Below are 57,671 nucleotides of genomic sequence, written 5' to 3' on the forward strand. Positions count from 1 at the left end.
GAATGGTCTTGACGTTGGGCGCATGGCGCACCGCCTCTTCGACCTTCTGCGCCACATCCGTCTTTGGGAAGGATTTCAGCGTCACGACCACCTTGGCACCGGTTTCACGCAGGATTGCTGCGATCTGCTCGGGCTCAAGCAGCGGGTTGATCGGGTTCACGATCCCTGCGACCGCGCCACCCATCAGGGTGACCAGCGTTTCGTTACAGTTGGGCAGCACATAGGCCACCACGTCTTTCTCGCCGACGCCCAAAGACCGAAACAGGTTTGCCGCCTGATTGACTTTGCCCAACAGTTGCGACCACGTCAGCGTCTCGGCCTTGTCTGTCGGGCCGGACATGAGCTGAAAGCTGACCGCATCACTGTCTGGGTATTTGCCTGCCGTGCGCGACAGTAACTGGTGGAACGTGACCGGAACATCCCGATCCTCCCACGACATTTCCTGCTCGATCCTCGCCTTGTCTTCCAAACCCACAAATGCCATGTGGCTCCTCCCTGTTCTTCTCCCACGTCTTGCGCGGCTTTTTTCCATGACAAGATGGAAGCAAAACCACGCGGGTGCAAGCGAGGGGTAGAGAGGCCGCGCCCAAATTTATAGAATTACGCAGCGGCGCAAAATTGATTGCCCTGACGTCAGGCTATTCTGCTGCAACGCCGTCGGTGAATTGCAAGCGCGCCAGACGGGCATACAAGCCATCCTGAACGACCAGATCCGCATGCGTGCCTTGCGCAACGATCTGACCGGCCTCCATCACCACGATCCGATCCGCTTTTTTAACTGTCGCTAGACGGTGGGCCACAATCAGTGTGGTGCGCCCGGCGCGCATCTGGTCAACGGCGCCCTGAACCGCGCGTTCGCTTTCAGCATCCAGGGCCGAGGTCGCCTCGTCCAGCAGCAGAACCGGGGCATCCCGCAGGATCGCACGGGCAATCGCAATGCGCTGTTTCTGACCGCCTGACAGCATAACGCCGCGCTCACCAACAAAGCTGTCATAACCTTCGGGCAGTTTCGAGATGAACTCATGCGCCGCGGCTGCGCGCGCGGCCGCCTCAACCTCGGCATCCGTGGCGTCCAGACGCCCGAACCGAATATTCTCGCGGGCCGAGGCTGCAAAGATGATCGGATCCTGGGGCACCAAAGCCATGTGCTGCCGGAAATCGGACCGGTCGAGATCACGTAGGTCAACGCCGTCCAGACTGACATGACCTGCGTCCGGATCGTAGAACCGCTGGATCATCTGGATCACTGTGGTTTTGCCTGCACCCGATGGACCAACGAAAGCCACGGTTTCACCCGGTTTGATCGAAAGGGTCAGATGGTCCAGTGCCACCACATCCGGACGGGCCGGGTAGCGGAAGGTGACATCATCGAACCGAAGCTCACCGCGCACAGGTGCTGACAGGGGTTTGGCCTTGGCTGGATCGATCACGGTATCCTGCGCGTTCAGCAATTCCACCAGACGCTCGGTCGCGCCGGCTGCACGTTGCAGCTCGCTCCAAATCTCAGAGAGGGCGGCGACAGAGCCGGCCATGATGATTGAGTAGATCACGAACTGGATCAGAACACCTTCGGTCATCACGCCGTTGCGAACGTCGTTTGCCCCCATCCACAACACGCCGACGATGCCCGAAAATACAAGGAAGATAACGATTACCGTCATCACGGCGCGCGTTTGTATACGTCGAAGAGAAACCGCATAAGAGGTTTCGGTCATTTCGCCGAACTGCTTCCGGCTGGCTTTTTCATGTGTAAAGGCCTGAACGGTTTGAACCGCGCTCAGTGCCTCGCCTGCGTTGCCCGACGAGGCTGCGATCCAGTCCTGATTTTCGCGGCTGAGGACCCGCAGACGACGCCCCAGAACAAGTATCGGCACCACCACCACCGGGATCAGCAAAAGCACCAAACCCGTTAGCTTGGCCGAGGTCAGCAGCATCAGGACCAAACCACCCGCGAACAAAAGCATATTGCGCAAGGCAATGGATACGGACGATCCCAGCACAGACTGAATCAGGGTCGTGTCCGTGGTGATACGGCTGAGCACCTCTCCGGTCATGACCCGTTCGTAGAACTCGGGGCTCATTCCTATGACGCGGTTAAACACGGCCTTGCGGATATCGGCCACGACGCGCTCACCCAACCGGGTGACCAGCGCATATCGGATGCCAGTTCCCACCGCCAAAATCGCGGCAATGCCCAGTGCCGCCAGAAAGTACCAATCCAGCAGCTCGCCATCTTCAATTCGGAAATTGTCGACTACTCGGCGTACCGCAAGTGGCAGGGTTAGCGTCATGCTGGCCGTCAACACCAGTGCCAGTACCGCACCCGTCATCAGAGCCCGATACGGCTTCATAAATGGCCAAAGAGACGACAGAACGCCTATCTTCCGAGATCCAGCACGCTCTTCCGTGGCACCGGGTGCAGGTTTGCCCTTGGGCGTGGCTGAGGCAGAGTTCGCCATAATTGGCCCTTACGTCTTTTTCGCACTTAAGTGTTCGCTTCTTGGCGGCCGCGGCAAGCCGGGTCAAGAACCACAATATATGACCCCACATAAAAGGGCCATTTGACGCAGAATTTATAGGCTGATTTGGAGCGGGCGGCGGGAATCGAACCCGCTTCATCAGCTTGGAAGGCAAGCATCTTAATCACTGCTAAAACAACTATTTCAATGCACTATTAGAATAAATACAGTCGTTTTGCAGGTTATATGTCGGAGAAAAATTCTTGGAGCGGGCGGCGGGAATCGAACCCGCTTCATCAGCTTGGAAGGCTGAGGTAATAGCCAGTATACGACGCCCGCTCAGCTCGAGCGGGTCTATTTCATCCCGAATTTGCGGTCAATAGAGGATTTGTTTTTTTTCAGACAACTGATCTTTGTTGAACAAAAAATCTGCAGCTGAATCGCAGGCAAGTTATGGAGTTTGGCCAAAAAGTAAGCTGTCAATTTTTTAATAGAACCAACGGAACAATCAAAGTGTCCCTGTTCCCATCGGAACTGTTCGAATGTCCCCATTGCGTACAGAACGGGCATTCGTCTTATTGGCGGCAAGGACTGCACTGAGCCCATTATGTGATTTTGATTTTTCGCTGCGCACGCTCGCTGCGGATATTTTGCCGCATGGGAATCGGCCGTTGTACCGCGGCGCGGCGAGAAAACCGGCGTTCACACCTCGGGCGGCATTGTTGACCTGCCCAATTAGGGTTGGAGCTGACATTTAGAATGTTGAACTCCAATATCTGCTGCAACAACCCATAGCGGTATGCGCGGACACAAACGTCACAGGAAAGCCCTTTTTAAAAAGCGACGCATTCATTGGTTTGAGATAAACCGAGCTGTTGCGATGAGACTCATACAGCGCAAAGCAACGCTAAAGACCTTTCGTGAATTTTGTTCACCAACTGAGCCGGTTTATTGAATTTTCAACACAAGACAATTGCGCTTTATTGGTGTTGTTGAGGGGCGTAGATGGTTAGACGCACGCGAAGACAAGAGACATCAGAAACCGGATTGGAACCGGGAGCACTGCCTGCATTTCAGATTGGGGGTGCTTTGAGGCCGCTGTCGTCCTTGGAATTGGCAGCCATCGAAGCGCATGCCTATGACATTCTTTCGACAGTGGGTATGGTCGGCTTGCCGGCAGAGGCAACCGAACGGGCGATTGCTGCAGGGGCGTGGCGTCGCCCTGACTGACGCCTTTGTTTTTCAAATGAGATGATCAGAAATGCACTGTCTCGCGCTCCAAGAAAGATCACGTTACCGGGGTTCACTGCAGACAGGGATTTGCAGATCGGCGGCAGCCGGGTTCACATCGGGACCGGCGGAGCGGCGGTTCAGACTCTGGATGCCGCAACCGGCGCCTACAAGGACAGCTCACTAAGCGACCTCTACGATCTAATGCGCGTATTGGATGCATCGTCGAACATCCACTATGGTGTACGGCCCGTTGTTACCAGGGATTTGACCGACCCGTTCGAGCTGGACATCAACACCGCATTTGCCTGCCTCAAAGCCACTTCGAAACCAATTGGCATCAGCTTTTGCGAGCCTGACCACATCGACCCGATAGTTGAGTTGTTCGATATAGCGCTCGGCCACAAACATGCATTCCGGGAAAGACCGTTTTGTATGGCAGTGATTGTCCATGTGGTTCCCCCGCTGACCTATAGCGCCGAAGGAATACTGATGCTGGAGAAGGCCGTGAGAGCAGGCATGATCCCGCAGATTTGTTCGGCTGGCCAGGCAGGTGCGACAAGTCCGGTCACCTTGGCCGGCGCATTGGCACAGGGCTTGGCAGAGTCGCTCGCTGGCCTAGTGGTGGTTGACGGTATCCAGGCGGGTAGCCCGTGCATTTATGCGCTGATGCCCTTCATTTCCGACTTGCGCACCGGAGCCATGAGCGGTGGCAGCGGTGAAGCAGCGATCGCCAATGCTGCCGCGGCCCAGCTTCTGGCCCATATCGGCCTACCATCCACAGTCTCGGCGGGTATGACGGATTCCAAGATGGTGGATGCCCAAGCGGGCTATGAAAAAGGCTACACCGTCGCCCTGGCCGGACATGGCGGCGCCGACATGATCAACCTTTCCGTGGGGATGCTGGGCTCGATCATGGTGGCCAGCCCCGAAGCGATGGTGATCGACGACGACATGTGCGGGGCAATCCTGCGCAGCATCAGGGGAATTGAAGTGAGTGTGGAGACACTCGATCTGGACGCGGTGGAACGCGTCGTCACCCAGGACGGTCATTATCTGGGGGAACTCGAAACGCTCAAGCGCATGAAGTCAGACTATCACTATCCGGCTCTTGCCAATCGCCAAAGTGTCGATGACTGGGTTGCTGCAGGCCGTCTTTCGATCTGGGATCAGGCACGGACCCGCGTGACCGAGATACTGGCAGCACCGCATTCGGCACATCTTGATGCAGAGGCTGAAGCACGTATTCGAGCCAACTATCCCATCCATCTTCAGCCCTAAAGAGGAGCCGACATGCACGTCTTCAGAAGTATGGTCATCGACAGTGACATAAACAGAGTCTGGGCGGCCGTTCGCGCCTTTGACGGTGTAGTGCATTGGAATCCGGGCGTGGTAGGTGTTGGCCTGGAGAACGGATCACCGACCGCCACCGGCACCATCCGCAAACTGGACATCGCCGATGGCACAGTGTTCCGGGAAACCTTGTTGGCCCATTCTGATACCGATCATTCCTATACCTATGACATCCTCGAAAGTGCGCTTCCCGTGACCGGGTACGTGTCCACGCATCGATTCATTCCGATCACCCATACACGCCAAACTCTGGGCATCTGGGAAAGCCATTTCGACTGTGCCCCCGGGGTCGCTGATGAAATGGAAAAAACCGTCGGCGACGTGATCTATATCGGCGGCATGATCGGACTGAAGCAATTCCTGAAGGAGACTGAGAATGGCTGACACCCTTGCCCCTCGCGCCGTGATTGGCGTCATGACGCCTGCGATGAATACTGTCGTCCAGCCGGAGTTGGAATTGCTTCGACCGAAGGGTGTGACCAACCAGATGCAGCGCTTTCGTTTGGGGGGCGATGCGGTGTCGGATGACCTGCCCGACGAAGCGGCAAAGTTGATGGACTGTGCGCCGTCGGCAATCGCCGTCGGTCTGACAACCGACGCAGGGCTCGGTGGGCCGGACAAACTGAAGGCGCGGTGCGAAGATATCGCACAGCAGGTCGGCGTGCCGGTGATTGGCGCTTCGCAAGCCGATTATGCGGGGTTGCGCGCCCTTGGGGCGACACGTGTTGGCATTGTCACGCCGTTCAACGCTGAAATCGATGCTGTGGTGAAAGCAAACACTGAAAACGCCGGGTTCGAGGTGGTCGCGATCAAGGGCACCGAAGCGCCCACGCTTCCTGCCATCTGAGAAACTCCGTTGGAGGATATCCGGTCCGTCTTTGCTGAGGTCGCTTCCTCGGATTGCGACGTTATCCTTCAGGTCGGGACCGCGCTGCCCGTGGTGGCCATGATCGGCGCGTTGGAAGACACCCACGGCAAGCCAATCGTGGCCTGCAATGCGGCGGTCTATTGGCATTCGCTGCGCGCCGTCGGCATAACCGATCCGATCACTGGTTTTGGAAGACTGTTGGAGTCGCACTGAATGCAAAGCCATGCAGAGGTTGTTGTCATTGGCGGAGGCGCAGTTGGTGCTTCCATCCTGTACCATCTGGCTAAGGCAGGCATCACCGATGCCGTTTTGCTTGAAAAGAATGAACTGGCTGCGGGGTCGACGTGGCATGCCGCGGGCAATATTCCCACCTACGCTAACTCGTGGTTGGGCATGCGCGCCGGAAACTATGCCTGGCAGCTTTACAAGGAGCTTGCCAAAGACCCGGTCACGCCGATCACCTATCGGCATACATCCGCTATCTGGCCTGCTCACACGCCTGAGCGGATGCAACTATTCCAACACCTGTGCGGTGTGTCTCGATCGGCGGGGTTTGAACTGTCGATGCTGACGCCGTCGCAGATTGAAGAGATGCATCCTTATTGGCAGGCGGATGATACAATCCATGGTGGGATATTTGATCCCTATGAGGGCGACATCGATCCCAGTCAGTTGACCCAGGCACTAGCCAAACACGCCCGTGACTTGGGTGCAAAGGTTCATCGGTTCACGCCGTTCACAGGATTGCGACAGCATGCGTCGGGGGAATGGGTGGTTGAAACATCGACTGGCGCCATTGCCGCGGGAACCGTGATAAATGCGTCGGGCTCAAGCGGCGGACGGATTGCGGCAATGGCAGGGTTGCACGTGCCCGTCGTCACTCTTGAACACCAATATATGGTGACATCGCCTCTTGCGGTTCTCGGGAAGGACACCGACCCGTTTCCTTTGATCCGAGACCCCGACATGCGCTTTTACCTCAGGCGCGAACGAAACTCCTTGTTACTCGGGTCCTATGCCCACGAAGGCCGCCCTGTCTGGCAAGATGGGGTGCCCCAGGACTTTGACCATCAGTTGTTTGCAGATGATATCGACGGGATGATGGCGGTCTTCGAAGCGGCCTCAGTCCATGTGCCTCTGCTTGCCGAAGCAGGTGCCCAGCGTTTCGTTAATGGCCCGATCCCCTATTCGCCTGACGCACTTCCCCTTGTAGGGCCCGCCGCAGGTGTTCGAAACTTCTACCATGCGACAGGCGTTCAGATTGGCATCACGCATTCAGCGGCCATTGGCAAAGCCATGGCCGAATGGCTGACGACAGGCGAAACCGAATGGGATCTGTCCGCCTGGGATCCCCGCCGGTTCGGGTCATGGGCCACGCAAGACTATGCAGCGGCACGCGCGTCCGAGCATTATGACCTGCAATATGCGATCCCCTATCCTCATCGTCTTATGGATTCTGGGCGACCGCTCAACAAGACCTCGCTCTATAAGCAACTTGTCGAACAGGGCGCGGTCATGGGACAAATCGGCGGCTGGGAACGGGCATTCTGGTTCGATCTGGGCAAGACAAACGATCCAAGCGCTTTGAGCTTCGGACACGAGCCTTGGCAGGATGCCGTGCGGATTGAATGCGAAACGGTTCGTGATCGAGTCGGGATCATGGACCATGGCGGCTTCACAAAATTCACCCTGGATGGGCCCGACGCGGCCAAGGTGCTTGATAAAGTAGTCTGCGGAACGCTGCCGCCCGTCGGTCGGGTGCGTCTGTCCTATATGCTGACACCCAAGGGACACATATGGTCAGAAGCGACAATTGCCCGTTTGGCCGACGACAGATTTCTGCTGTGTGGCCCTACCCTGGCTGTTGATCGAGACTTCGACTGGATTGCGACCGCTTGCGGCGATGCCGACGTTCGTTTGACCAAGGGTTGCACTCGCGATGGCGCGCTTTTGGTGATGGGTCCGAAATCCCGCGATCTGTTGCAGGGCCTCACTGCCGATGACCTGAGCGCGGCCAATGCACCCTGGATGAGCCTGGCCGAAATCGAGATCGCAGGTATGCCGGTCACGGCCATGCGGGTCAGCTTCGTGGGCGAGTTGGGTTGGGAGCTACATGTCGCCTCGTCAGATCTGGTGGCCCTTTACGATGCGATCTGGACGGCGGGCAAGCCGCATGGCATCTGCAATTTCGGTTCTTACGCGCTTAATGCCATGCGCGTCGAAAAGGGGTATCACGGCTGGGGCGCGGACTTTGGCGTTGAATACACGCTGTTCGATGTTGGTCTTTCCAGGTTCGCGAACATGTCCAAGCCTTTCACCGGTCGACAGGCCGTTGAAGAACAGGCAATGCAGGAAGCTGCATGGGCCTTTATCGGGTTGGAGATCACCGATCTCGGGCCAGAGCCATTGCCATCCGACCCGATCATCCGAGAGGGGCGGGTCATCGGTTACTTGACGTCGGTCTCGATGGGCTATCGAACCGGCAAGTTGTTGGCGCTCGGCTATGTTGAAAATGGTTCGCTCGAGATGGGAGAGGACTGTTTGGTTCAGGCTTTCGGCGAGATGCGCGCGGCAACGCGTCATTCTCACCATGTGTACGATCCAAAAAACGAGAGGCTCCAGTCCTAACCGAACCCGCCGTTTGCCGAAGACCACCGCGCAAGAGCTTGGGCGACTTCCAGAATGGGGCCTGTGCCCCTGTCTTCGGATCGTATCATTGCGACCCAAGGCACCTCGATTCCGTCCTTGCCGACGCGCAGGCCGATTATACGTCCAGCTTCGATGGCCGGGCGCACGGCCCAGCCAGCAAGCACGCTGCTGCCCTGACCGGCGGCCACAAGCTCGACGATGGCTTCGGGCATCTCGACCGTTGTGGTCCAGCGTGGATAGCGCCCGGACGGGCGAAACAGCCGGGCAAATTCACGATCCGGCTCAGGGGTCAGGGCGTAAGTGATGAAGTCTTCCCCTTCGATGTCTTTGCCTTCGATATGAGTTTTTGCGGCAAGCGGGTGATCTGGTGCGAAGATGAACAGCAACTCGTCCCTGAACAGTGGAATACAATGCGTTCCAATGGGCGTTGCCTCCTCTGACGTCACAATGATGTCGGCGTGCCTGTTTGCAAGTGCGCCAACAGGTTTGCGCGTCACGCTTGCCATGACCTGAAGCTCAATTCCAGGTAGCCGCGTTTGCAGATAGCGGATGAAATCGGGCAACCAATACGACGCGCTGTAGGTTTCGACCGCGATGCGCACGACATGCTCCACACCGCGGTCCATTCGCCGAACATCGCGCTCGGCCCGGTCCATTTCGGTCAGAACGCGATCCGCGACATCGGCAAGATATTCCGCCGCCGGGGTCATGCGCAGGCGCTTGTGGATGCGTGTAAATAGAACCAGATCCAACCGTCGTTCGGCTTCTTTGATGCGATGCGAAAGAGCCGACGAAGTGACCCCTAAAGCCTCGGCCGCATCGTTGACACGCCCGTGTTCGGCAATCGCGCGGATCATCTTCAGATGACGCAAATCAAGAAAGGGGCCTTCTGCCATTTGAACCTGAGCAGATTTCACATAACGGGTGATTTTCTTTATCGCTATTCATCATAGGTCAAGTCGAAACTTTGATCGAGTGAGACCGTCCGTTTTAAGCCTCGGACGAACATTCCAGCATCAACATGCTTGCGCCCTTTTCTCGGGCTGCGTGCGTGGCACAAAGATCCGTGCTACCAGCGTCGATGATGATGGAGCACAGGCGCTTATTCCTTTGCCCCATTCTGCGGTGCCCTGAACAGGTCTTTGCGCAGCGTCATCAGCGCGCCCGGATCGATCTTGGCTTGAATAATTGTTGTTTGTTCCGATGTAATTGCCTCTTGTAGGGCGGGGCCCATACCGCCGGGGCCGTCAACCCAGATGCCTTTGCCACCGCAGAGTTCGGCGAATTTGTCAAAGCGGGGGCTTTCAATTTCCGCGCCCAGAAGACGCCCGCCGTAAAACTCTTGCTGATAGGCTTTCTCAGCGCCCCATGCCTCGTTGTCGAGCACTACGATGGTGATCGGGAGCTTATGCGAAATGGCGGTTTGAATCTCGATCATAGTGTAGCCAACAGCACCGTCGCCCATGATCGCGACAACCGGGCGCTCAGGGGCCGCGGCTTTTGCGCCGATCGCTGCGGCAAGACCAAAGCCAACAAGACCAAAATCCAGCGGTGTGATCAGTGACATTGGTTCGTAATGGGCCAGGCGATCCGCGGCCTGCAGGCAGGTGTTGCCGGTATCAAGTGTAACAATGGCGTCTTCAGGCAAGGCATTGCGCAGCTCTGCCAAAGCGCGGCGGGGGTGCAAGGGCAGCGTTTCGATTACGGCCTCTTTGGCCCGTTCAGCCCAAAGACTGTCCATATCCGCCTTGAAGCTCTCGCGCCATGCGTCGCATTTTGGCTTCCGGCCTGCCTCGGTCAGCGCTTCGGCCGTAAGGCGCGCGTCACCTTGAGCCGCGATTTCAGCAGGGAAATAGCGACCAACGGCAGAGCCTTCGACATCAACATGCGCGATGCGAGTATCTGCACCGACGTAGTCGTTGGAATGGAAGGTGGAATTGAAGCCAAGGCGAGCGCCGATCACGACCATCACATCTGCTTCTCTCGTCAGACGGCTGGCCACGCGGTTGCCGCGCGGTCCGGCTTGTCCGGCAAACCAGGGGTGGCCATGGCGCATCACATCCGCATGGCCGGTCGAGGCCACAACGGGCACTTCAAGTGTTTCTACCAGCACGGTCAGCGCGTCACGACCCGCGCCCCATTTGAAGCCACCTCCGGCAAAGATCACTGGGCGTTCTGCCCCGGCCAGCAACGCGGCAATGGTGGTGACGTCAGCAGGCGCGGCCGGACCCGGGCGCGCAATCCGTAGCGGTCTGGGATCAATGGCGGGGATTTTTTCAGCAAAAAGGTCGCGTGGGACATGCAGCACAACGGGGCCTCGGCGACCAGTGTTGGCCAGACGAATGGCATCCTCAAGCATCGGAGCCAGCCTCGAAGGATCAGTTACCATCACCGACCGCTTGCAGATCGGCGCAAAGACGGCGACCTGATCGACCTCTTGAAACGTGTCCTTGCATTGATCTGCACGGGTGATCGCACCCGCAATGACAACCATCGGAGAATAGGCTAGATGCGCCTCGGCCACGGCAGTCACGATATTCACCACGCCGGGACCGGCCTGCGCGCCTAAAACCACGCCTGGCTTGCCGGTCATACGCGCCCAAGCATCGGCCATGTGACCCGCCGCGCGTTCATCGCGCGCACCGACATAGGCAATCTCTCCGCCCTGATATATCGCGTCATAAAGTTCCAACATTGATCCACCCAAGAGGCCGAACACAGTGTCGATCCCATTGGCCTTCAAAACGCGATAGACGGCCTCGCCGCCGGATATATTAGTCATCTCTCAGTCCTCGGCTCTTGGGCGCAGGTTGTCGGCATCAAACAGCGGGGCGTCATGTATCGTCACCGGATAAGCTTCATTCAAAATCTGAATCGTAAGATTTGCGCGCGGCGTCCCTTTCTTTACAAAGAGCCACCCGAGCGATTTGCCCACCGTGTAGCCGTAGCCACCCGACGTGGTCAGACCTACGATCCGGTCTTTCAACAAGACCGGCTCTCCGCCATGAACATCGAGACCGTCAGCATGAAGCTCTGCATAAAGCAGCTCCCATTCCGGATTACAGGCCAGCATCGCGTCCTTGCCGATGAATTCACGATCCTTGGCCACGATGAACCGTTCAAGCCCAACATCCAGCGGTCCGACATCAGTCGTCATTTCACCGCTGGCGCGATAAGCTTTTTCCATCCGCAATCCGTTGAAAGCATAGGACCCCAGATCGGCCAGTCCAAACTTGGCACCTGCCTCGAACAGAGCGTCATAGATGTCTGCAATGCGCTCCAGTGGGGCGTGAAGTTCCCAGCCCAATTCTCCCACGAATGAAACGCGCAACGCATAGCAGGGCACCTGGGCGACCGTGATTTCCTGCCCTGAAAGCCATGGGAAAGCTGCATTGGACAGATCGGCCTCTGTCAGTTCAGACAAAATGCGCCGCGAAGCAGGGCCTGACATAGCCAGCATTCCCCAATCGGCGCTGTGATCAACAATCTGCACGTCTTCACCCGGCTGGATATGGCTTTGTATCCAGGCGAAATCCGGGTTAGCGCGAGTAATGGGGGAGCCTGTGAAATAGCGATCCTTATCAATACGCCAAATGGTGATCTCAGTCTCGAAACGGCCCTTCTCGGTCAACAAATGGTTGAGGCTCATCCACCCGTCTTTGCGGGGGATACGGTTGGCAGACAAGCGATCCAGCAGTTTGCCCGCATCCTTGCCGGTGATCTCGAATTGGGCGAATGCGCAAAGGTCGATCACACCAGCGGCTTCTCGGGTAGCTTTTGCCTCGGCCAGCGCATTCTCATGCCAGGGCTGACGGCCCCAACCGATTTGCTCAACTTCACCGAGATCCCCGAAGTAACGCGGACGCTCCCAGCCTGCAATCTCACCAAACACTGCCCCTTTGGCAGCCAGCCGATCATAGAGAGGATGCCGGTTCACCGGGCGCAAGCTATTGAACTGTTTTCCGGGGCACGGCGTGTCATGACGGCGCATGAATTCGTCTTTGGTGCGCTCAACGATGTAATGATCCGATGCAAAATCTCCGTAACGGCGGGGATCAAGGCTGCGTGTGTTGATCGAGGTTTCGCCGTGCACCATCCAGTCGGCCAGTACTTTGCCAGCACCGCCACCCCACGCAAGACCAATGGATGAGCCACAAGACAGCCAGACATTGGGCGCACCAGAAGGCCCGACCAGCATTCCTCCATCCGGCGTATGGGTGATCGCGCCGCGCACAACGCGTTTGATCCCAAGCTCGGCCAGGATCGGCATCTTTTCGAAAGCAACCATCAGGAAATCGCCAATTGAGTCGTAATCCGCAGCAAACAGCTCGTTCTCGGCAGCCCATGGCGCGCCTTCAGGCATTTCCCAAACGGTCGGGCACACATGGCCCTCGTAAATACCAATCAACCCGGATTTCTGTTCCTGCCGGATATAGCCACCATAAGAGTTGTCGCGCATCACCGGCAATTCCGGGCGGCCTTCGAATTCGGGCACTGTGTCGGTGACAAGGTAGTGATGTAGGCAAGAGACCGAAGGTATCTTGAACCCGAACCATTCGCCGACCTGATTGGCGTAGGATCCGGCGGCAATCACGATATGCTCGGCCGATACGTCGCCCTTTTGGGTCTTGAGTAGCCACATATCGCCCCTGCGACTGGCGCCCAGAACCTGATTGTGCCGCTCGATCTTTGCCCCTCGTGCACGGGTAGCAGCGGCCAGTGCCATGGTCACTCCAGACGGGTCTATATGCCCATCCTCATAGGTTTGTACGGCAGCTTTTACATTATCTACATTGTAGAACGGGTTGCCTTTCGCAACCTCATCCGGCCCCACCAAATCCATCGGCAGATCCAGCAATCTGCCGACGCCCATGATCGACTTCATCCAGTCGACTTCATCATCGGTTGTGGCAATGCGGAACCCACCGACCTCATGCCAGCCGATGCTTTGCCCCGTTTCCAGCTCGACACGCTTGTAGGTCTCGATCGATGTCTTGTTGATCCAGCCTGCAACACGGCTGCCCACGGCATGGGCAATTTGCCCTGCTGCGTGCCATGTGGACCCGCTGGTCAGTTCAGCCTTTTCAAACAGGATCGTGTCGGTCCAGCCATTTTCAGCGAGTTGGAACTGAGCCGCAACGCCCATAATACCGCCGCCAATGATCGCAACGCGGGTCGTGCGTGTCGTCTGCGACATCAAAACGCCTCCTTGGCGGGTTGTAGCGAACATTTTGCGGAATAGCGGGTACAGGCGATTTCCACCTCGAACCCCGTCACAACGTCTTGCCCCGCAATCAGGTCCAACGGCGCGTTTATCATCGCCAGCGCAGCAGAGCGGTCAAAACGATAGCTCCACGCCGCAGAAGTTATCTGTCCAACGACGCGGCCATCATAGTAAATCGGTTCATCATGAATCGGGATCGCGTTCGGGTCATCGAACATAAGCGAAACGATCCGACGCTTGGGTTGACCCGCTTTAACCAACGCCTCCTCACCTACGAAGCCGGTGCCAAAAGCACAGAACGCACCCAACCCGGCCTCTTGCGGCGTTGTGCCCGGTGTCAATTCATGGCCGAAGGCACGAAACCCACTTTCGATCCGCAAGCTGCCGCTGGCAAAGAGGCCCGCATGAGAGGCACCTGCTGCGACAAGCGCCTCATGCGCGGCCATGGCCATGTCAGCGGGAACATAAAGTTCATACCCTTCTTCACCGGTAAAGCTCAGGCGACCGGCCCAACCGCTCGCCAACCCGATCTCGACCGGCGCAAAACCAAAGCGTTTGAGGTCAGGTACTTGCGCATTGCTGGTGGCCTGCAATACGTCGCGCGCTTTAGCCCCGGCAAGGCCAATCACGGCATAGCCGCTTGTCACATCGGTAAACTCGACACGGAAGTCACCTTTGGTGTCGCGCATACGTTTCGTGACTCGCACAACTTCGCCCGCGCCGACAATCATCAGATAGGTCTCCGGGCCATGACGTTGCACGGTCAGATCGCTTTCAACACCACCTCGCGTATTCAGGATTTGGGTATATGCGATGCGCCCTTCGGCGATGTCCATCTGCGCGGCACATAGCCGGTTGAGAAAGGCGCAGGCGTCCGGCCCCTGTATCATGATCTTGCTAAAGGCGGATTGATCCAGAATGGTTGCGCCATTGCGGCAGGCGTCTACTTCCCGCTTCACCTGACCGCGCCATTTCGGTGCGGCGAAGGTGAGTGGCAGGTGCGTTGCATCTCCACCAAAATGCACGGCGCGTTCCCAGCCCCCTCGCGCCTCAAAACGCGCGCCCGCGGCCATCAGCCCCTGGTGAATTGGCGAGCGGCGCTGACCGCGCGCAGTGTCCATTGACCGGCCCGGATAGGGATTGTCGTAGTGCCGACCCAGCACCTCGGGAATGCGGGCTTCTAGCGCGCCCAACACGTTCATTTCGGGACTGAAACGGCGTATATCAGCTTCGTTCAGTTCCATCGTCGGCTCACCCGCGATGATCCATTCTGCCATCGCCTTGCCCGCGCCACCAGCCAAAGCGATCCCCGTAGAGTTCATGCCCCCCAACAAGAACAGGCGCGACACCTCTGGGCTTTCTCCCAGCATGAACTGGCTGTCGAGTGTGAAGCTTTCGGGGCCGTTCAGCAGCATCCGCACTTCGGCGGTTTCCAGAGCGGGAATGCGGCGCAGCGCATTCTCCATCATCGGCATGAAGTGGTCCCAATCCTCATTCAGCAGATCGAATGAAAAATCCGCAGGCAGATCACGCGTAGAAATGCCCTTGGCATGGGGCTCAAACGAGCCGACCAGCAAGCCTTCAACATCATCGCGGGCATAAAGATAAGCGTCCTGATCGTTCAGCGTTGGCAGATGCATACCTTTGCCAAGCGCCTGTACCTCGGCCAGCGGCTTCGTCAGAATGTAGAAATGCTCGCAGGCATAAAGCGGCATATGCGCACCAGCCATTTCGGCCACTTCGCGCGACCAGAGACCGCTGGCGATCACGACCTCTTCGGCCTCAATCACGTACTCACCGATTTCGACGCCCGAGATGCGACCATCTTTCTTTTGCAACCCGGTCACACGGGTGTCTTCGAAAAATTTCACACCGCGCGCCTTGGCTCCTTTGGACAACGCAAGCGCCACATCAGACGGGTTCACGCGCCCATCAGCAGGCGACCAAACGGCACCGATCACGTCGTCCACTTCGATCAACGGCCAAAGTTCTTGTGCGCGGACGGCATCGACCACCTCGGCCTTCAGCCCAAAAGCACGACCAAGCGATACCTGCCGTTTGATGTTGGTCAGCCGGTCCTCATTGGTTGCCAGCGTCAGCGATCCCGTTTGTGTCCAGCCAGTGGCTTGTCCGGTCTCAACTTCCAACTCGCCGTAAAGGTCAATCGAGTAGTTGATCAATTTCGTCAGTGTCGCCGACGGGCGCAAACGCCGAACCAGACCGGCGGCATGCCATGTGGTGCCTGACGTCAGTTTCGAACGTTCCAGCACCACGATATCTTTCCGCCCTTCGCGGGCAAGGTGATAGGCGATCGAACATCCTATGACGCCACCGCCGATGATGACGGTGCGGGCGGAGGACGGGAGGGTCATAGCAATGCTCCGTCGCGGATCATGTCCGACAAAGTGTCGTCAAAGGCCAAGAGCGCTTCATCAACCAGTTCGGGTGTATGCGCGGCTGAGGTCAAACCAGAAGTATAGGCCATCATATCCACGCCGCGCGTCAGCATGCCGTCGCGATAGGCTTTGACCAAGGGTTTCGGTAGCCCCCTAATTTCAGCAGGGCTAAGTCCATCTAGACTGCTACGGCCGAAAAACACGTGGAAAACCGAACTGTCGCCATAGGCAGTGCCCGCGATGCCCCGCCTCTTCATGGCGGCATTCATACCATCGCGCATGCGTGCGGCCATTGTATCGGCATGCGCCTGCGCCTCGCCGCTGGCCAAGAGCGAAATCGCGGCACAGGCAGCAGCCGCAATCAGGGGCGAGCCGTTAAAAGTGCCCTTGTGGCTGACCGCAGGCCCAAACCCGCCTCGCACGGTTGCATTGTTCAAAAGCTCCATGATTTCGGCGCGACCACAAATCACGCCACCGGGCAAACCGCCTGTCGCGATTTTTGCCAAAGTGGTGAGGTCAGGTACGATCCCGTCGCGTGCCTGACGCCCACCAGGCGACCAGCGAAATCCGGTGATGATCTCATCAAAGATCAGCACAACACCAGCGGCACGCGCAACGTCGTGCAGCGTCATCAAGGTATCGGTGGCCAAGGGGACGCAGCCATAATTCGCGCCCGAGGCTTCAATGATTACCGTGCCAATACGGTCATCCCGTAGCGCGTCTTCCATAGCCTGAGGATCGGCTGCACAGATATGGATCAGATCGTTGATGGCATCCGGGATACCCAAAGACGGCGCCTGATCGCTGCCCGGCCTTGCCCCTTTCAATGCGTGATCATGCCAGCCATGGAAATGTCCCTCAACACGCAGCACGTGATCCTTGCCCGAATATGCCCTCCCAAGTCGCAGTGCCAGCATCGTGGATTCCGTACCCGATGCGGTGAAACGTGTGCGTTCGGCAGAAGGAATTAGCCGGTTGACCCACTCGGCCCACTCAATCTCCTGGGTGTGGCAGTCCGCGCTGAAAATCGAACGTTCGGCCTGTCTCTGCACCGCTTCGACAATTGCCGGGTGACAATGTCCTAACATCTGACTGGCGCTGCCCATTTTGAAATCAATATAGCGGCGTCCTTCAACGTCCCACTTTTCGGCACCTAGCGCGCGATCAATGAATATTGGGTGCGGATCACGAAATCGTAGCTCATGGCTGACACCACCTGGCAGGCTCGCGCGCGCGCGGGTGCTAAGATCTTGGTTCATCATTCCGGCCGTCCGATTTGTGCCCGTGTCAGGCGGATATCAAAATTCATCCTAAGCGTGCGATCCACTTCGTCCGGCAGGTGGCTGGGAAAATACGTACTCAGGATCTCTCTCGCCTTCTCCCGCGCAACGTCGCCAATCCGCTGAGCACCATCATCTTGCCAGTCGCGAGGCGCGCGCCGATCGCCGATCTCGGGATAGAAGTAATCTGACTTCATTCGGCCGAATGTGTGTTGCTCACCCAAATAATGCCCTTCACCCCGACAGACATCTGCGATGACATCAGCGGCGATATTTTCGGGTGTTGCTTCGACGCCGCGTACAGTGCGCAGGATGTTACCCAAAAGGTCATTGTCGCTGACATAGGCCGCGTGGCTCACCCCCAAAAGGCTCGACATCATACCGGCAGCCTGGGTAATGATATTTGACCCGGCATGCGCCGCCATTGTCACCGCCAGCGATTTTTCGGCCCCGTATTGGGCATCCAGCCGTTTTGCATCTGTGATCCCGGCAATCGAAGAGGTCGGCAAATCCCAACGCCGTCCCATCTGCGCCGCACCAGCCATCAGGATGGCCTGTTCGCCTCCGCCGCCGCTCATCGACCCGGTGCGCAGGTCGGCCACAAGGGGTTTAGGGGCAAAAATCGCCTTGACCTTTGGATCGACCAAACGCGCAAAGACCAGCCCAGCCAGCGTTTCCGCTACCGCCTGCACCAGCGATCCGGCAATCGTTGCCGGGCTGGTGGCCCCGGCCTGTCCGGCGCTGATCAGCTGCACCGTGAACCCGGCCTTGATCGCCAACTCCAGAACCTCACAGGCTTCTTCGGCAAAACGCATGGGCGGAACCACATGGCACACCATGATCGTTAGGAAGGGACGGGCACGAAATGCCTCTTCGCCACCGGCGATTTCATAGCAAAGCTTTGCAATATCGGCGACGTTCTGCGGCTCGGTAACCGAAATCGAAACGTGCTTGGACGTGCCCGTAAGACAGGCGTAAGCGGTGTTCAGATCCATCGACGCGTTGTCTTCGACATCGCGTGCCACAACCGATCGGCTAAAGTGGTGAATATTGTCCATCCGGTCCACGATCCGCGCTGCATCGTAGAGGTCCTGCAATGTCGAATCTCGATATTCATGAGTGTCGAGATCAAACACGCCAGGCGCCGCGCCGCCGGTAGACATATGCACGCGGGCGGCTTCAATCTTCAGGTCGTTCTCGGGACGCTGGCCACATAAGGTGAACCCCCGCTGCGCTCCGTCCATCGCCCATTTCACCAGCGCGCGCGGGAACAACAGCCGACCATCATCCGTCATGGCCCCGCCAGCAGCAGTGACTTTTTCGATCATCGAGGGAATGGCCTGACTAAGCCCCAGATCTTCAAGAAGCTTATATGCGGCTTCCTCGACCATACTTTCTTCGTCAGGCAAGAGCGGTTTAAGACGCCCACCAATCACCCCTGGCCATACCGGTGGCTGCGGGCCAGTCTCCGAGACTTGCTTTAAGCGGTCTTTACGACCGCGCCGACGGTTTGCCATGGTCATCGATTCATGAGCTCAGGTTTATGCAGCCCTATCCTGCACCGGAAATAGCAGAGTTTACAAAAGCAACATTCTCAGCAATGAATGAGAAAAACTCATCTATTGGATTGCCGTGACAGCTTCTCTTACAGCTTTACGTGCCTTTGACGCCGCCGCCCGGAACGGCAGTTTTCGGGCAGCCGCGGCGGACCTAACTGTGACCCCGACTGCGATCAGTCATCATATTCGCGGATTGGAGGATCAGTTTGGCGTCAAGCTATTCAGGCGGGAGGGTCGTGATGTCACCCTGACAGCTGAAGGCAGGCGCTTGGCCCATGCGACCAGTCAGGCCTTTGGCCTGTTGGACAGTGCAGTTCAATCCATGCATCGAAGCGCACTCAAAGCGGTGCGAGTTTCGGCGGGACCGATCTTTATGGCGCGCTGGCTCATGCCACGGATTAGTGATTTTTGGGAAGCCCATCCCGAGATCGAATTGGAAGTGGTGCCAGCCCTTTATCCCGGCGCGCATGAACGCGAGAATGTCGATATCATAATCCGCTGGGACCGCATCGCCGACACGGCAGAAGATGCAATCAAGCTGCTTGAGCTTAGCCCGGTCGCCATAGCATCCGAAGAATTTGTTATTACACGAGGACCTATCGATCACCCAAAGGATCTATTGACCTTGCCCCTTTTGCATCAAAGAAATCACTGGGGATGGCGGGACTGGTTTGAGGCAATGGGCGTTTCAATAGCCGACCTGCTCTATGGGCCGATCTTCGAGGACGCAAACGTGCTGCTGCGCGGCGCTGCCGAAGGCCAGGGAGCAATCATTGGCTGGCTTCCACTGATCGACCAGGATCTGGCGGAAAATAGAGTGGTTCGGATTTTTGATGAGCGTATCAACCCAACCCATGGCTACTTTATCGATGTCCAGCATACCAGCAGAACCCGTTCTGAGGTTCGAGAAGTTGAGGATTGGCTTGTCACACAATCATAATTGACAAATGCATCAGTTGTTGAGTGAGAGGCAAGCTTGTTTTCATGAAGCTGTCGATCTGCACTTGAGCGCGACATCGAATGACAGAATTGGTGATTATGGCCACAACGCAACGATGAGTGTGCTGCCTTTTCGAACAGATGCTGCGCCAGCAAACACCCTGAAGGACAACGGCAACATTGTCTGCAAGGCGGACATTCAGCGGAATTAACCGAATGTCTGCTTCGAGCCCAAAGTACCGGAGGCGGCATAGTCGACGAATATCTGCTCTTCGGAACCGCTAATCCTGTTGTTCATTGTCATCGATTCGGCAACGCTACTGGAGTGCTGGAAATCGATCCGGCACTCCAAATGTCAAACAAGCGATCAATCGGGACTTAGGTTCATCGATATCGCCTGAAACGCCGACAGCATCTGCAGCTCGGTTTCGACGTTTTCGTTGTACTCGGGGTATGCCGAGTTCATCGCGATGACCACGCCCCTCTCTGGGTTGATGTACAGGAATTGCCCGTAGATACCGATGGCGGAAAACTCGTTTCCATCTCGGTTTGTCGGAATCCACCACTGGTTTTTGTACCCCAGGATGAAGTCCGTTTTGTCGTGCTCACCTGGCTTAGACTGTTCGGTGTCTGTTGTGACGGATTGGCGCAACCATGCTTCCGAAACGACACGTTCACCCGTCATGGCAACACCGCCATTGAGCACCATCTGTCCGACCCGTGCCAAGTCGCGCAGTCGAAGATTTGCCCCACCATAGGCCATTGGCTCTCCAGCACTATCGACCAGCATCTCTCCGTCGGCTTCCGCGCCAATCTTGCTCCATAGCTGGTCTTGGAAAAAATCGGCATACTCTTGGCCGGTTGCACGTCGCAAAACCCAGGCGAGAACCTGCGTTTCAATACTGGCATACTGATTGAAGGTGCCGGGTTCGCGTTCGCGCACCATTGTCGTTGCAAATTCGTCGAGTGATCCACGCAAAGTCGCGACGACGGTTTGCACGATGTCCGAGTTCAGGTCGTCATAGTCTTCAATGTACCGGATGCCCGACGTCATATCGAGCACTTGCTGCACGGTGACGCCATCGTACCCGGTGTCTTTCAACTCGGGGATGAAGTCCGTCACCTGAGCGTCTAAGTCCGGCAGATGCCCCTGATCGTATGCAATGCCGACCAGGATAGACGTCAAGGACTTGGTGACCGACATTTCGATGTGAAGGCTCTCAGCACTATTGCCGCGCGCGTACTCCTCGTGAACCATTTTCCCGTCATGCAGGATCACCAAGCCTGTCCAGTGAATTTCCTCGAAGACATCCTTTGATTCCAACGTCTTCCCTTCGTACTCATACGTTGCAGGAATGACCTCTCCTCGATCCGTGCGCTCGAACTCGGCAACAGGCCCAGAACGTTTGATCGTAACTGAGGGATAATTCTTGTGGAGCGACCGGAAGTTCTCGTCGATGGTGTCCGGCTCGAAAACGGCCGAATAGGCTACAAGCGCGCGGATATCTTGAATCTTGTTCCAGAACACAGCTCCGCCGATAAGGGCCAATGCCAAGACGGCAACGGCCCCTCGTTTGATCCACTTCATGATGGTCTCCTTGGATTGTTAGTTAACAGACCCTGACTGCAGCATGTCTCGCGCGAGACGGCGAAAAGCCTCGGGGTCGTTTGGTTTGAAGTTGATGTCTGAGAAGAAGCTGGCTCCGAACGCCATGGCGACGACGCCATAGGCGCGGTCAAAGCAGTCATCCTCATTGAGGCCCGGCCTCTCGGCACACATATGAGCCACGATTTCCTGGCAAACTCGGTGATAGAGGTCGCGCAGACGGGTCTGAATGCGCTCATCACCGGCGGAATAAGGCCACAATTGTTCCACCATTGCATTCAATTCGGGATCGGCCATCAACCCGTCAAAGAGGAGGTCGAGGATATCATCGACCTTAACTGCCCCTTCTTTGATCTCTTGGAGGCCAGCGAGTTTAGCCTCACCACGCTCTAACATACGATCGAATAACAGAAGGATCAGCTCACTCTTGTTTCCAGCAAAATACCGGAGCAAGGGACGCGGCAGGCCAGCCTCAGCCGCAACTTTTGCGAGGGTCAGCTTCGCAATCCCATCGCGAATGACAATGCGCTCCAAGGCGTCGAGGATCTGGCTCTTCCTTTCCCTGTCCTTTTTGGGTCTGGCCATTGGGTCACCTGTTCAGGGATTCTTGTCGTATTGACAATAAACGATATGCATATAACTTGTCACCTTGACAAGAATAGCAGTTCGTTACCGAACGTCATTTACTCATGGTGAAGTCGCTCCAAGCCTGATCGGAGAGTATCGGCACTATGGCCAACACCAACCGGACATTGGAGCAGCCGCAGCGAAATGGCGCTTTGTTCGCACAGCAGACACTTGTCGCGATTTAGCGAACGACGGCTTAGAGCCCAAACTGGACACTGGTTCGCTACGCAGCATTGATCAATTTGGACGGCAACCGGACATTCTCTGCAGGCGCAAATTGGAGAGCCTTCCTATCGCTAAGCGATCATTCGGCTCCAACACGGTGCTGTTTGTCGGATCAACCCCAACATCTTTCTGGCCTAAGCGCTGTCGCCAACAACCTGAAAACCGCTAAAATGAATTTTCCTCACAGTTCATAAAGCGATGTGGTGCTCACCACACCACCCCAGATCATGTTTGGCCAGTTCAAAGATTGGAGACACGTTGCCATCTGCTACGACAGTAACCTAATGGCCTTCCGTTCTGCCCTAGCACTCCAGCAACCGTTATTTATTGGCTATTCGGCCTAAAACTATCTTGGATAGTACTACCCCAAACCCATCGCAACCAAGGGCAATAATACACCCGACATGGCTATCGATACACCCATCGGATAGCTGGCTTTTGGTCGCAATGCGAGCCAGCGGCATTCCGGAAATCCAATTATCGAGCGGCTTGTGATCACAAACAGCATGCCCACGGCCATGGACAGGGTGAAAGTGTAAAAGAACAGCAAAAGAAAGTAGCTGGGCACAAACAATGTCAGCGCGGCGATTGCCTTTACGTCCCCTCCACCCCACAGGCGTAGCGTGAAACCAAGAAAACCAACGACAAAAACGCCAACGCCGAAGACCGCGCGGTACACCGTCTCGTGCAACGATAGAAACACGGGCGCGGAGAGGACAAAAGCGGCGAGCATCATCAGCACCAGCTTATTGGATATCCTGAGGTTCTTCAGGTCATTCCATGCCATTGCGGCCAAAAGCGGAGTAATGACGATCAAAGGGGCGAGCTGCGCGACTTCAGGCGACATTTTCGCTACCTGCAGTCGGCGATTGGCGCTTGACCATCGGGGTCAGCAAATCATGAATCAATTCGGGTTGAGATGACGTTTCTGTTTTCACGTAGATATTGCGAAGATGTGTACGCAGTGTCGAAATTGAAATCGACAACTCGGACAACAAGGCATTGTTGTTTAATCCCCGCGCCAATAACAGGCAAACCCGATATTCCGAGCGACTCAGCCGACAAGGGTTGTCCAAAGACAAAATGCTTTTTGGTTCTTTCTTGATAAGCTTTCGGCGCGTGTTTTTCAGCTTCGCTTCGGAAAACCGACCAAGAGATCTTTTCTTCCAGCAATCCGACAGAACATGGCCCAGAACGCTCAGAATATCTACCACGGCCGAAGAGATGGGGTGGCTGAAATGCAATTCCAGAAAGTCGGCGACACCATTTTGCCTTTCCAGCAAAATGGAAACGGACTCGTAAAATCTGCGGAACGCATAGAACTCTGACAGATGTTCATATTCGGAAAGGTCATCGAGGTCGCCGAACCAAGCCGACCCCAGTTTGGCCCGGCTCATGTTGTTGCCGCAGATGGCAGGCGCGATGCAGAAGTCGAAACCGCTGAAACTGTCCGGCGTCTTGTGATTGGCGTCGTAGCTCACCACTTTTGCCGAATTCTGATTGCCTTGCAGGTCGACCCGGCTGATTGCAACCACTTCCGCGTCAATTGCGCGAGCCGTTTCACGCAGTGCGTTTAGCAGTGGAACTTTCCCCTGAGAGGCCTGGCAAAGGACCGCCACGACCCTAAGAAGTTCTGAAGTCGGTGCCATTGCATCTGGCGCGAAACGATGCGCCGAAAACATACCATTCATACCGTTTAATACTGACCGAAACCCGATCAACCCTTTCGACAAACGCCCCCACCCGTCGATTGTGTCTCGATTTTTTTTGCGTGGCCGGACTCCACTTAACTGCATATAAGCTTAGTCATACTTCCCTAAAGCGGGCAAAAAGGTTCGCAACAAGTATTCTGTTTGTTCTCCTTTTGGAAACACGGCCTGTTTGAACACGTTATTGATGTGGAACCGGGCACAAATTCACGCCCCAAAGCCCCGGAAGTATCGAATCATCGAAGGTGCGGCGGTGATGATGATCAGCGTCGGCAGCATCAGCGCAGCCAGAACGGCGGACATCTTTACCGGTAACTGATTTGCCAGTTCCTGCGCCCTGGTTTCGCGGGAATCCCGCATTTCAGATGCATAGGTGGTCAGGGCTTCGGACATGCTCGTTCCATAACGAATGGATTGCTGGACGACTGTGGCAAATGACTGGATTTCATCAACCCCTGTACGCCGCGCCATGTCAGACAGCGCGGTTGCGCGGGGACGCCCAGCCTGAATCTCGTGTTGTGTGTTCAGAAACTCAAAGGCCAGATCAGGGGAGGCCAGCGCCAGTTCGTTTCCGACCCGGGTCATAGCTGCATCGAAGCCTAAACCGGCGTGAAGCGAAATCTGCAACAGGTCGAGGGCATTTGGAAACGCGTCGCGGATACGTTGCTGACGCTCCTTACGGCGACGCTTCAGCCAGGCTGCGGGTAGAAAATATCCGACGGCCGTCAGCAAACCGATAAGCTGTATGGCGTTGGCTTTGCTGATGGATTCAAAAATGTCCGTAATCGCGCTGGGAACTGGAATGCCAGGAGTTCTTGAGGCAACAATGAGCAGACCCACAATCATCGGCACGAAAATCCCAAACCAAACCCGCGTCAGCGTATAGATCCGCAGGGCATTCCGGCCGGTCAACCCGGCTTGAATAAGCTGATCCTCAATCTTGCGCCGCTCAGACTCTTTGCTGGGTAGCGCTGCTCTAAAAAGGCCTTTTGGTGTAGCAATGGTTTCCCGCAACAGTCCACGGTCGTTGCGGGCCCCATATCTTTGGGCACGCAGTTTGGCGATGCGGACGGCCGCAGGATGGCGGCGGCTTAACGCCGAGGTTACAGCAACGAACACCAGCAAAACGCCGAGGCCAAAGATGGTCAGCAGAATTGTTTCGGCTGGCAGACCGAAACGAAGCGACATGATTTCCAGCATATGTTCCATGAAACTGCCCTCAGATACGGAAATTGACGAGTTTGTGCAGGATGATGACGTTCGAGACCATCAGAACGACAACCAGCACTGCAAGTTTGATGAATGCGGGATCGTCACTGATATCAGTGTAATATCCCGGTGCGTTGATCGACATTACCCCCATGATCACCAGCGGAATGATCGACAAAAGAAACCCGGACAGACGCCCTTCTGCGGAAATGGCCTTGATCCGCGCACGCAATGCAATGCGCCGTCTGACCACGGTAGCCAGAACGGACACGATCCGCTCCAGATCGCCACCAGTGCCGTGTTGGATTGCCATGCTTGCCGCCAGGTACTGTGCATCTTCCGAACCGACCCGGTCAGCAAAGTCCTGAACCGCGTCGGGCAATTCGTCGCCAAAACTGATCTGGTCGAAAATGATGCCGAACTCGGACCCGATAGGGTCTTGCATCTCGTCCGCAACGGCTTTGATCGAGGTGTTGACCGGGTGGCCAATTTTCAGGCCACGCGCCATCAACTCTAGCGCATCGGGCAACTGGCTGGTCAAAGCTTTTTGGCGTTCAGCCTGCCGCGATTTCACCACCAAAGCCGGCATGACCACACCCAGGACGAGTGCGATCGGGGCCGTCTGCCAAGGCGGCAGAAACATCATACCGGCGGTTGCGATCGCCAAGGTACCAAACAGGCAAAGCAGCACAAAATTCTTCGCTGAAACATGCAGCCCCGCCTGAACTAGCGTATCCGGCAAGTTCCCAAAAAAAGGGATCTTCGCAAAAAACCCTGTCTGGGTCTCGGGAAGCAGCAAGGCGAGCCGATCTTCATCGGTAACGCCTTGCCGGACCATGCGCATTCGGCGGTTGCGGGCCTCGGAGTGGTTTTCACCGCGACGGGCAAAGTGGAACAAACCGGTAATCAGCATGAAAATTCCGACGAAGACGCAAGCGAGCGTCAGATAGTTAAGAAGTTCGGCTGTGTTAATACTGGTCATGCCTCAGCCTCCTGATACTCTGAAGGTCTCGGGTTCGAGATCGACGCCAGCGGCTGTGAGCATGTCATAGCATTTCGGGCGAATCCCAGTGGGAACAAACTTACCAAGCACCTCGCCGCTTTCCGCGCGGCCTTTCTTCTGAAACACGAAGATGTCTTGCATGGTGATAATCTCACCTTCCATCCCGGTTATTTCCGAAATGCTGGTGACGCGGCGCGACCCATCCGCCAACCGCGACAGATGCACAATAAAGTGTAACCCCGACGCGATCTGGGATCGAATGGCTGCGGCGGGAAATTCGATACCCGTCATCGTGACCATCTGCTCCAGACGGCCCAATGAATCGCGCGCCGAGTTTGCATGTACAGTCGTCATCGAGCCATCATGACCCGTATTCATGGCTTGAAGCATGTCGAAGGTCTCCGCTCCGCGAACCTCACCGACAATGATCCTGTCGGGGCGCATACGCAGCGCGTTTCGCACCAGATCACGCTGAATTACCTGGCCGTCGCCGGACGGGGATGGCGGGCGTGTTTCCAGTCGCACAACATGCTCCTGCTGGAGTTGCAGTTCGGCTGCGTCTTCAATGGTGACGACACGCTCGCCATGGTTGATATACGAAGACAGGGCGTTCAACATCGTTGTCTTACCCGACCCCGTCCCGCCTGCAATCAGGACATTCAGGCGCGCAAATACCAGCGATTGCAAGAACCGTGCGGCGGCATCGTTCAGAGCGCCATTTGCAACCAGCTTTTTCATTGTCAGTTTCGACTGGGCGAATTTTCGAATTGAAACACTGGGGCCGTCAATCGAACACGGGCGGATGATTGCGTTTACACGGCTGCCATCTTCCAGCCGGGCATCCACCCAAGGCTGGCGCTCATCCACGCGTCGGCCGATCTTGCTGACGATCTTGTCGATAACACGCAACAGGTGCTTTTCATCCCGGAACCGCACCGGCACGCGTTCCAGCAGGCCAGAGCGTTCGACATAGACCGTCTGATAACCGTTAACCAGAATGTCATTGATAGTTGGATCAGCCAGCAATGGCTCCAACGGGCCAAGCCCCAGAATTTCGTCCAGAAGTTCTTCGACGATGCGGTTGAAGTCTTCGGTATTCAGTGGCTTGCCCGCTTGGGATAAAGCGCTGCCGACAACCCCGGCGACTTCGCGCCGCAGCACGTCTTTTTCAACCTTTTCGATCACTGCAAGGTTCAAGCGTTCCAGCAAAGCCTCGTGCAAAGTGCTTTTGAGCTCAAGCCAATCTGCCAGTTCTGTATCTTCGGCGGCAGTGTCTGGCTGAATGTCCTGGGCCTGCGGTTCGGCACGTTGATTCAGCTGGATAACTTCGGCCTCATTGGTTCGTCCGGCGCGCGTAAACTTTTCAAACATCCCTTAGACTCCAATTAGGCTGCGTTGTTTCTCAGGTCGGCTTTTCCGACCATCGTTTCATTTATGATTTTTCGACCCACCGAGCGGATCGCCTTGGACAGGGCACAACTGCCTGAGGCCTGCGACAGCAACTGACCCCGATCCAGCGCCTGCTTTGCGTGTCGCGCGTCGCTGGGAAGCCAGAACCGCAATTCGCGTTCCAGCACCTTTTGGGCTTCAACATGTTGGCTTGACCGGAATGTCGGTTTCGTTTCTTGGCTGATGACGATCTCAACCGGAGGTTCGAGCCGCTCTTTTGTGAAGAATTCGATCAAACGGCAGGACTGGCGCACTGAAGAAACCGAGCTGTCGCCCACCATGAGCATCCGGTCCGACGCGGTAACAACCGCACCCAGCCAATCGACCAGTACGCGTGGAAGATCAATGACGACAAAGTCGAATTCCAGACGCAGGTTCTCGATCAGCGCGCTGATCTGTTCGCGTGTCAGAACATCCAGAGGAATTAATTCTTCGGGAGCGCTCAGGACTTCCAAGCCGGATGCATGTTGCACCAGAGATTGTTGAAGGAACGTCCGGTCCGGCATGACCCCGTTCTGAGCCATTCTCAGAAGCCCCGAGGAAGGCTGCAAGTCCAAGGACGTTGCCACGGTGCCAAATTGCAAATCCAGATCGACGACAGCGACCTTGTTTTGTGTCTTTTTCCGAAAGATACCGGAATATCCCTGCAACTGGTCGGCCAGATTAATAGACAGCGTTGACGCACCGATGCCACCGCGGGCCGGACATACGCTGATGATCTGTCCCAATCGCTGCGGTTGCGGCGCATAAATGGTGGGCAACAAAGATTTGTCGACCGTCAGACGTTGGATCTGCTCAGCCAGTTCGTCCTGCCCGATGGGATAGGGCAAAATCTCATCGACACCCGAATTGTTCATCGCGCGCACCTCGGTCAATGAGATGTCACGGTCGCTAAGTGCCAGCAGGGTGCCGCGGGGACCGGCGTTACGACGAAGATCGCTGACAGTCTCCAGATCCAATTCACCTGAAAAGCTGAACACCAGCAGGTCATTTTCACTCATCAGATCACAGGCGCGGCCGTTTACCGAAGACAATGTTCCGGAGTGCGTCTCGAGCGAAAGATCGTCGAGCCGGTCGACGGCCTGGGCGACTGAATTCTTAATCGCCTCATTATCAGAGATAAGGGCTAATGATTTTTGAGTCATTTTGCAGCTCCCATGGTTAGAAATTCAACCGTTGACTCCGCTGGCGAGGTCTTCGCCAGGAAGGGTTGCGCTAAAGTCGGAAAATATCTTGAAGCCCGTTGTCGCGGTGGTCAGCGCATCGGTTTGCGGCGTGGAACCGCCCAAAACCAGCGCTGCGATCGAACCCAACGGAGAGACAAACCGGAACGGAAGCTCTTCGATTGTCACTGTGACCATCGGTACATAGGGGCCACCCAGGAAATTCATTTCCGGGTCGAAGTTGTAAGTGAACGTGATGTTGCTTTCGTCAAAAGTTGCGGTGGGATCGTTGGGAACGGCAAACTGAAGCATGTTCCAGATGTCGGTCACGGTGGTCTGGGCAGCTGCATTCGCGGGGGCCGCACCGGTGCATATGGTGGTGGCCGGTTCGACACAGACGCCAGCAGCGAAACTGCAATTGGTTCCGAACCGCGGGCCGGTGATATCGGTATAGGTGCCTCGGCTGTTGGTTGTCGGAACACCGCCACATGCGGGTGGCATCACTGCAGCCATCCGAGCGGCGACCTGTGCTGTTTTTTCAGCAGCCACATAGTGGAAGGCCAATCTGCCGAAATCTATCAAGCCCAGGAAAATCAAAAGGAACAACGGCAGGACAAAGGCAAGCTCAGTGACCGTCGACCCATCTTCCTGACGGCCAAGTCGCGACATTTCGCGGGTTATCTTTTGAATGCGGCGGATCATGGTCCAAACACCCGGCTGCGATCTGTGATCGTGGTTTGGATCTGCGCCGTTGCCGAGCCTCCAACCAATTGGAACACGGGCGTAAATGGCAGATTTGAAATTGTCAGTGACGCGGTCAGTACGGCAACCGGTGTGGGCGAAACGCGGTATTCACCTGCGTTGCCAACGCATTCGAGGGACAGAGAGTCTAGACCAACAGCAATGTCAGTGGTCGAAAGCGACGTCAGTGTATTTGATACAGCGGTTTGAAAATCGCCGATAGCAGCGCTTGGCGAGGCAGTGCACAGGTCCGACGGGGCGATCCGGCCAACATAACGGGCAGTGTCCCGAACCCCCGTGATCGCATTTTGATAGGACCAGAAAATCCGCCCCCCTTCGACGATCAGGGCAAATGTCACCAACAGGATCGGTAAAAGGATCGCGAATTCGACCAACGCCGCGCCGAACTGGTCATTGCGGAACCGGTTGAGGGTCTTTCTGATATGACGGGATGCACCAAACATGATCATTACTCGTACAGCTGAACCAGATCGTGAACGATGCCGCCGACTCCGGCGCCGCTAATGCCGTCCGAAACGGTCTGAATGACTTCACCATAGATGACCGCGTTGGCACCGGTGCTGCCGGATTCAGAGGGGCGGATCAGAAACATCTCGATAAAACTGGTGACCGGAATGGTGCCCGATCCGCCGTTAAGCTCGTCCGCAAAAGTTGCGCAATCGATACCGGCGACGGTGATGACACGGCGCGTAGGATCTGCACGACCGGCTGACGCGGGTTGGCACGAAGGCATGCTGCTTTCAGCTTTACCACCAGCGGTCAGGATAGCTTCCAGAGCGGCCTGGTTGGTGACTTCAGCATTGTAGATGTCGTAGCGGGTGCCACCAGTCGGGAACCATGGCGGAATACCGGTTGGGAGAGGGCCGCTGAAATCTGCGCCATAGTTGATGGTCAGATATTCGGTAAGACCAGCAGTGAATACGCCATTGCCAATACGAGGCGTCGGGCAAGTGCCACTGGCAAAACAATCGTCAAGCGGCAAACCAACGGTCGCGGCCGGATCAAGGGCACCGTTTGAATCATAGCTAGGCGACGGCTGGCTGGTACAGTTGTTTCCATTGCCCGAAGTGATCCAACCGTCTAAGACATGCGGAGAAGAGGCAAAATTGTCGACGTCGTAGCGCGAACCGTTACTGAACTGTTTGGCGCTGGATTCAAACTGGTCGAAGCGTGTGTTAAAGCCCGCGATCATGTTACCCACGCTCAGACCCGGTCTGGTTTCAACGCCTCTTTGGCTGAAGCACATGGAAACAGCGCGCGACGCGGCCAGAGCACAAGAATCTTCCTGACCGTTTGGTGCAGGTTCGCAGGCACCAGACGCGTCGATGGCCAGATTCTGATTAGAAGACAGAAAACCAAAGTTTCCGGGACCCCAATGGCCATTGCCGCCCTGACTTACCATCCTAATCAATTGGCCCTCGGTCAGATCGAGGCTAGGTTGCGGCAGGCAGATGAACATGGGGGTGATGTCGCAGGCCATCAGGGTGAACCCTGCCACAGCCTCGGCATTGACGCTGGAGAAGGGCTGCGCATTGCCCAACAAAGCCGCCGCTGCCGCTGCGAGCGGAGTACCAACCTCGTGCGTATCGACAGTCACCCGAACGAATGCAGCATTCGGTCCGCTGACCGGATCGGTCGAATCCAGCAGTTGCGCGGGTTGAGCTGGATCAGTCGCAGTGGTCGGCGGGTTTTCATAAAACCGCAACTGGTAATCCGTTGCGCCGGACAACAGCTGATCCTTGTTCCGAACGCCAAAGCTTTGACGGTCGCGGATCATGTTTGCAGCCGCATTTGTGGCGCGGGTGATTGAATCCGGGCGACCATCAAGCTCCCCCGCAGCCGCAAGGGCAACATTGTCCGCAAAGCTCTGCAATTCCGACTGTGTGGTGGTCACCCGACCAATGTCGAATGCAAGGGCGGCCATACCGACCATGACCGACAGGGCCACCGCAACAAAGACCAGGATCGCGCCGTCTTCGGAGCTGCGGAATGGACGTATGAATTGAGCGAGGGACACGGTCAAAACCTTCATTGGTCGATTCAGTTGATGATGGATTCTGTCACTTCGGTGCCGCGGCGGACCCGAATAATCGTTTTGCGAACCGGTTCTTTGATGTCCCGCGCGACGGCTGGTTCATCAATCAGAAGATCGTTCAGTCGAGTCATGGCCAGCGTCTTGTCCTCGGTGTCATCAATGGACCGCAAGGTCAGGCTCAGCCGACCGGCACGTTGCGCCAGAGCAAGGCGCTGAACTTGATCCGGGGTAACGGCGACGGTGACCGTGCGAGCAACAACGGGTTGGTCGGTCTGTTCATCAGATTCCTGATCAACACCGATGACCCTGATATTTTGCAAAATGGTGACGGCGTGCATGTCTCTTTTTTCGCCAGTGGTCATCACCACATCGACCCGATCACCCGGGGTAACAAAACCCCCAACGGCGGTTTCAGCGTCAACCTCAATGGCCATGGCGCGATGATCTGCGCCCAGCGTCTGAACGATGGTGACCTTTTCACCAAAGTCGGAAACCTTGCTGTTCAGGATCAGTTCACCCTGAGTAATTGCGCGACGAGCGCGACGGGACGGCATGCTAGCCGCCGCAATCAGGTCGTCATAATCTGTAAAGACTCCCACGGGTACAGCACCGCGGGGCCAGTCAATGGTCGTCAGCGCGCCTGGCTCGATTTCTTCGCCAAACGAAATATCGCGCGACGCAACGACCACGCTCACCATCTCGCTCTCGGCCTCGACATTTGCGGACTGAGTATCGAATTGAATGTAATCCCGAGCGACGTAAACCGACCCTCCGGCTACGACCAGGCCCGTCAATGCTGTGAAAATGGCAGAGAGTCTCATCTGGTGCTCCTTCAGCTTTTTTTGGCGTTTATCGAATGAACCGATCTGAGTGGTTGCACTTTGCCAGCGGATCAAGAAAATATTCCGGGACGATAAGCACGCGGGGCTGAGCGCACCGCGTGCTTTGTCTTCCGTCAGGTCATTACATCAGGGTTTCAGCGTCTGTGAACTGACCGTTAACGTCGTTGCCCAACGCTGTCAGGGTAGCAACTGCAATCGCCGTGACGATTGTCAGGGCAACGCCATATTCCACGATGGTCGCGCCGTTTTCGTCACGTGCCATGGTCTTCATCATTACATAAAGCTTCAACATCTTACTCTCCTAGTTAACTCACTAGCTACTCATGGATGCCGCCCAAATTCGCGGCGTTCTAACCCCCTCCATACCGACGGAGCCTTCCACAAGCTTACGTCCCGCCATCAGGGCACCGCATCCTCCAAACCACGGAGAAATACACGCCAGGATTGTAAAATTTGGCAGCTTGGTCGATTCTTTGTCGCAAATTTGACTGATTCCTTACCGGAATCCGAATGGCCAGGTTCCTGATTCTTTCCCAACTGACAGGCCGCCAATTCCGGTGCCAAGCTGCTTTGCTGCACAAATGGACTGAAGGATTCACTTCATGAATCCAGAATGATAGCTGAGAGGTACGACCAGTTGGGCCCGGACGAAGCACAAAGCCGGGAAAAGCCTTCGTACAATACCGCATTGAAAGAACGAGGATCGCTCTCGATCTGGTTTGATCCTGAGATGTATTGGAAATCGCCAACTTCAGGCAAGCGCGGCCGTCACCAGAGTTTCAGCGACTCCGCAATCCAAGCGTGTCTGACCCTGAAGGTTTTGTCGAGATGACGATGAGGCAAACCACGGGCTTCGTAGGCGGTCTCCTGCGGCTGGGTGGCTTGGACAGTGCCGTGCCTGATTTCAGTACCCTGTGCCGCTGTAAAAAGAACGCTGAACGTGAGCCTTCCGTATCGTGGTGGGAAGCGGCCCGCTGCATCTGCTGATCGACATTACCGGCATCAAATCCGAGGACGAAGGAGAATAGAATGCCCGCAAGCATGGTAGCCCCAAGCGGTCCATTTGGCGTAGAATACGCATAGGCATCGACGAGGAAACGCTGGAAGTGTGCGTCGTTGAAGTTACCACAGGCAACGTCGGAGACCCGCCAATGCTGCCGAGTTGCTTGATCATATCCCTCCAGGTCACAACATTGGGGCAGTGACCGCAGACGAGGCATGCGACACGCGCAAATGCCACGACGCGCTTGCCGCCCGCAATGGCCACGCCATCATCCCGCCACGCAAGAACGCCAAGGCATGGAATCCCGCAATTGCCGGTGCCATTGCCCGAAATGAGACGATCAATGCATCTCGATACCTTGGCCGCGCTATCTGGCAACGGTGGAGCGAGTATCACCGCCTAAGCCGCGTTGAGAGAGAGGTGCACTGTAAGAAACTGATGGGCCAATCGCTGATGGCGCGAGACATTGATCGGCAGGTAGCGGAAATCCAATTCCGCGTCGCCGTCCTCAACCGTTACACCGCCCTTTGCATACCTGCCACAGAGCTCGTGGGATAAGTCCGCAGGATAAAGGGGGTCTGTCGACCTCAACCGATTTGTGCTACAAAGCCGTCTGCAATTGGTGTGCCCTTCCGACGGCTATTAAGTTGTGATACAAGCTTGTTTTTTCCATTGAAAGCTAGCGGAAGCATGCATTCGCGTACGTGGAGTAAGCGGTCGGAAAGTCCGCGGCGCGAACGTTCAGCGATAGTTTAATGTCTGTTCTGCTCCCCTTTTCGGAGCTCTATGAACGGTGCAGAAAAAGTCTGTTTACAGCCCTAAGTGCACAATTCGTCGTACCCCCCCTTAAAAGTTTCACGCGAACAAATCTGACTACCCCCACCGGTCCCTAGCTTTTAGCCCTAAGACTTTTGATGCCCCCCAAGGAGACCTTCATCGAGTTGGCGACGGTGCAGTACCAATGCTCTGTCCTTTGCTGAGAACGACTTCGCCAAAGCACCGAACATACCGATCTGCTTCTTCAGATTTTGGAAAACGTGCCGGCAAAGCAATAGAACCATCCTTTCTCAGCAATTGCGCCAACGCCTCAAAATTGAAGGCGGTCTTGGCAGCTACGAACGCTTCCCATTCACGAAGAGCAGATGCGTCACTTTCGTCGAACCAATGATATGCACCACGACCTGTCGCACTGAGCTTGATTTCTATGTTCTTTCCTATGTTCTTATTGTGCGCGACAATGTTGTCGCCTTTCCAGTACAGGTCTGTCGCCCTTTGGCGTATATCAATGTCAGGTTCAGTGTCGCGTTCGGCATCACGTGGCACGCTGATCTGAAATGTGCGACGAACACCGCGCCGACGAACACGCGTGATCCAACCGCACCCTTCGAGTTCCCGAAGATAACGCTGAATGCTGCGCTCATGAACGCCAAACGCGCTGGCGAGCGTTGTATTTCTGGCCCAGAAGCAACCATTCGCTTTTGACACAAACTGATCGCAGACGAACATTGCAAAGTGCTTGGTTCGTGGTGCCAGATAAGCTGAACTTTGAATTCGCCTCTTCCAATGGTAACGAAGTTTCGTAAATGGAGCCGTTCGAGCCATTAGCCCTCTCCCCCGACACCTTCGCTTCGCGAAGTCATCCACGCGTCGAGTTCAGAGCGCTTGTACCGGATGGATCGTAAACCGATCCGAATAAACCTCGGTCCCGCAACGCTACCGATACCCATGCGCAGTTTTGCGAGATAGCTTTGGCTTATTCCGGTGTATCGAGCAGCTTCTTGTGTTGTCAGATAGTGCGCCTGCATCGCCTTGCTCCTTTAAGTATGTCTAGGAACAAAAAAGGCGTAGGTGGCGCTTTCGTCATGGGTCGTCAGAAAGAAAGAACCCTTCTAACGACCCACATGTTTTTTCCAGCCTCTAAATGCCGACGTTGGAAGCTCTTCAATACCAAACACCTCGAACATATCGCACAGGAATCGATAGAACGGACCCGCTTCATTCATCGCTTTAGGAACTCGGATTGTGTCTGGGTGACGCTCACAAAGCCCGACACAAGCCGAGACTAAGCGCCAAGCTTCAATTGCCTTCTTCCCGGCCGGCTCGCCCTGAGCAGCAGCAGTTTCAGCATCTTTAATCAATTCAATATAGTAGCGAAGTCTTTTGAAGAACTCTACTTTGGCCATCATTGCCTTCCAATGTGGTGTTTCTTCAATTGCATCGTTAAACCAGACGTTACGAATATCAGCCACTTTGTTTTGATTGCGCAAACCACTCCTGTTAAATGCGCCGATGCGAAACGCATCACTGACGGGCGCAGGAAGCCGATCTAAGATTTCTCCTGCTTCGTTTAAGCGTGTTTTGAGCCTAGCGAGGTCTTCCAGCACCTCTTTAGATGACCAGAACACGTCTAGTTCATGAGCTTGGTCGAAATTTAGGTAATGGGCCACCCAGCTATAGCTTTCGTCATCAACGCGTTCGTACTTGTCAAAGTGCTTTCTCAGGAGGCGAATTAACTCCATATTGAATTCGCTGGGCCCACTATCAAACTCCTCTGGATCTGGCATATCCAATTCAGGTAAGTCGGAATCGACAGGCCAAATCCAATCCCGCTTAGACATTACAATCCACCGCGTTCCACCTTGTTCTGCGGGCCAATTCCCGACACACAGTATCCATCGCTGGTGTGAGGGCTTTCAGCGACGGCTTCACGTAGCGCTGACCGGTGATTGATAGCGGCGTGTGATTGAGAAGGCGTCCTACAATCTCTTCCAATATTCCAGCCTCCATGGCGACCGTCGCGAATGTCCGACGATGGGATTGAATGGACCATTGCATACGCTGGGGCCCCTTCAAATGGCCACTCGGTGACTTCGGAGAGGGGAAGACCCATTGGCGATGAAGGCCCCGTAAAGGAGCAAGTATCTCGTGATGCACTTGCGATATGGGGAGATCAAAACTGCGCCCGTTCTTGGTCATCGGCAAATGTATGTGATCTTCCTGCACGTTCTTCCATTCGAGCGTCAGTGCCTCAGTTTTGCGAAAGCCTGTGAACAAGAGTAATTTGTAGAATACCCTATGGATCGGGTTGTAGAGCTCATCAACGGCCTCGCGCCATGCGTTCAAATCCTCAATTGTCGAGCCATTTGGTTGTTCCGCATACCACTCTATGGCCATCGTTGGGCTTTCCGGCAGATCATGTACCCGCCGCGCATGGTTCCAGACTGTCCGAAAGTACTTCAAAGTGTGATTTGCGGAGGACGGTGTCGCGGCCATTGACCCATGGCGCTGAACCACCATGGATTTTGTGATCTCATCCAGCGGCAGGCGTAGCCAATCTTTCAAATGAAGCTCGAACTGCTGTCGCAACCCGGACCGGTGGGCCTCAGACCGAAGCTTTGGACGTGCCAGATAAGTCTCCATAGCTGTCTCAAGAGTGGGAGCTCCAATCTGCAGCTGCCTGCCTGCTCCCCTGCCCCAGTCCAACGCAAAACCCAATGCAGTTTGTCGTGCGACGTCCGCAGAGATCAGTGGGCACCGCCCGATCAAAACCCGCCGGGTTTGCCCTCCAACATCTTTCTGGAAGTACCAGGTTTTGGACTGCTTGCCGACGAACAGAACGAGCCCTTTGACCTCGTTATCCCAGTGCTTGGCAGTGCCCTTTTTTGTCTGTGGAACCTTGCGGGCGAAGGTCTCTGTGAGTTTTGGCATTTTGTCAGTTTTTTGTCGGAAATGAATTAAAACTCAGGGAAACTCAAGGAAGGAGCAGAAATCAAATAAATACATATTATGAATAGTTTGGCAGCTGCAGGAATGCCTGGGAAACATATAACATCTGCTTGGAAGGCTGAGGTAATAGCCAGTATACGACGCCCGCTCAGCGCTAGTCGATTTAAGCGATGCGTCAGATGTCGTCAAGCGCAGTTCGAAGCCCGATTTCAAATTCGTCGACAAAAATTGACAGGCGATAGTCTGCATCCAGAAGACAGTCGTTCTGGCAGTTAAAGACAAACTCAAGACTGCGGGGGCAGCCATTCGCAACGGCTGAAATCGGCAGATATCCGGATCACCGAACCGTATTCAAAGACCGTTGGCGGGGCCAATCCGATCAGCTGAGCCGGATAAGAAGTGGCCGCCGCCAATGCGTCCTGCAACGGCACGCCGACTTGCTTGACCAGCACGCCTACGGCGGTGGTCAGGTCCAGGTCTGCGCCAGCCAGCGTTCCGTCCGCCAGTGTCAACCTGCCGTCGGTTCGCGTGATTTTGCGGCCTTCAAGGGTGAATTCCGTTTGATCAGTACCCGCCACAGCCATCGCATCGCTGACCAGAAAGATTTGACCTGGCGCAGTTTTCGCAGCCCAGGCTGCGCGCATCGCGGCGGGGTGCACATGGACACCGTCGGCAATTAGCCCTGCAGACAGCGTTCCGCTGGCCAGCGCTGCGCCGACGAGGCCGGGTTCACGATTGCCCAACTGGCTCATCGCATTGAACAGATGGGTTACGCAACGCGCACCGGCGGCGGTATAGCTCTGGCAGGTCGCAAAATTTGCATCGCTGTGCCCAAGCGAGACAAGGATGCCAGCGTCGCTCATGGCGCGGACCTGCTGCTCGGAAACACCCTCCGGCGCGACAGTTACCTTGAGGCAAGGAAGTGCATTAGCCGCTTCTATCAGCGTGTCCAGATCCGATCGTTCCATCGGCCGTATCAAATTACCGTCGTGCGCCCCTTTCCGCGCGACCGACAAATGCGGTCCTTCCAAATGCAATCCGGTAACGCCCGGCACCTGTGCACGTACCGCGTCGATCGTCGCATCTATTGCTGCACGGGTTTTGGCGGGTTCGTCGGTGATCAGCGTAGGCAGTAGCGAAACCACACCCAATCGGCGATGGGCACCGGCAATTCTGCGGATCGTTTCGACCGACGGATCATCGTTGAACATAACACCATCACCGCCATTGACCTGCAGATCCACGTAACCGGGGCTGAGTATGTCGCCGTTCAGATCGACAACGTCCTTTTCCTGGGCGACCTCGGCGTCGGGCAAAACTTCCCCCGAACGCCCCTCGCGAAAAACAAGCGCGTGGTCGTGTAACAACCGGCTGCCGTCAAAGATTGGCCCGTTTCGAAAGATCACCTTGCGCTCTGTCATACCGTCTCGGTCACTTTCTTAAGGTGCCGCGGTGCGTCCGGGTCGATTCCCCGCGCACTGGCGACGGCCTCTACCATGCTGTAAAAAGACGTAATCGCCGTTATCGGGTCCGTGATCCAATGATCCGTTCGAACCACAGATAGCGCCTGCGCGCGTGATACTTTGTTGGTCGTTGCAAAGACCGCAGCCCCTTTTTCCGCCAAGGCATCAGCCGCATCGGCAGTCGCCTGTTCGGCTGCATCATTGGCCGCGAAGCAAATCACAGGAAATCCTTCTTCGACAATCGAAACCGGACCATGCAGCACTTCGGCCGCTGAATAGCTTTCGGCGTGAATTTGGCAGGTCTCTTTGATCTTCAATGCAGCTTCGTCAGAGATCGCACAAGAAGGACCGCGGCCAAGTGTAAACAACGAGCGCCCGGTGATTGTTTCGGCTGCAGCCGACCAATCACAATGTGCCGCCCGCGCCAGATATTCGGGCAAGGATTGGATCGCCCCGATCAATTCAGCATCCTCTTTGACCTCGGCCAGCAGCCATAGACCGGACACCAACGAAGTCACAAATGTCTTGGTTGCTGCGACGCTCAGTTCCGGTCCCGCGTGCAGTGGCAGAACCGCATCCGCCACTTCGGCCAGGCGCGATTCCGAGTTGTTGGTCACCGCAATTGTCAGTGCGCCAGAGTTTCGCAAAGACCCTGTGAGGCCAACGATATCCGGGCTTTGGCCGGATTGTGAGATGGACAGGCAGACAGATCCTTTTGCGCTAAGGTCCACCCCGTAAATTGAACTGACGGAGGGCCCTACTGAGGCAACCGGCAACCCCAAAAGCAGTTCGCTGGCGTATTTCAAATAGCTGCAGGCATGGTCGGATGATCCTCGCGCGACCGAGATCAAAAACCGCGGATCCGTATCCCTTACACTTTGCGCAGCTGCTCGGATATTGTCTGCCCCCGTGCTGAGCAATCTGTCGACGGCATCAGGGATTTCCAGGATTTCCTGACGCATTTTCGAGTTCTTTTCGGACATTTGATCCCGGTCCTTCCGGCTATAGGCGCAATTCAGCGACAAAGTCATAAGCGTCGCCGCGATAGAGCGACCGCGTCATCTCTGCGACCCGCCCGTTTTTCAAAAATGAGATACGCTCGATGTTCAGCCCCGCCGCACCTTCGGGCACCTCCAGCAGGTCTGCCTCTCGCGCAGCAAGATTGAGAGCTGATATCTTTTGCACCGCGCGCACCGGGCGGCGCCCCAGACCTTCAAGAACTTCGTACAGAGACGTGGTGACTTCGATTGGGTTCGGCAGGATATCCAACGGCAGCGCAGCACGTTCCAGCGCCAACGGACGCCCGTCCGCCTCGCGCAAGCGGTAAATACGAGATATCTGCTCACCCTCTGACAGATTCAGCGCAGTGACCTCTTCCGGGGTTGGCGCAAATACTCCGCGCTCCAACCACTTTGAGGTCGTCTCCATTCCTCGGCTCGACATATCTTCGGTGAACGAGGTCAGGTGTTTCAGCGATTGTTCAACCCTTTGAACACGTTCCCGAATGAAGGACCCAGACCCTTGGCGCTGCTCGATCACACCTTCCTGCACCAGCTCCTGAATCGCCTTGCGCACGGTCACGCGGGATAGTTCTGTGATTTCAACCAGTTCCCGCTCCGATGGCAGCGATGAGTTCGGCGCAAGGACGCCCGTATCGATCCCCTCTTGCAACCTGCGCCGCAATTGCACGTAGCGGGGGCCATTTTCAGGGGTCAGCCAAAGATCAGAGCGCAGGAATTCAGCAATACTCATGCGAGACCTCCTTCGCCAAAGCCAACGCCCCGGTCAACGGCTCGCCCGATGGAGGGCGTATCTCTGACTGCAAGGCAGCAGGCAGATAGTCCGCATAATGCGGAGAGATGCCGCCGGTCAGGCAGATCGCGACTTCTGGCTGCCATCCGAGACGTGCCGCCAAATCGGCAATGTAAGTAGCACCGGCCTGCATAATTTTTTTGGCGACCTCGTCTCCGGACACTGCTGCAGTGGTAACCATCGGGGCCAACGCGCCGAACTCTGTCGGCGTCGCCCGTCCGGCAAACTCGACTATTCCGGCGGCACCGCGAAGTTCGTTCAGCAACTGCTGTGTCAGATCGCTAGAGGCCTGAACGCCATCCACGGAATTCAATGCTTCTGCCAATGCAAAACGACCAACCCATTGCGCGGACGCTTCATCCCCCAATATCGGCCCCCAGCCCCCTGCAAACCGCATCACCCGATCCTTCTGCGAAGCAACAAACGACCCCGTACCACAATGCGCGATCAGTCCATCCTGAGACCCAAGCGCACCGCGAAGCGCGGCGGGTCGGTCATCTGAAACGCGCGCCCGCGTTAGGCCCAGCGCGCTCTGCACGCGACTGGCAATATGGTCATCTGTGACGCCAGCCAATCCGACAAAGGCGGGCAACTGGGTCAGGTCCTGAACATCTACAGCAAGCGTTTGCGCAATCTGCGTAATCCCCGATTTCATCTGCTGGACGGACGCATCGAAATCTGTCGAGACATTGGCAGCCCCGGTCTCAACAGAATGGACAATACCAGCGACTTCACATGCAACCCTGCATCGGGTTCCGCCACCATCTATGGCCAGTACAGCGTTGCTCAGAGACTCAGTCATGACAATACCATTATAATACCTATTTGAATTTAGGAAGGCCAAAATAGGCCGATCTCTGCAGCTTTTCTTTGTTTTAATACAGAATACGTTGATTTCCGCTGAAAAAATAAATTTATGGACAAGTGGTATTGAATAGGTATTGTATTGGGAACCGCAAAGGGGGATTCTTTTGACGCTGCCGCCGACCGAACAACTGCATCCAGACGCCATCAAGCTGGACCCACAAGACCCTGTCGCTTCTGCTCGGGCGCTGGTTGAGGGTCAGATTGAAGCCGCGACCTCGGCACGGGGCGCATTGGACGCGATCGCGCGGGGCGGCAACGCCATGGCGCAGACCATCCGCGCGGGCGGCGTTTTACACTATGTGGCGGCTGGCTCATCTGGGTTGATGGCTGCTGCCGACGCGCAAGAGCTGGGCGGCACCTTTTCAATCCCCGCGAACCAGCTCCGTATACATATGGCAGGCGGCCTGCCGACCGGTGTCGAAATGCCCGGAGGCGCAGAAGACGAAGCCGACGGATTAGCAGACGCGCTTTCGACATTGCAACCGACGGATACAATCATCGCAGTGTCCGCAAGCGGATCGACGCCATACACCCTGACCGCCAGCAATATCGCACAGTCATTTGGCGCAACCGTTATCGGAATTGCCAATAACGCAGACAGCCCTTTGCTGGAAAGCGCAGATATCCCAATTCTTTTGGCGACGCCGCCGGAATTGATCTCGGGTTCGACGCGTATGGGTGCCGGAACAGCTCAAAAAATCGCTCTGAACATGCTGTCGTCACTTATGGCACTGCAACTTGGCCATGTTCACGGCGGCATGATGGTCAACCTGCGCGCCGACAACGACAAGTTGCGCGCGCGGGCGACGGGGATCGTCGCGCGGATCGCCAATGTTGATACGGAAAAAGCAAAACTCGCGCTGGACGCCGCGAACGGAGACGTGAAGCCGGCGGTGCTAATCGCTGCACGTGGCATATCACCCAAGGATGCCTCTGCTGTTCTTAACGCAAGCAACGGGGTTCTGAAATCCGCACTGGAACAAGATAAATAACTGCTAACCAACTGGGAGAACACGAATGAAACGCAATAGCCTGAAACTGGCCTTACTGGGCACGACCCTGATGGCTTCAAGCGCCTATGCCGAGGACGTCACGCTGATCATCGAAAGCTGGCGCAATGACGACCTGACCTTGTGGCAGAAGCAGATCATCCCGGCCTTCGAAGCCAAACACCCTGGGATCAAACTGCAGTTCACCCCGTCAGCTCCGGCGGAATACAACGCTGTGCTGAACTCGAAACTGGATGCAGGTTCGGCCGGTGATCTTATCACGTGCCGTCCGTTTGATGCGTCGCTGGCACTTTATGAGGCCGGGCACCTGACCGATCTGTCCTCGGTCGACGCTATGAGCAACTTCTCGGACGTGGCAAAATCGGCATGGCAGACGGATGACGGCTCGGCCAGTTTCTGCGTTCCGATGGCGTCGGTGATCCACGGCTTCATCTACAACAAAGATGCATTTGCCGAGCTTGGCATTGAAGTGCCGACCACCGAAGACCAGTTCTTTGCTGCCCTCGACAAGATCAAGGAAGACGGCACTTACATCCCAATGGCGATGGGCACCAACGATCAGTGGGAAGCCGCCACAATGGGCTACAACAACATCGGCCCGAACTATTGGAAAGGTGAAGAAGGTCGCCAGGCTCTGATCGCTGGCGAACAGAAACTGACGGACGAAGCCTGGACCGCCCCCTACGCAACGTTGGCACGTTGGGGACAGTATCTTGGTGACGGGTACGAGGCGCAGACCTATCCCGACAGCCAGAACATCTTCACTCTGGGGCGGGCCGCTATCTACCCTGCCGGATCGTGGGAAATCGCTGGCTTCAACACACAAGCCGACTTTGAAATGGGCGCATTCAAGCCGCCAGTCCAAAGCGCAGGCGACACCTGCTATATCTCTGACCACACAGATATCGGCATCGGCATGAACGCCGCCACCGAACATCCCGAAGCGGCCGAAACATTTCTAGCGTGGGTCGCAAGCCCCGAGTTTGCCGAAATCTTTGGCAACGCCGTTCCGGGCTTCTTCCCGCTGTCCAACACACCAGTCGAACTGCAGGACCCGCTGGCCAAGGAGTTCGTCGGTTGGCGTGATGAGTGTGAATCGACCATCCGTTCGACATACCAGATCCTGTCGCGCGGCACGCCGAACTTAGAGAACGAGACCTGGGGCGCGTCGGTTGCTGCAATCAAAGGCGCAAACAGCCCTGAGGAATTGGGCGCAGACCTGCAAAAAGGCCTGTCCTCCTGGTACGCTCCGCACCAGTAAGCGCTGATCTGACACATACCCGGGCGGCGGTGATCGCCCGGGTATCCCCGACACCCCATTGAAAGCAGTCCCATGAACCGCCCCCGCTTCCGCTGGCATATCCTTGTGTTTCTTGCACCGGCCGTTCTTGTCTACACGGCAGTCATGATCTTCCCGCTGTTCAACACATTGCGACTGGCGCTTTACTCCGAAGTCGATCAGAGCCGCGTCTTCGTTGGATTGCAGAACTTTCAAACCCTGTTCTTTGATCCGATCTGGTCGGAACAGTTTTGGAATGCGTTAGGCAACAACTTCTGGTTCTTCCTGATCCACATGCTGGTTCAAAACCCAATTGGGATTGCTCTGGCCGCCCTGCTCAGCCACCCGCGCCTGCGGTTTGCGGCCTTGTATCGGTCGGCGATCTTCATTCCCACCATCCTGAGCTTTGTGATTGTCGGGTTTGCCTGGAAGCTGATCCTCTCGCCGATCTGGGGCATTGCGCCGTCTATGCTGGATGCCGTCGGGCTCAAGTCGCTGTTCGCCCCGTGGCTGGGAAAAGAGGAATATGCACTGACCACACTGGCGCTGATTTCGGTCTGGCAGTTTGTCGGCATCCCGATGATGTTGATCTACGCCGCCTTGTTGACCATTCCGGAAGAAATCCTTGAGGCTGGAGAGATCGACGGGATCACCGGAACTGCGGCCTTCTGGAAGATCAAACTGCCGCTGATCCTGCCCTCGATCGGGATCATCTCGATCTTGACCTTCGTGGGGAATTTCAACGCTTTCGATCTGATCTACGCGTCACAAGGCGCGCTGGCGGGGCCGGATTTCTCGACCGATATTCTTGGTACCTTCATGTACCGCACATTCTTTGGCTTCCAGCTGCAACTGGGTGACCCGCATATGGGTTCGGCTATCGCCGGGGCGATGTTCGCCATCATCCTTGTGGGTGTCTGTATCTACCTGTTCGGCATCCAGACCCGGATGCGCCGGTATCAATTGTGAGGGCCACGCGATGAACAAAGCACGTCATAACCCCCTCAACATGGTCGCGATGCACGGCGCGCTGATCCTGTACACACTGATCGCGCTGTTTCCGGTCTTTGTGATTCTGATTAACAGCTTCAAATCCCGCCGCGCGATCTTTCGTGAACCACTGGCCCTGCCCAATGCGGACAGCTTCTCGATGATCGGCTATGAGACGGTGATGAAGCAGGGGGATTTCTTCCTCTATTTCCAGAACTCGATGATTGTCACCGTGGCATCTCTGTCCTTTATCTTGTTGTTCGGCGCGATGGCCGCCTATGCGTTGTCGGAATACCAGTTCAAGGGCAACCTGATCATGGGGCTGTATCTGGCGCTGGGGATCATGATCCCAATCCGCATCGGCACCGTGGCAATCCTTGAGATGATGGTGGCGACCGGGCTGGTAAACTCGCTCTGGGCGCTGATCCTAGTATATACGGCTCAAGGGTTACCACTGGCCGTATTCATCCTGTCCGAATTCATGCGACAAGTCAGCGATGACCTGAAGAATGCCGGGCGCATCGACGGTTTGTCCGAATACACGATATTCTTCCGCCTTGTTCTGCCTCTGGTCCGGCCCGCGATGGCGACCGTGGCCGTGTTCAACATGATCCCGATCTGGAACGACCTTTGGTTCCCGTTGATCCTGGCCCCAGCCGAAGAAACCAAGACCCTGACGCTGGGAAGCCAAGTGTTCATCGGCCAGTTCGTGACCGATTGGAACGCAGTTCTGTCGGCCCTGTCGATGGCTATTCTGCCGGTGCTTGTCCTGTACGTAATCTTCTCGCGACAGCTGATCCGCGGCATCACATCCGGAGCAGTCAAATGACCCGCGTTCTGGTTGCAGGTCTCGGCAATATGGGTTTGAGCCACGCGCTGGCGCACCATCACCGCCCCGACGCGCAGATCGTTGGTTTGGTGAACCGGTCTGGCCGTGTGGATCACCCACATCTCACCGATTATCCGGCCTATTCCGATTTCGACACCGCGCTGGCTGAAACGAAACCCGATCTGGTCGTGGTCGCCACCTACTCTGATAGCCACGCGGATTTCGCCTGCGCGGCTATGGAGGCTGGCGCACATGTGTTTGTTGAAAAACCGCTGGCCACTAATGTCGCCGACGCCCGGCGTGTGGTCGAAACAGCAACCCGGCTGAATCGTAAGTTGGTGGTTGGATATATCCTGCGCCATCACCCCTCTTGGATGCGGCTGATCGATGAGGCGCGCAATCTTGGCGGGCCCTATGTGTTCCGGTTGAACCTGAACCAGCAGTCGTCGGGCGCGGAATGGGAAACGCATAAGGCATTGATGCAGACCACTTCGCCCATTGTCGATTGCGGCGTGCACTATGTCGACGTGATGTGCCAGATCACCGACGCGCTGCCCGTCCGGGTGCATGGTATGGGCCTGCGCCTGTCGGATGAAATTGCACCGGACATGTACAATTACGGCCAGTTTCAGGTGGTCTTCGACGACGGTTCGGTCGGCTGGTACGAGGCTGGATGGGGCCCGATGATGTCGGAAACCGCGTTCTTTGTGAAAGATATCGTGTCGCCCAACGGGTCGGTCTCGATCACCGACGGAAACAAGGGTGCGTCTGCCGACATCGACGGCCATACCAAAGTCGGCGGCTTGCTGGTCCATACACCGCAAGGCGACCACACGATCGAGATGCCGGACGAACCCGGCCATCAAGACCTTTGTGATGCTGAGCAGGCTTATATGCTGCGCGCCATCGCCGAAGATATCGACCTGACCCGTCATATGAATGACGCCGTCCAATCGCTCGCCATTTGTCTGGCTGCGGATCAAAGTATCCGAACCGGCCAGCCCGTTTCCCTTGAGGAGCCCGCATCATGACCGCCCTGACGCTGAACAATGTGAACAAGTCCTTTGGCAACGTGCATGTCCTGAAAGACATCACCCTGGAGGTCGAAGAAGGCGAATTCGTCGTCTTTGTCGGACCGTCGGGCTGTGGCAAGTCCACCTTGCTGCGCGTGATTGCAGGGCTAGAGGATGCATCGTCAGGTGAGATCAACATTGGCGGGCAGCAAGTCAATCTGGTGCCACCATCCAAGCGTGGGATCGCGATGGTTTTCCAAAGCTATGCGCTCTACCCTCACCTCAGCGTTCGGGGCAATATGACCCTTGCGCTGAAGCAGGAAAAGCAGCCCAAATCGGAAATCGAAGGCCGTGTCGCCAAAGCCAGCCGGATGCTGAACCTTGAACCCTATTTGGACCGTTACCCGTCCGAGCTGTCAGGTGGCCAGCGCCAGCGCGTCGCCATCGGGCGCGCCATTGTGCGTGAACCTAAACTGTTCCTGTTTGATGAGCCGCTGTCCAATCTGGACGCCGCCCTGCGAATGAACACTCGGATCGAGATCGCCAATCTGCACCGTGCTTTGGATGCATCGATGATCTACGTCACCCATGACCAGACCGAAGCCATGACGTTGGCCGACAAGATCGTTGTTTTGCGCGATGGTCGGGTCGAGCAGATCGGTAGCCCGATGGAACTGTACAACAACCCCGCAAATCAATTCGTCGCCGGGTTCCTGGGCTCACCTTCCATGAACTTCCTGCCTGAAGCGTTAGTTCAAGAAAGCGGTCAGAACACGATCGGAATTCGCCCCGAGGACCTGTTCCTGTCAGATGACGGCCCGCTTGCCGCGCGTGTCAGCCATGTGGAAAAGTTGGGCGGGGACACCAATGTGATAGCCAAAGTTCAGGACCACGACGTCACAGCCCGTTTGTTTGGCCAACATGCCATCGCAGAAGGTCAAGAATTGCGATTCGGATATGCATCCGAGAAAGCTTATCGCTTTGATGAAGCAGGGCAGCGGCTGGCTTAAACCGGCATACTGTTGGGATCACACAACCTGATCGTCACAACAACATTTTACCAAGATAACAAGCGCGGCTGGCAGAAAGCTTTGGTATGCTTTCGCCAGCCGATTGCTTTTTCTTGAGGGCCAAATGAAGTCATTAATAATGTTGTTAAGAACATGTCACAAAGTCGCCCTACATGCCTTTCATCGACTACTCTAAGACAGCCAGGAGCCATTCATGAAAGACGTTGATACCACCACCCTGTCCGCCGACGATTGGGACGAGCTGCATTTCCCCCGCCCCGAGGAAAACGATTTTGATCACGTCGTCGAAAACGCCATCTCGCGCCGTGGGTTTCTGGCTGGCGTAGTGGCCTTTGGCTCGGGTGCCGCCGCAATGGGCACGGGCCTGCTGGGCTCAACTGCCGCACACGCTGTTACGGCCTCGCGCTTTGCCTTCACGCCGATCGCTGCCCAGACTGACGGCACCGTTCACGTGCCGGAAGGCTATGAGTGGAAGGTTATGACCCGCTGGGGCGACCCGCTGTTTTCCGATGCCGACGGCTATGACATCACCGATGGTGGCCCGATTGAGAAATCGGATCGCATCTTCGGCGAAAACACCGACGGGATGGAGACCTTCTCGTTCCAGGGTCACGAGCTGATCGCGATCAACCACGAATATCCGAACCGCAAGATCAACATGCCCGCCGCTCAGGAAGGTGTTCCGGCCAGCGCCGAGGACGTTTTGAAACTGCAGAACATTCAGGGCGTGACCGTAATGGAAATCACCGAAAGCCCCGATGGCTGGTCAGTTGTCAAAGACAGCCCATTCAACCGCCGTATCCACCACAATACGCCAATGAAGATCGTAGGCCCCGCCGCTGGTCACGACCTGCTGAAAACTGAAGCTGATCCGACCGGAACTACGTCGCTAGGTACGATGAACAACTGTGGTGCGGGTAAAACTCCGTGGGGTACCTACCTGACCTGCGAAGAAAACTTTAACGGCTACTTTGGGTCCAGCGATGAAAACGCCAGCTACGACCAGACGGTCACGGACGGCTTCAAACGCTATGGCATCAAGGCCGAAAGCTGGAACGGGTACGAACTGTTCGATCCGCGTTTCGATACATCAAAAAACCCGAACGAGCCGCACCGTGCGGGCTGGATCGTTGAAATCGACCCAACCAACCCGGACAGCACGCCGGTCAAGCACACCGGTCTGGGCCGTTTCAAGCACGAGAATGCCGAGGTCACTCTGGCCGCAGATGGTCGTGTTGTTGTCTACATGGGCGACGATGAGCGGGGCGAGTACCTGTACAAGTTTGTGTCGAACGGCACCTACCAACCGGGAGGTGAAACCGAGGGCCTGCTGAACGTCGGCACGCTCTACGTCGCCAAGTTCAACGACGACATGAAGGGCGAATGGCTGGCTCTGACACCGGAAACCACCGGGATGGACGAAGCCGATATCGCAGTCTTTACCCGTATGGCCGCGTCCAAGGCCGGCGGCACGACCATGGACCGCCCTGAATGGGTCGCATCCAGCCCTGTTGCGGTAGAAGCGTATTGCTGTCTGACCAACAACAAGAACCGCGGCGTGAAGGCTAACGCCGGTGGAGATGACACCTCGGTCAACGCCCCCAACCCGCGCGAGGCCAACAAGTACGGTCAGATCGTGCGCTGGCGCCCCGCAAATGACGACCACGCCGCCGAAGGGTTCGATTGGGACCTGTACGTCATGGCGGGCAATCCGACGGTTCACTCGGACGATCGCGCCGGTTCGGCAAACGTGAATGAAGGGAACCTGTTCAACTCGCCCGATGGCATGGTGATAGACTCGACCGGGTTGATCTGGATCCAGACGGACGGCAATGACGACAATGAAGGAGACTTCGCAGGCAACGGCAACAACCAGATGCTGGTTGGGGACCCGATCACCGGCGAGATCGCGCGTTTCATGACCGGCCCGAACGGCTGTGAGGTCACCGGTCTGGCCTGGTCCAGCGATCTGCGCACCATGTTCGTTGGCATTCAGCACCCCGGTAGCAACTGGCCGGACGGCGGCACGCCACGGTCGTCGGTTATCGCGATCAAGCGCACCGATAACGGTCTGGTCGGCTAAAATCTTAATAATCAAAACGCCCCCGACCCTGCGGCTCGGGGGCGTTTTTTTCAGATATCCTCACCCGGCAGGGCCAGCGGTCCTGCCGGAGCCATGAGATGACGTTCCGATAGCCAAGGGTTCAGTTCCAATGCCTGAGACAACGCCTCGCGGGCTTCATCAACGCGTTGAAGCCCCAACAAAGTCAACGCACGGCCACTGATCGCGGCAACATGGTTGGGTGACAACTCGATTGCCCTGTCCAAGTCGGGCAGCGCGGATTGAAAATCCTGACGCAGGTAGTGGGCGAATGCGCGTTGGTTGTACCCTTCGGCGTAGGACGGGCAATACGCAACCAACTTGTCAAAGTCTTCAATCGCGCCCAGCAGGTCCCACGCATTTCGGCGTGTCATGCCACGATCCAGAACAGCCTGCGCGCTTTCGTCCGGGGCATCGGTCCAGAACTCCCATAACTGACCGGACAGTGCACGAGCGGACTGTTCGGTTTCAGCGCTCTGTATCTGTTCCAGAACCGCCGATACATCCGCGGAATGGTCTGGCGCGACAGGGCAGTCCTGAGCATTGGCCGCAAAAACGGTCGCAGCATAGAAAATTGAGGCGTAAGCAAAGCGTTTCATGCGCCAATGGTGACGCGTGCAACGTGTTCGTCAACCCTTCGCATCCAAGGCCCCAGACATCCCGGTCTCTTTCACAGCCTCCATCGCAACAAAGGTTGAGGTGCTGGCGACATGCGGCAATGATGAGATCTTTTCGGCCAAAACCGCGCGGTATTCCGACATAGATCCGGTGCGAATTTTCAGAAGATAGTCAAAATTCGACGCAATCATATGGGCTTGTTCGATCTCAGGCACTTTACGAACGGCCGCGTTGAAATCGGCTAAAGCTCTCTCGCGCGTGTCAGTCAATCGGACTTCGACAAAGGCTACGTGATCCAAACCAAGGCGAATGGGGTCCAGCAAGGCACGGTACCCGGTAATGATGCCATCAGCCTCAAGTCTCTTCACACGTGCTTGAGTTGGGGATTTCGAAAGCCCGATACGCCGCGCGAGATCGGCGATGGGGATCCGGCCGTCCTCGGCCAGAATCGCCAGAATTGATCTGTCGAACCTATCCAGCCCCGGAAAGTCTTTTTGCATCGCTCAAACCCCTGAAATCAGGCCAATCGCCTAGCCGTAGATAAAACTAAGGCAATCGTCCCGGAAAATCGACACTATATTACTCAAAAGACCGGAGGACACATGTCACACAGCCTGCGCGCACGCATTGATGCCAAAACCTATGCCGATCCGTCGGAAATTCTTGACGCGTTGATCGCAAATGCTGATCTGAGCGAAGCCGACCGCACCGCGATCTGCGCGGCTGCGGCGCAATTGGTGCGTGACATCCGATCCAGCACCTCACCCGGTATGATGGAAGTGTTCCTGGCCGAATACGGCCTGTCCACCGACGAAGGCATCGCGCTGATGTGTCTGGCCGAGGCGCTGCTGCGCGTACCCGATGCCGACACCATCGACGCGCTGATCGAGGACAAGATCGCCCCATCGGATTGGGGCAAGCATCTGGGTCGGTCTTCTTCGTCGCTGGTCAACGCGTCCACGTGGGCCCTGATGTTGACGGGCAAGGTTCTGGACGAAGACAGGACCTCTCCGGTCGGTGTCTTGCGCGGTGCGATAAAACGTCTGGGCGAACCCGTGATCCGCACGGCAGTCGGGCGCGCAATGAAGGAAATGGGCCGCCAGTTTGTGCTGGGCGAGACGATCAAATCCGCCATGGATCGCGCCAGCGGTATGGAGGCAAAACGCTACACCTATTCCTACGACATGCTGGGCGAAGCGGCACGAACCGAGGCCGATGCCGCCCGCTATCACCTGTCCTACTCACGGGCGATTGCTGCAATCGCCGAAGCCTGTATTCACGACGATATCCGGGCCAATCCGGGGATGTCTGTTAAGCTGTCGGCGCTCCATCCACGCTACGAGTTGGCGCAAGAAGCAGAAGTCATGGAAGAACTGGTGCCCCGTTTGCGGGCTTTGGCCCTTTTGGCTAAGGCGGCAGGCATGGGCCTGAATGTGGACGCCGAAGAAGCAGACCGCCTTTCCTTGTCTCTGCAGGTGATCGAGGCGGTGATGGCCGAACCGGCCCTGGATCGTTGGGACGGCCTGGGTATCGTCGTTCAGGCTTATGGCCCGCGCGCCGGGATCGTGCTGGACACACTGTATGACATGGCCGGGCGTCACGAACGAAAGCTGATGGTTCGTTTGGTCAAAGGGGCCTACTGGGATACCGAGGTCAAAAGAGCTCAGGTTGAAGGCATCGATGGCTTTCCCGTGTTCACCCGCAAGGCGGCCACGGACATTTCCTACATCTCAAATGCGCGCAAACTGCTGGGTATGACCGATCGAATTTACCCGCAATTTGCCACCCACAACGCCCATACGGTCAGTGCGATCCTTCATATGGCCGATGACCAGCCATTCGAATTCCAGCGCCTGCATGGGATGGGCGAAACCCTGCACCAGCTTGTCAAAGACCAAAACGACACACGGTGCCGGATCTATGCGCCGGTCGGGGCGCATCGCGATCTGCTGGCCTATCTGGTGCGGCGTCTGCTGGAAAACGGTGCGAACTCGTCATTCGTAAACCAAATCGTGGACGAGAACGTTCCGCCGGAAGAGGTCGCCGCTGATCCGTTCCTGACCATTGTGGATCAGGCACGACCGCTGCCAACCGGACCGAACCTGTTCCAACCGGAACGCGTCAATTCGACGGGTTTCGACCTTCACCACACCCCGACATTGGACAAGATCGACGCCGCGAGGGATGCTTTCCGGGCGCACCACTGGTATGCCCAGCCGCTGCTGTCCGGCGATGCAAGCCCGGAACAGGATCAACCGGTCACCAATCCGGCCCAACCACAGGATCGCCCCGGAGCAATCGCCCCTGCCAGCGCCGAGGATGTCGAGCTTGCCCTGAATTCCGCGGCACCGTGGCAGGCACCACCAACAGAACGGTCGCGTATCTTGAATACTGCTGCCGATCTATATGAGGCTCATTTTGGCGAGCTTTTCGCCTTGCTCGCGCGCGAGGCAGGTAAGTCCTTGCCCGATGCCGTTGCCGAACTGCGTGAGGCGGTCGATTTCCTGCGCTACTACGCTGCGAACATTCCCGATGCGGAACCGGCAGGCGTTTTCACCTGCATCAGCCCGTGGAACTTCCCCTTGGCGATCTTCACAGGCCAAATTTCAGCGGCCTTGGCCACTGGCAATGCGGTCCTGGCCAAGCCCGCACCTCAAACGCCGCTGATCTCGCATCGGGCCGTTCAATTGCTGCACGAGGCCGGAGTTCCCCGCGATGTGCTGCAATTATTGCCCGGCGGCCCATCCGTTGGTGCGGCGTTGACTTCTGACCCGCGCGTATCCGGCGTGGCGTTTACCGGATCGACGGCGACCGCGTTGAAAATACGCGCAGCCATGGCCGACAACCTGCGCCCCGGCACGCCTCTGATCGCCGAGACCGGCGGGTTGAACGCGATGATCGTGGACAGTACCGCCCTACCTGAACAGGCCGTTCAGTCTATCATCGAAAGCGCGTTTCAATCCGCCGGGCAGCGGTGTTCTGCCTTGCGGTGCCTCTATGTCCAGGAAGATATCGCCGACGATTTGCTGACAATGCTGTCCGGTGCAATGGAGGTCCTGCAGGTTGGTGATCCGTGGTTAATCTCGACCGATTGCGGACCGGTTATTGACGAGGCGGCGCGCCAGGGCATTTCAGATCACGTCGCCAATGCCCGCACCGAAGGCCGCGTTCTGAAAGAAATGCCCGTACCGCCAGAGGGCACGTTCATCGCACCGACACTGATTGAAATCCCGGATATTGCCGCGCTGAAACGTGAGATCTTTGGCCCTGTCCTTCACGTTGCGCGTTTCAAGGCATCCGAGATCGATCAGGTCATAGCCGACATTAACGCAACCGGATACGGGCTGACTTTTGGCTTGCATACACGCATCGACGACCGCGTACAGCACATCACCGAAGCAGTGCATGCCGGTAATATCTACGTCAACCGCAACCAGATTGGTGCCATCGTTGGATCTCAGCCATTTGGAGGTGAGGGGCTTTCGGGAACAGGCCCCAAGGCGGGTGGGCCGAATTACATGACGCGGTTCTGCGCCCCGGACCGGCAGCAATCCGTCGAGCAATGGGATAGCCCAATGAGCGAGCTTCCCGATGTTCAGGGTACGCCCGCGTCGGTGCAGACCCAATCCCTGCCCGGCCCGACGGGCGAATCCAACCGGTTAAGCGAATTCCCACGCGCGCCATTGCTGTGCATGGGTCCCGGAGCCGAGGCCGCGCGCGCGCAAGCCGACGCCGTTCAGGCGCTGGGGGGAACGGCCATTCAGGCGACCGGTTCGCTAGACTTGCATCGGTTGGAGAACGTGACCGGGATATCGGGCGTTCTTTGGTGGGGCGATGACGACACAGCGCGTGGGATCGAACGTCACCTCGCCCGCCGGGACGGTCCGATCCTGCCGCTGATCCCCGGTCTTCCGGACCGCGCACGAGTCCTGGCCGAGCGCCACCTGTGCGTTGATACAACAGCCGCGGGCGGCAATGCCGCATTGCTTGGGGGTGCGGCGTAAGCATGCCTTGACGCTGGGCCGGGAAAAGCCCAGCGTCGCCTCATGTTTCCAATCCGCGACCATAACCCTTCGGGGCGAACACCCTATGTCGTCTATCTGCTGATGGCGGCCAATATCCTGATATTCCTCAGCTATGTGGGCATCATGAACGATGCTCGGCTGATCAATCAGCTGTACTACGACTATGCGATTATCCCGGCGCGGATCACTGACGGTTTTGCGTTTGAGACACTGGTGACCTCGATGTTCCTGCACGGAGGTTGGATGCATCTGGCCGGAAACATGCTGTTCCTGTGGATTTTCGGCGACAACCTCGAAGATGAAATGGGCCACCTGCCCTTTCTGTTGTTCTATACTGCAGCCGGGATCGGCGCGGGTCTGATCCATGTCTTCACAGCGCCGGGCTCGGTCGTGCCGACCATTGGGGCATCCGGTGCGATTGCGGGGGTTATGGGCGGTTACCTGCTGCTGTTCCCCAAGGCCCGCGTGGATATCCTGCTGATCCTCATTGTCTATTTCCGCATATTCACGATACCTGCCTTTGTCATGCTGGGGGTCTGGTTGGCTATGCAGTTCTTTGGCAGTCTGGCCAGCAACCCGGATGAAGGCGGGGTGGCCTATTGGGCGCATACGGGTGGGTTTTTCGTGGGTCTGATTTTGTGCATCCCAATCTGGCTGCGGCGCGGTGGCACTGATTTTTGGGGCCGCACGCACGGCCATCCGCCGCATCCTGAACACAAGTACAAGCTAACTCAGTCCCGTATTCCCCGCGTACCACGCAAGTAGCAGGGACATCAGGGTTTCGGTATCTGGCCGCCGCTTAGGTGGGTGATTTCCCGCGCTGCGGCCAGAACCAATTCACCCAGCGCATGCGCTCGATCCACGCCAAACCGAGCGGTCGGACCCGATACCGAGATCCCTGCACATGGCTCTCCCCGGTCATTGAAAATCGCCGAGCCGATACAGGACATGCCCTGATATCTTTCTTCCCGGTCATGCGACCAGCCGCGTGCGCGGGTCTTGGCAAGATCCTGTTGTAGTCCGTCGCCCGGTATCTGCGTGTTCGCGGTGAATTCCACCGGATCAATCGCCCCAAGCGTTTTGGCCAACCCCATTTCGGTCATCGCGGCAAGGATCGCCTTGCCAGTGCCAGAGGCATACATCGGCGTTCGTGCCCCGGGCGGGAAAAAGGCGCGAATGGGGTTCGGAGTTTCGACCTGACCGACAAAGACTACTTCGGACCCATCCGGTACCGCTAGGTTGGCGGTCTCACCGCTGTCCTGCATAAGACGTCTCAGGATTGGCCGCCCGATTTCAAGCACACTGTTGCGGCGCAGGAACGTGGCGCCGGTCCGGTATGCCTCGATCCCGATCATCCATTCCTGACGCTCGTCATCAAAGGAAACAAAGCCGTGTTTCTGCAAGGTTACCAGGATCCGGTGCGTCGTGGCCGTCGGCACATCAATTTCGCGCGACAGATCGCTGAGCGCTGCGCGTTCCAACCGGGCAACCGTGGTCAGAACGCCCAACGCCCGATCCAGCGATTGCATGGTCCCGGCCGAACTTTCCTTGAACAGGGATTTGGGCCTGCCACGCGGTCTTTTCTGATTGTCCATCGCCCTACTCCTTTGCACAACGCCAGATTAATTCTGAACCGTTCATTTTTGAGATCCAAAAATGAAAAACGAAAAACCGCATAAATACAGCGCGTTAAATATTTAATCGCAAAAATGAAAATATTTTTCAAGAAAATTGCACATCGTGAGGTTTTCCCGGACACTTACATCCAAAGCGGAGGAATAACAGATGTCCAACCAAAACCCGGTTTTCATACCCGGCCCAACCAACATCCCAGACCGGTTGCGTCTTGCCATGCAGGTTCAAACGCAGGATCACCGCGCACCGGATTTTGTCGAAACTTTTGCACCCGTTCTTGAGGACACGAAAAAGGTGTTCGGTACTACGACCGGCCAGATCGTGACCTTCCCTGCCAGCGGCACCGGTGGATGGGAAGCGGCCGTTACCAACACACTCAGCCCCGGCGACAAGGTTCTGGTCGCGCGCTACGGCGTGTTCAGCCATCGCTGGATAGACCTGTGCGAGCGTCACGGGCTGGACGTTCAGATCGTCGAATGTCCTTGGGGCACCGGCGCACCCGCTGATCAGTTTCAGGCCGCTTTGGCCGATGACAGCGCGCATGAAATCCGCGCTGTTCTGGTGACCCACAACGAAACAGCCACCGGGGTGCGTTCGGACATCGCAGCGGTTCGCCAAGCGATGGATTCGGAAAACCATCCCGCGATGCTGTTTGTCGACTGCGTCAGCTCTCTGGCTTCGATGCCGTTCGACTTTGACGCTTGGGGCGTCGATATCGCCGTGTCGGGGTCGCAAAAGGGATTCATGCTGGCGACCGGCATGGCAATTCTGTGCGTCAGCCCCAAGGCACAGGACGCGATGAAAAGCGCCAAGCTGCCGCGCACTTTCTTTGACTTCGACGATATGATGGCAGCCAATGCATCGGGCGGGTTTCCCTATACGCCGCCGCTGCAATTGATCTACGGCATGCGCGAAAGCCTCAAGATGCTGTTTGAAGAAGGGCTTGAGAATGTTTATGCCCGGCATTTCCGACTGGCCGAAGGTGTGCGCCGCGCCGTCGACGCCTGGGGGCTGAAACTTGTCGCGCAATCGCCCGATCTGTATTCTGACACTGTCAGCGCGATCTACGTGCCAGACGGGTATGATAGCAACACACTAACTGACCACGCGTTCAACGCTTATGGCGTGTCCTTTGGTATTGGACTGGGTCAACTGAATGGTAAGGCGTTCCGCATCGGCCATCTGGGCAGCCTGACGGATGTGATGGTTCTGTCCGGCCTCAGCACAATCGAGATGGCGATGGCCGATCTGAACTATCCGATCACTTTGGGCAGCGGGGTCGCGGCGGCGCAGGATTATTATCGCACCGGCCCATCTGACCGCGCCCAGGCCGCAGCCTGAGGAGGATGGCAATGCTGGATCACATCCCCGCAGCGGATCTGACGATCGACGATATGCGCGCTGCGCATGAACGGATCAAACCCTTCATCCGGCGCACCCCGATCATGGTGTCGGACTACTTGAACGATCTGACCGGAGCGCAGCTGTTCTTCAAATGCGAGAACTTCCAAGAGGCCGGCGCGTTCAAAGTACGCGGTGCGAGCAACGCCGTGTTTGGCCTGAGTGATGATATGGCGACCAAGGGTGTTTGCACACACTCCAGTGGCAACCACGCTTTGTCCCTGTCTTATGCCGCCGGACGGCGGGGTATTCCCTGCAACGTGGTTATGCCGCGTACCGCG

The 57,671-nt window shown here is 56.6% G+C and carries 49 protein-coding genes, 1 tRNA gene and 3 pseudogenes (2 of these 53 running past the window's edge); 20 read left to right on the forward strand and 33 right to left on the reverse strand.

Annotated features, from left to right (window positions below; translation table 11 throughout):
- The 3 genes from AC2FFP_RS01700 to AC2FFP_RS01710 all read right to left on the reverse strand — a co-directional run.
- Positions 1–484, reverse strand: the beginning of a protein-coding gene (locus AC2FFP_RS01700) for an acyl-CoA synthetase (RefSeq protein WP_496880647.1). It extends 1,406 nt beyond the left edge of the window; the window shows 484 of its 1,890 coding nt (coding positions 1–484); its start codon is at positions 482–484; the stop codon falls past the left edge of the window.
- A 154-nt stretch (positions 485–638) separates the two neighbouring features.
- Positions 639–2,459: an ABC transporter transmembrane domain-containing protein gene (locus AC2FFP_RS01705; RefSeq protein WP_496880648.1), complete on the reverse strand. Its 1,821-nt coding sequence runs from the start codon at positions 2,457–2,459 to the stop codon at positions 639–641.
- 264 nt (positions 2,460–2,723) lie between these two features.
- A tRNA-Gly gene (locus AC2FFP_RS01710) sits at positions 2,724–2,798 on the reverse strand.
- Positions 2,799–3,464: 666 nt separating this feature from the next.
- On the opposite strand from AC2FFP_RS01710, the gene AC2FFP_RS01715 reads away from it, so the two are divergent.
- From AC2FFP_RS01715 to AC2FFP_RS01740, 6 genes and pseudogenes are all read left to right on the forward strand, one after another.
- Positions 3,465–3,689 (forward strand): hypothetical protein, encoded by a 225-nt coding sequence (locus AC2FFP_RS01715; RefSeq protein ID WP_496767765.1) that lies wholly within the window; start codon positions 3,465–3,467, stop codon positions 3,687–3,689.
- An 18-nt stretch (positions 3,690–3,707) separates the two neighbouring features.
- A pseudogene (locus tag AC2FFP_RS01720) lies at positions 3,708–4,970 on the forward strand (trimethylamine methyltransferase family protein); the annotation flags it as partial.
- Between the two features lie 12 nt (positions 4,971–4,982).
- On the forward strand, positions 4,983–5,426 hold the full coding sequence (locus AC2FFP_RS01725; RefSeq protein WP_496777846.1) for an SRPBCC family protein: 444 nt from the start codon (positions 4,983–4,985) through the stop codon (positions 5,424–5,426).
- Positions 5,419–5,889, forward strand: coding sequence for an aspartate racemase/maleate isomerase family protein (locus tag AC2FFP_RS01730; protein ID WP_496767761.1), 471 nt, complete (start codon positions 5,419–5,421; stop codon positions 5,887–5,889). Before AC2FFP_RS01725 ends, AC2FFP_RS01730 begins: the two co-directional genes overlap by 8 nt.
- Positions 5,890–5,898: 9 nt before the next feature.
- Positions 5,899–6,123 (forward strand): hypothetical protein, encoded by a 225-nt coding sequence (locus AC2FFP_RS01735; RefSeq protein ID WP_496767759.1) that lies wholly within the window; start codon positions 5,899–5,901, stop codon positions 6,121–6,123.
- Complete coding sequence (locus AC2FFP_RS01740; RefSeq protein WP_496880649.1) at positions 6,124–8,538, forward strand: GcvT family protein; 2,415 nt, start codon at positions 6,124–6,126, stop codon at positions 8,536–8,538.
- Here the strand turns inward: AC2FFP_RS01740 and AC2FFP_RS01745 are convergent.
- The 6 genes from AC2FFP_RS01745 to AC2FFP_RS01770 all read right to left on the reverse strand — a co-directional run bounded on the left by AC2FFP_RS01745 (position 8,535) and on the right by AC2FFP_RS01770 (position 18,976).
- Positions 8,535–9,455 (reverse strand): LysR family transcriptional regulator, encoded by a 921-nt coding sequence (locus AC2FFP_RS01745; RefSeq protein ID WP_496724186.1) that lies wholly within the window; start codon positions 9,453–9,455, stop codon positions 8,535–8,537. The two genes, AC2FFP_RS01740 and AC2FFP_RS01745, sit on opposite strands and share 4 nt — an antisense overlap.
- A gap of 206 nt (positions 9,456–9,661) precedes the next feature.
- Positions 9,662–11,341 carry a thiamine pyrophosphate-binding protein gene (locus AC2FFP_RS01750; RefSeq protein WP_496880650.1) on the reverse strand — a complete coding sequence of 560 codons (1,680 nt, stop codon included), beginning with the start codon at positions 11,339–11,341 and terminating at the stop codon, positions 9,662–9,664.
- 3 nt (positions 11,342–11,344) lie between these two features.
- Positions 11,345–13,756, reverse strand: coding sequence for an FAD-dependent oxidoreductase (locus tag AC2FFP_RS01755; protein WP_496880651.1), 2,412 nt, complete (start codon positions 13,754–13,756; stop codon positions 11,345–11,347).
- Positions 13,756–16,155 carry a GcvT family protein gene (locus tag AC2FFP_RS01760; RefSeq protein WP_496843597.1) on the reverse strand — a complete coding sequence of 800 codons (2,400 nt, stop codon included), beginning with the start codon at positions 16,153–16,155 and terminating at the stop codon, positions 13,756–13,758. The genes AC2FFP_RS01755 and AC2FFP_RS01760 overlap by 1 nt, the downstream gene beginning before the upstream one ends.
- Positions 16,152–17,441: an aspartate aminotransferase family protein gene (locus AC2FFP_RS01765; protein WP_496880652.1), complete on the reverse strand. Its 1,290-nt coding sequence runs from the start codon at positions 17,439–17,441 to the stop codon at positions 16,152–16,154. The genes AC2FFP_RS01760 and AC2FFP_RS01765 overlap by 4 nt, the downstream gene beginning before the upstream one ends.
- Positions 17,438–18,976, reverse strand: a complete 1,539-nt coding sequence (locus AC2FFP_RS01770; RefSeq protein WP_496880653.1) for a trimethylamine methyltransferase family protein — start codon at positions 18,974–18,976, stop codon at positions 17,438–17,440. Before AC2FFP_RS01770 ends, AC2FFP_RS01765 begins: the two co-directional genes overlap by 4 nt.
- Before the next feature lie 115 nt (positions 18,977–19,091).
- Between AC2FFP_RS01770 and AC2FFP_RS01775 the strand changes: the two genes are divergently transcribed.
- Complete coding sequence (locus tag AC2FFP_RS01775; protein ID WP_496843600.1) at positions 19,092–19,958, forward strand: LysR family transcriptional regulator; 867 nt, start codon at positions 19,092–19,094, stop codon at positions 19,956–19,958.
- 366 nt (positions 19,959–20,324) lie between these two features.
- Here the strand turns inward: AC2FFP_RS01775 and AC2FFP_RS01780 are convergent, their stop codons facing one another.
- Together AC2FFP_RS01780 and AC2FFP_RS01785 are read right to left on the reverse strand one after the other, a co-directional pair.
- Complete coding sequence (locus AC2FFP_RS01780) at positions 20,325–21,545, reverse strand: serine hydrolase domain-containing protein (protein ID WP_496845397.1); 1,221 nt, start codon at positions 21,543–21,545, stop codon at positions 20,325–20,327.
- A gap of 18 nt (positions 21,546–21,563) precedes the next feature.
- Complete coding sequence (locus tag AC2FFP_RS01785) at positions 21,564–22,148, reverse strand: TetR/AcrR family transcriptional regulator (protein WP_496845398.1); 585 nt, start codon at positions 22,146–22,148, stop codon at positions 21,564–21,566.
- Positions 22,149–22,636: 488 nt separating this feature from the next.
- On the opposite strand from AC2FFP_RS01785, the pseudogene AC2FFP_RS01790 reads away from it, so the two are divergent.
- Positions 22,637–22,749 (forward strand): annotated as a pseudogene (locus tag AC2FFP_RS01790) (IS5/IS1182 family transposase); the annotation flags it as partial.
- Between the two features lie 27 nt (positions 22,750–22,776).
- Here the strand turns inward: AC2FFP_RS01790 and AC2FFP_RS01795 are convergent.
- From AC2FFP_RS01795 to AC2FFP_RS01845, 11 genes are all read right to left on the reverse strand, one after another.
- Positions 22,777–23,262, reverse strand: coding sequence for a prepilin peptidase (locus tag AC2FFP_RS01795; RefSeq protein WP_496724163.1), 486 nt, complete (start codon positions 23,260–23,262; stop codon positions 22,777–22,779).
- On the reverse strand, positions 23,252–24,064 hold the full coding sequence (locus AC2FFP_RS01800) for a helix-turn-helix transcriptional regulator (RefSeq protein ID WP_496768970.1): 813 nt from the start codon (positions 24,062–24,064) through the stop codon (positions 23,252–23,254). Before AC2FFP_RS01800 ends, AC2FFP_RS01795 begins: the two co-directional genes overlap by 11 nt.
- A 267-nt stretch (positions 24,065–24,331) precedes the next feature.
- On the reverse strand, positions 24,332–25,333 hold the full coding sequence (locus AC2FFP_RS01805) for a type II secretion system F family protein (RefSeq protein WP_496738142.1): 1,002 nt from the start codon (positions 25,331–25,333) through the stop codon (positions 24,332–24,334).
- 10 nt (positions 25,334–25,343) lie between these two features.
- Positions 25,344–26,315 carry a type II secretion system F family protein gene (locus tag AC2FFP_RS01810; protein ID WP_496724157.1) on the reverse strand — a complete coding sequence of 324 codons (972 nt, stop codon included), beginning with the start codon at positions 26,313–26,315 and terminating at the stop codon, positions 25,344–25,346.
- A gap of 3 nt (positions 26,316–26,318) precedes the next feature.
- Positions 26,319–27,707: a TadA family conjugal transfer-associated ATPase gene (locus tag AC2FFP_RS01815; RefSeq protein ID WP_496738143.1), complete on the reverse strand. Its 1,389-nt coding sequence runs from the start codon at positions 27,705–27,707 to the stop codon at positions 26,319–26,321.
- A 14-nt stretch (positions 27,708–27,721) separates the two neighbouring features.
- Positions 27,722–28,930 carry a CpaE/TadZ family protein gene (locus AC2FFP_RS01820; RefSeq protein ID WP_496724153.1) on the reverse strand — a complete coding sequence of 403 codons (1,209 nt, stop codon included), beginning with the start codon at positions 28,928–28,930 and terminating at the stop codon, positions 27,722–27,724.
- Between the two features lie 24 nt (positions 28,931–28,954).
- Positions 28,955–29,650 carry a TadE/TadG family type IV pilus assembly protein gene (locus AC2FFP_RS01825; RefSeq protein WP_496724152.1) on the reverse strand — a complete coding sequence of 232 codons (696 nt, stop codon included), beginning with the start codon at positions 29,648–29,650 and terminating at the stop codon, positions 28,955–28,957.
- Positions 29,647–30,153 (reverse strand): TadE/TadG family type IV pilus assembly protein, encoded by a 507-nt coding sequence (locus AC2FFP_RS01830; RefSeq protein ID WP_496724150.1) that lies wholly within the window; start codon positions 30,151–30,153, stop codon positions 29,647–29,649. The genes AC2FFP_RS01825 and AC2FFP_RS01830 overlap by 4 nt, the downstream gene beginning before the upstream one ends.
- 5 nt (positions 30,154–30,158) lie before the next feature.
- The gene (locus AC2FFP_RS01835) at positions 30,159–31,742 is read right to left on the reverse strand and encodes a pilus assembly protein TadG-related protein (protein WP_496880654.1); all 1,584 of its coding nucleotides are present in this window, start codon (positions 31,740–31,742) and stop codon (positions 30,159–30,161) included.
- Positions 31,743–31,750: 8 nt separating this feature from the next.
- Entirely contained in the window at positions 31,751–32,566 is an 816-nt protein-coding gene (cpaB, locus tag AC2FFP_RS01840) for a Flp pilus assembly protein CpaB (protein ID WP_496724146.1), read from the reverse strand.
- A 142-nt stretch (positions 32,567–32,708) separates the two neighbouring features.
- Positions 32,709–32,879, reverse strand: a complete 171-nt coding sequence (locus AC2FFP_RS01845; protein ID WP_170558866.1) for a Flp family type IVb pilin — start codon at positions 32,877–32,879, stop codon at positions 32,709–32,711.
- Between the two features lie 328 nt (positions 32,880–33,207).
- Here AC2FFP_RS01845 and AC2FFP_RS01850 point away from each other — a divergent pair.
- Positions 33,208–34,148, forward strand: a pseudogene (locus AC2FFP_RS01850) (IS5 family transposase).
- A 375-nt stretch (positions 34,149–34,523) separates the two neighbouring features.
- Here the strand turns inward: AC2FFP_RS01850 and AC2FFP_RS01855 are convergent.
- The 8 genes from AC2FFP_RS01855 to AC2FFP_RS01890 all read right to left on the reverse strand — a co-directional run bounded on the left by AC2FFP_RS01855 (position 34,524) and on the right by AC2FFP_RS01890 (position 41,393).
- Positions 34,524–35,192: a helix-turn-helix domain-containing protein gene (locus AC2FFP_RS01855; protein WP_496768981.1), complete on the reverse strand. Its 669-nt coding sequence runs from the start codon at positions 35,190–35,192 to the stop codon at positions 34,524–34,526.
- Positions 35,192–35,395 carry a helix-turn-helix transcriptional regulator gene (locus AC2FFP_RS01860; protein WP_496768983.1) on the reverse strand — a complete coding sequence of 68 codons (204 nt, stop codon included), beginning with the start codon at positions 35,393–35,395 and terminating at the stop codon, positions 35,192–35,194. The genes AC2FFP_RS01855 and AC2FFP_RS01860 overlap by 1 nt, the downstream gene beginning before the upstream one ends.
- An 84-nt stretch (positions 35,396–35,479) precedes the next feature.
- Positions 35,480–36,208, reverse strand: coding sequence for a hypothetical protein (locus tag AC2FFP_RS01865; RefSeq protein WP_496768986.1), 729 nt, complete (start codon positions 36,206–36,208; stop codon positions 35,480–35,482).
- On the reverse strand, positions 36,201–37,298 hold the full coding sequence (locus AC2FFP_RS01870) for a tyrosine-type recombinase/integrase (protein WP_496768989.1): 1,098 nt from the start codon (positions 37,296–37,298) through the stop codon (positions 36,201–36,203). Before AC2FFP_RS01870 ends, AC2FFP_RS01865 begins: the two co-directional genes overlap by 8 nt.
- Before the next feature lie 302 nt (positions 37,299–37,600).
- A complete protein-coding gene (nagA, locus tag AC2FFP_RS01875; protein ID WP_496880655.1) occupies positions 37,601–38,737 on the reverse strand; it encodes an N-acetylglucosamine-6-phosphate deacetylase in 1,137 nt (378 codons plus the stop codon).
- Positions 38,734–39,762, reverse strand: a complete 1,029-nt coding sequence (locus tag AC2FFP_RS01880; RefSeq protein ID WP_496843607.1) for an SIS domain-containing protein — start codon at positions 39,760–39,762, stop codon at positions 38,734–38,736. Before AC2FFP_RS01880 ends, nagA begins: the two co-directional genes overlap by 4 nt.
- A gap of 19 nt (positions 39,763–39,781) precedes the next feature.
- Positions 39,782–40,531: a GntR family transcriptional regulator gene (locus tag AC2FFP_RS01885; RefSeq protein ID WP_496724132.1), complete on the reverse strand. Its 750-nt coding sequence runs from the start codon at positions 40,529–40,531 to the stop codon at positions 39,782–39,784.
- Positions 40,518–41,393 (reverse strand): glucosamine kinase nucleotide-binding domain-containing protein, encoded by an 876-nt coding sequence (locus tag AC2FFP_RS01890; RefSeq protein WP_496724130.1) that lies wholly within the window; start codon positions 41,391–41,393, stop codon positions 40,518–40,520. The genes AC2FFP_RS01885 and AC2FFP_RS01890 overlap by 14 nt, the downstream gene beginning before the upstream one ends.
- A 169-nt stretch (positions 41,394–41,562) precedes the next feature.
- On the opposite strand from AC2FFP_RS01890, the gene AC2FFP_RS01895 reads away from it, so the two are divergent.
- The 7 genes from AC2FFP_RS01895 to AC2FFP_RS01925 all read left to right on the forward strand — a co-directional run bounded on the left by AC2FFP_RS01895 (position 41,563) and on the right by AC2FFP_RS01925 (position 49,693).
- Positions 41,563–42,450: an N-acetylmuramic acid 6-phosphate etherase gene (locus tag AC2FFP_RS01895; protein WP_496733988.1), complete on the forward strand. Its 888-nt coding sequence runs from the start codon at positions 41,563–41,565 to the stop codon at positions 42,448–42,450.
- A 25-nt stretch (positions 42,451–42,475) separates the two neighbouring features.
- Positions 42,476–43,729, forward strand: a complete 1,254-nt coding sequence (locus tag AC2FFP_RS01900; RefSeq protein ID WP_496843609.1) for an ABC transporter substrate-binding protein — start codon at positions 42,476–42,478, stop codon at positions 43,727–43,729.
- A 72-nt stretch (positions 43,730–43,801) separates the two neighbouring features.
- Entirely contained in the window at positions 43,802–44,716 is a 915-nt protein-coding gene (locus AC2FFP_RS01905) for a carbohydrate ABC transporter permease (RefSeq protein WP_496768996.1), read from the forward strand.
- A gap of 10 nt (positions 44,717–44,726) precedes the next feature.
- Positions 44,727–45,566, forward strand: a complete 840-nt coding sequence (locus AC2FFP_RS01910; protein WP_058275926.1) for a carbohydrate ABC transporter permease — start codon at positions 44,727–44,729, stop codon at positions 45,564–45,566.
- Positions 45,563–46,597 (forward strand): Gfo/Idh/MocA family protein, encoded by a 1,035-nt coding sequence (locus tag AC2FFP_RS01915; RefSeq protein ID WP_496768998.1) that lies wholly within the window; start codon positions 45,563–45,565, stop codon positions 46,595–46,597. The genes AC2FFP_RS01910 and AC2FFP_RS01915 overlap by 4 nt, the downstream gene beginning before the upstream one ends.
- Positions 46,594–47,589: an ABC transporter ATP-binding protein gene (locus AC2FFP_RS01920; protein WP_058275591.1), complete on the forward strand. Its 996-nt coding sequence runs from the start codon at positions 46,594–46,596 to the stop codon at positions 47,587–47,589. Before AC2FFP_RS01915 ends, AC2FFP_RS01920 begins: the two co-directional genes overlap by 4 nt.
- Before the next feature lie 214 nt (positions 47,590–47,803).
- Entirely contained in the window at positions 47,804–49,693 is a 1,890-nt protein-coding gene (locus tag AC2FFP_RS01925; protein ID WP_496843611.1) for a PhoX family protein, read from the forward strand.
- A 50-nt stretch (positions 49,694–49,743) separates the two neighbouring features.
- Here the strand turns inward: AC2FFP_RS01925 and AC2FFP_RS01930 are convergent, their stop codons facing one another.
- Both AC2FFP_RS01930 and AC2FFP_RS01935 read right to left on the reverse strand, forming a co-directional pair.
- Positions 49,744–50,310, reverse strand: a complete 567-nt coding sequence (locus tag AC2FFP_RS01930) for a tetratricopeptide repeat protein (protein ID WP_496843612.1) — start codon at positions 50,308–50,310, stop codon at positions 49,744–49,746.
- Positions 50,311–50,340: 30 nt separating this feature from the next.
- On the reverse strand, positions 50,341–50,829 hold the full coding sequence (locus AC2FFP_RS01935; protein ID WP_496843613.1) for an Lrp/AsnC family transcriptional regulator: 489 nt from the start codon (positions 50,827–50,829) through the stop codon (positions 50,341–50,343).
- Between the two features lie 102 nt (positions 50,830–50,931).
- Between AC2FFP_RS01935 and putA the strand changes: the two genes are divergently transcribed.
- Together putA and AC2FFP_RS01945 are read left to right on the forward strand one after the other, a co-directional pair.
- A complete protein-coding gene (putA, locus tag AC2FFP_RS01940) occupies positions 50,932–54,333 on the forward strand; it encodes a bifunctional proline dehydrogenase/L-glutamate gamma-semialdehyde dehydrogenase PutA (protein WP_496880656.1) in 3,402 nt (1,133 codons plus the stop codon).
- Positions 54,334–54,375: 42 nt separating this feature from the next.
- The gene (locus AC2FFP_RS01945) at positions 54,376–55,119 is read left to right on the forward strand and encodes a rhomboid family intramembrane serine protease (protein ID WP_496843615.1); all 744 of its coding nucleotides are present in this window, start codon (positions 54,376–54,378) and stop codon (positions 55,117–55,119) included.
- 8 nt (positions 55,120–55,127) lie between these two features.
- Here AC2FFP_RS01945 and AC2FFP_RS01950 read toward each other — a convergent pair whose 3' ends face one another.
- Entirely contained in the window at positions 55,128–55,949 is an 822-nt protein-coding gene (locus tag AC2FFP_RS01950) for an IclR family transcriptional regulator (protein WP_496843616.1), read from the reverse strand.
- A gap of 190 nt (positions 55,950–56,139) precedes the next feature.
- Here AC2FFP_RS01950 and bhcA point away from each other — a divergent pair, with 190 nt between their 5' ends.
- Both bhcA and bhcB read left to right on the forward strand, forming a co-directional pair.
- Positions 56,140–57,330, forward strand: coding sequence for an L-aspartate--glyoxylate aminotransferase BhcA (gene bhcA / locus AC2FFP_RS01955; RefSeq protein WP_496724108.1), 1,191 nt, complete (start codon positions 56,140–56,142; stop codon positions 57,328–57,330).
- 11 nt (positions 57,331–57,341) lie between these two features.
- Positions 57,342–57,671, forward strand: partial view of a beta-hydroxyaspartate dehydratase BhcB gene (bhcB, locus tag AC2FFP_RS01960; protein ID WP_496769008.1) — the 5' end (the start) only. 642 nt of this gene lie beyond the right edge of the window; only the first 330 of its 972 coding nucleotides appear in the window; the start codon lies at positions 57,342–57,344; its stop codon lies beyond the right edge, outside the window.

This window comes from Ruegeria sp. YTSC004, from assembly GCF_059609805.1.

Coding starts and splice junctions, on each gene's coding strand:
- AC2FFP_RS01945 (WP_496843615.1), top strand. CDS start 54,376: ATGTTTCCAATCCGCGACCATAACCCTTCGGGGCGAACACCCTATGTC.
- AC2FFP_RS01925 (WP_496843611.1), top strand. CDS start 47,804: ATGAAAGACGTTGATACCACCACCCTGTCCGCCGACGATTGGGACGAG.
- AC2FFP_RS01915 (WP_496768998.1), top strand. CDS start 45,563: ATGACCCGCGTTCTGGTTGCAGGTCTCGGCAATATGGGTTTGAGCCAC.
- AC2FFP_RS01765 (WP_496880652.1), bottom strand. CDS start 17,441: ATGATGAACCAAGATCTTAGCACCCGCGCGCGCGCGAGCCTGCCAGGT.
- AC2FFP_RS01715 (WP_496767765.1), top strand. CDS start 3,465: ATGGTTAGACGCACGCGAAGACAAGAGACATCAGAAACCGGATTGGAA.
- AC2FFP_RS01830 (WP_496724150.1), bottom strand. CDS start 30,153: ATGTTTGGTGCATCCCGTCATATCAGAAAGACCCTCAACCGGTTCCGC.
- AC2FFP_RS01760 (WP_496843597.1), bottom strand. CDS start 16,155: ATGACCCTCCCGTCCTCCGCCCGCACCGTCATCATCGGCGGTGGCGTC.
- AC2FFP_RS01740 (WP_496880649.1), top strand. CDS start 6,124: ATGCAAAGCCATGCAGAGGTTGTTGTCATTGGCGGAGGCGCAGTTGGT.
- AC2FFP_RS01890 (WP_496724130.1), bottom strand. CDS start 41,393: ATGACTGAGTCTCTGAGCAACGCTGTACTGGCCATAGATGGTGGCGGA.
- AC2FFP_RS01730 (WP_496767761.1), top strand. CDS start 5,419: ATGGCTGACACCCTTGCCCCTCGCGCCGTGATTGGCGTCATGACGCCT.
- AC2FFP_RS01815 (WP_496738143.1), bottom strand. CDS start 27,707: ATGTTTGAAAAGTTTACGCGCGCCGGACGAACCAATGAGGCCGAAGTT.
- AC2FFP_RS01935 (WP_496843613.1), bottom strand. CDS start 50,829: ATGCAAAAAGACTTTCCGGGGCTGGATAGGTTCGACAGATCAATTCTG.
- AC2FFP_RS01900 (WP_496843609.1), top strand. CDS start 42,476: ATGAAACGCAATAGCCTGAAACTGGCCTTACTGGGCACGACCCTGATG.
- AC2FFP_RS01835 (WP_496880654.1), bottom strand. CDS start 31,742: ATGAAGGTTTTGACCGTGTCCCTCGCTCAATTCATACGTCCATTCCGC.
- cpaB (WP_496724146.1), bottom strand. CDS start 32,566: ATGAGACTCTCTGCCATTTTCACAGCATTGACGGGCCTGGTCGTAGCC.
- AC2FFP_RS01860 (WP_496768983.1), bottom strand. CDS start 35,395: ATGCAGGCGCACTATCTGACAACACAAGAAGCTGCTCGATACACCGGA.
- bhcA (WP_496724108.1), top strand. CDS start 56,140: ATGTCCAACCAAAACCCGGTTTTCATACCCGGCCCAACCAACATCCCA.
- nagA (WP_496880655.1), bottom strand. CDS start 38,737: ATGACAGAGCGCAAGGTGATCTTTCGAAACGGGCCAATCTTTGACGGC.
- AC2FFP_RS01750 (WP_496880650.1), bottom strand. CDS start 11,341: ATGACTAATATATCCGGCGGCGAGGCCGTCTATCGCGTTTTGAAGGCC.
- AC2FFP_RS01745 (WP_496724186.1), bottom strand. CDS start 9,455: ATGGCAGAAGGCCCCTTTCTTGATTTGCGTCATCTGAAGATGATCCGC.
- AC2FFP_RS01770 (WP_496880653.1), bottom strand. CDS start 18,976: ATGGCAAACCGTCGGCGCGGTCGTAAAGACCGCTTAAAGCAAGTCTCG.
- AC2FFP_RS01810 (WP_496724157.1), bottom strand. CDS start 26,315: ATGACCAGTATTAACACAGCCGAACTTCTTAACTATCTGACGCTCGCT.
- putA (WP_496880656.1), top strand. CDS start 50,932: ATGTCACACAGCCTGCGCGCACGCATTGATGCCAAAACCTATGCCGAT.
- AC2FFP_RS01805 (WP_496738142.1), bottom strand. CDS start 25,333: ATGGAACATATGCTGGAAATCATGTCGCTTCGTTTCGGTCTGCCAGCC.
- AC2FFP_RS01905 (WP_496768996.1), top strand. CDS start 43,802: ATGAACCGCCCCCGCTTCCGCTGGCATATCCTTGTGTTTCTTGCACCG.
- AC2FFP_RS01870 (WP_496768989.1), bottom strand. CDS start 37,298: ATGCCAAAACTCACAGAGACCTTCGCCCGCAAGGTTCCACAGACAAAA.
- AC2FFP_RS01705 (WP_496880648.1), bottom strand. CDS start 2,459: ATGGCGAACTCTGCCTCAGCCACGCCCAAGGGCAAACCTGCACCCGGT.
- AC2FFP_RS01950 (WP_496843616.1), bottom strand. CDS start 55,949: ATGGACAATCAGAAAAGACCGCGTGGCAGGCCCAAATCCCTGTTCAAG.
- AC2FFP_RS01780 (WP_496845397.1), bottom strand. CDS start 21,545: ATGAAGTGGATCAAACGAGGGGCCGTTGCCGTCTTGGCATTGGCCCTT.
- AC2FFP_RS01920 (WP_058275591.1), top strand. CDS start 46,594: ATGACCGCCCTGACGCTGAACAATGTGAACAAGTCCTTTGGCAACGTG.
- AC2FFP_RS01820 (WP_496724153.1), bottom strand. CDS start 28,930: ATGACTCAAAAATCATTAGCCCTTATCTCTGATAATGAGGCGATTAAG.
- AC2FFP_RS01800 (WP_496768970.1), bottom strand. CDS start 24,064: ATGGCACCGACTTCAGAACTTCTTAGGGTCGTGGCGGTCCTTTGCCAG.
- AC2FFP_RS01910 (WP_058275926.1), top strand. CDS start 44,727: ATGAACAAAGCACGTCATAACCCCCTCAACATGGTCGCGATGCACGGC.
- AC2FFP_RS01930 (WP_496843612.1), bottom strand. CDS start 50,310: ATGAAACGCTTTGCTTACGCCTCAATTTTCTATGCTGCGACCGTTTTT.
- AC2FFP_RS01755 (WP_496880651.1), bottom strand. CDS start 13,756: ATGTCGCAGACGACACGCACGACCCGCGTTGCGATCATTGGCGGCGGT.
- AC2FFP_RS01855 (WP_496768981.1), bottom strand. CDS start 35,192: ATGGCTCGAACGGCTCCATTTACGAAACTTCGTTACCATTGGAAGAGG.
- AC2FFP_RS01880 (WP_496843607.1), bottom strand. CDS start 39,762: ATGTCCGAAAAGAACTCGAAAATGCGTCAGGAAATCCTGGAAATCCCT.
- AC2FFP_RS01725 (WP_496777846.1), top strand. CDS start 4,983: ATGCACGTCTTCAGAAGTATGGTCATCGACAGTGACATAAACAGAGTC.
- AC2FFP_RS01825 (WP_496724152.1), bottom strand. CDS start 29,650: ATGATCCGCCGCATTCAAAAGATAACCCGCGAAATGTCGCGACTTGGC.
- AC2FFP_RS01785 (WP_496845398.1), bottom strand. CDS start 22,148: ATGGCCAGACCCAAAAAGGACAGGGAAAGGAAGAGCCAGATCCTCGAC.
- AC2FFP_RS01795 (WP_496724163.1), bottom strand. CDS start 23,262: ATGTCGCCTGAAGTCGCGCAGCTCGCCCCTTTGATCGTCATTACTCCG.
- AC2FFP_RS01885 (WP_496724132.1), bottom strand. CDS start 40,531: ATGAGTATTGCTGAATTCCTGCGCTCTGATCTTTGGCTGACCCCTGAA.
- AC2FFP_RS01865 (WP_496768986.1), bottom strand. CDS start 36,208: ATGTCTAAGCGGGATTGGATTTGGCCTGTCGATTCCGACTTACCTGAA.
- AC2FFP_RS01845 (WP_170558866.1), bottom strand. CDS start 32,879: ATGTTGAAGCTTTATGTAATGATGAAGACCATGGCACGTGACGAAAAC.